Origin of the sequence: Ammoniphilus sp. YIM 78166 (assembly GCF_004522215.1) — a bacterium.
Classification (GTDB): domain Bacteria; phylum Bacillota; class Bacilli; order Aneurinibacillales; family RAOX-1; genus YIM-78166.
Window position 1 is genome coordinate 56403 of sequence record NZ_SDLR01000006.1, and the last position, 57671, is coordinate 114073.

Sequence of the window (57671 nt, forward strand, 5' to 3'; positions counted from 1 at the left end):
GTTTGTTCGTTCGCTAATCCTGTTAGGGTATAAGTAGTGACCTTTCCTATGGACACCTCTGTCCAGTCCGGTTCATTTCCCCCTCTATATTCCAGCAGATAACCAGCCAAATCGGTAGCCGTTACAGCTGTCCATCCCAATGTCACTTGCTTATCGTTTACTCTGGTCACTTTAAATCCTGTAGGGATTGGAGGAGCTACATTATCTATTGGACTCCCGCTTACCACTTCCGAATAATCTGACCAGTTTCCTGCTGTATCCTTTGCTTTTATCCTAAACTGATAGGGGGTTCCGTTAACAAGATTTGCTATTGAATAACTCGTTATAGTCTTTCCAACGCTTATTATAGACCACGCAGTCGAAGTGGCTGTCTTGTATTCAAGTTGATAGCCAACCAAATTAGATTCCGAATTTGGCATCCAATTTAAAACAGCTCGCCTATCACCAAGTGAACTTATATAAAAACCAACTGGTGTTGATGGCTTAATAAAGTAAGTTAGGAGTTTTTCAGCGTTAACTAATCCATAACCATAATAATTATCTCGACCTGGTGATCCCAAATCAGTACTAGTTGCAGTCAGAGCATTATAGAACTTTTCGGGTGTTATATTTGGAACTTTTGCAGCAACTAATGCTGCAATTCCTGATACATAAGGCGCAGAAAAAGATGTTCCATCTACAAAAACATATGGATTATAATAGTAATCCTTGGAAGTAGTTAATATACTTTCTCCCGGCGCACTTACATCAACATAACTATTGAAATTAGAGAAGGAAGAGCGGTTATTGTATCGATTTATGGATGCCACACTAACGACATTAGGGTAGGATGCTGGATATTTTAAAGTAGAATTTCCATCATTACCTGCAGAGGCAACAACGATTGACCCTTTGCTAATCGCATATTGAATAGCAGAATTCTCACTATTTGAATAGGTTGAACCGCCCAAACTAAGGTTAATTATTTTACACCCTACATCGGCGGCATAGTATATTGCTTGAACAACATCAGATGTATAAATTGCCCCCGAGGAATAAACTACACGGAACGGCACTATCGTCACATTCCAATTCACTCCAGAAATACCAAGACTATTGTTTGTTGAAGCAGCTATAACTCCTGTAACACTCGTACCATGTCCTCTTGAGTCCCAATCCACTGGCTCATCAAAAATTAAATCCCAACCATTAGCGATTCTTGTATACTGAAAATCAGGATGATATCTGTTAATTCCCGAATCGATCACAGCAACAGTTACATTATTAGAACCTGTAGTTATATCCCAAGCTTTTGGTAAAGACAGTGCATTTACTGCCCATTGTGAAGAAAGATACGGGTCATTGGGTAGGATATTTACTTTTCTCTCCTCGTCCGTCTCAATCCATTCAACCATTTCACCTTTTAGCTGTTTAAAATTATCTACATTATCAATCGTTAATCTAAAGATACGATTATCTTTATTACCTATTACTTTATACTTATATTCAGATAGTAACTGATTAATCTCCTCAACAGGTGTGCTATCTTTGAATTTAACTAAATACTTTCTACTTTTTTCACTTTTATTCAAATTCTCTAAACCGCGTTTTTCTTTTTCCTTTTGCTCCATCTGTTGTTTTTGAATAGGTTGACTGGAAAAATTGCCCTTCATTAAGGATAACTTATCATTATATACCTTATCAAATTGCCCTGGAGGGTTTATATCTCCTAAACTCTTAGCATCTTCACCTAAAGTACTAGCAGACAAATTAGTTGGTAACAAAGTAATGAATAGAAAGATCGATAATAGCATGAAAATCCCTATAAGTTTTTTCATATACACCCTCACATTTTTCAATTATAACTACCAAAACATAATCCCTGACAACTTTCAGATAATAATTTTTATTGATAACAGCTAGCTTATTAAATAAACCCGTAGAATAATAAATAGAAATTAGATATATAGGATAATATTTAATCCCTCCTCTCAATTACTACCTTTTTAGATAGACTAGACTCTTTCTTTCATACCCACTCATTCAAACTATAATATTTTTTATACCTAGTTCCTCTTAGTCATAGATAATACCAATATGTAATTAGGTTAATTTCATATAGACCAGAGTAATTGTTCCTACCTAAAAAATTAACCAAGTAAAAAAGTCATATTTTTACTATATAATACCACAACTACGTTATGGGTTAATATACCTATCCTGTAATATTGCAAGCACCATCATTGTACAAGTAATGAAAAAAGATGGACGATAGTTAACCCAACACTTTCTAAAATTTAAGGAGAGTTATCGGTATGAATCAGAGTAAGCAAAAACGTAATGTGGAGGGGAAAGTGGGCTACCAATAGAAGTAATATACTGTCCCTATCTACTTGATACACCTAATTTCCTTCTTATTAGGAAAAAACGTGAGCAGGTACTATGCAATATTTGTTAATATATGAAAGTAAAGTAGATGGTGGCAGGAACATGGGCTTAAAAGAAACTTAAAAGATGCCTTAAAAGAACTTATACGTAAAAAGAGTGAAGTTGTAGAAAACAATAAACAAGTTTATCATAAATTTTTACAAAATTTAACTGAGCAATCTAATTATGAGTTGGTTCCTAAGTAAATTGACCATTAGAGCTGGAAAGCAATAATTGGTTTTCTTCGAAAGGATGGCTAGCCTACAGAAGAAATCGATTTGCAATGGATTGTGATATTAATGCTGTGGTGAACATATATAAATGGAGTTAAGTCATTCTTTGATGATTCAACTCCATTTTTACTATGTAGCTGTTCCATAGGGTTATGTTTGATTATTTGTTTTCCAACACATGAAGTCCTCACAAAAACAACGCACTGGAGAGGTTTCGACAGTTTAGGATTAGACCCTTTAACGAGTGTTTCTCTACACTCGACGATCATTAATTAAAATACAAAAAGCTAGCCACAATTAAGTGACTAGCTCCTATCCTATCTTCCAGACATAACCCAAGGCTTCTCAATAGCTGCCTTTAGATTGTCTAATTGAATAATAATATTAAACATCTGCTGCTCAATTTGTTGCACTCCGAATTTAGCCTCAGCTAACTCAAGACCTGTCGCCATACCAAGGTCATACCGCACTTGAACCAGCTTCACCCCTTCATTTGCTTTAGCTAAATTTACTTCTAGAAGAGCATATTGGTTCTCTAACTGCTTGATATTGTTGTAGAGGGAACGGGTAGCTTCGTTCAGTTGTTGTTTAGTAATAGTTACGTTATTTTTTGCTTTTTGAACATCAATCTCTTTTGCACGATATGGGTCATTCATAGGATCATTAAAAGTGTAAAGGTTAACTCCCATCTGAGCTAGTTCGACTTGCTTCTCTGCTAACCAAACAGCAGAACTGTCATCCTTAACCTTACGAACGTGACTCTCAAGATCAAATTCCCCTATCTTATCGAAAGTCGGAATATCACTTAATTCCAATCGTTCACTCTCTGCAATACCAAGTAATTGGTTTAGCTTAAGGTAGGCAAGATCTAGAGACTTGACGGCAAGTTCTTGTTTTTCTACAGCTTCCTGGTAGTTGTTATTCGCTTGGGTTTCATCAAAAGAACTCACTAATCCATGCTGAGCTTTTACTTTTGTCTGGTCTCTTTTCAATCTTGCCTGTTCTACGCTTAGTTCAGCCATTCTTTTCTCTTGCAGACGTTGCAACACTTCATTATAGGCACTCTTAACTGAATAACTAATGGTATCTTTTCTTACTTCCACTTGCTTCACAGATATTTGAGCAGCTAAATCAGCTTGAACAAGCCCCCTTAAGGCAGCTACCGCTAACGCATCTGATCCATCTATCGGTGTGTAATTAAGATTATCCGCAGCTTTTTCTCTTACTTTGTCTGATCTTTCAACATCTGCTTCTACATTTTTAAGGTCATAGCTACTATTAATGGCTAGCGTAATAGCCTGTTCCAATGACAGTACACTCTTTTGTTCCTGTATTTTAGGAGCTAACGATATACTTACAGTTCTTGTTGAGCTATCCCATTTCACCTCAGCTCCAAAAACTTCACTTACAAAGCGAAGCGGTACCATCGTTCTCCCATTTATAATTTGTGGATGAACATCTAGCTGAATAGGTAGTCCGTTTTTCAAGACCGTTCTAGAACCAACAATTAGTACAATAGATGTTAAATCCTTTGTTGCTGTTACTTTCCGAGATGCACTATTCCATTCAACCTCAGCTCCGAGTGATTCAAAGATCGTACGAAGAGGAACGAGTGTAAAGTCATTAACGACCACTGGATGTTGATCAAACTCTTGCTTTACTCCATCAATAACAACGGAAACTGTAGTATAGTTTAATGCTTGTATTTTAGGGGTTAATCCCCCCAGTAACATTATAGTAATAATAGAAGAAGTGAGTAACTTTTTCATTTATTCTATCACCTCCAACAAACTTTCAATAAATAGGAAAAAGGGCACCTTTCGGTAACCCTTTTTCTATATAGATAAATTATCTGCTAATTGTTACTGTACGTGTAGCTTCATCCCACTGAACGTCAGCACCAAGAGCTTGAGCAGCATAACGTAGAGGTAGAACTGTGCGTCCTTCTTTTACGAATGCTACAGTGTCCATTGGTACAGATACACCGTTAACTACAAGGTTGCTAGATCCTAATTGGATTTGAGCAATTCTGTCACCCTTGATAAGAGTTACAGTCTTAGTGTTAGCGTTCCAGATGATATTGCTTTCAGATACTCCAAGAGCTTCAGCTACAAATCGAACTGGTAAGAATGTACGTCCATCTTGAATGAATGGAGCAACATCAAGAGTCTTTTCTGCACCATTTACTTTGTAAGAAGTGCTGTCGATAACGAATTGTGCTGTTGCACGAGCTTCACCTGGAGCTGGAGTTACAACCTTAGCAATCTCAAACTTAGCGATTGTATTCTTATCAAATACTACTTGATCAGAATCTTTACCTTCTCCGTTTTGGATGAAGTCTCCTGCTACTTCAGCAAGAATTGGACCTTCTGCAACAGTACGATCTAAATCAACAAATCCATTGGAGATAGTGATTTCGCTAGGCTTAGTTCCTTCAGCTTTAACTGTGAAAGAAAGCTTAGATCCGTCAGTCTTAACACTGTCTTTTTCGATTTCAAGGTCGCCTTCAGTTACAGTTACAGTAGGCTTCTTGCTCCATTTAATTCCATCTTTCAATGTTACTGTAACAACTTCATCCTTTTTAAGGATGTCTTTCTTAGCTTCAGTAATTACAACATTACCAATAGCTTGCTCTTTCACACCAACTTTAACTTCTTTAGATTCTGCAGTTACAGTTATTGGTGCAGTAGCATTTCCAAGAACAACTTTACCATCGAAACCAGCACGACCAGTTACGTTAGCTTCAATTTCTCCAGTGTAATCAGCTTTTACAGATACATAGAAAGTAAATTTCAATTCAGCTTTCTTTTCAGCTTCGTTCTTTGGAGTGAATTCAACTGTGTTTTTATCGATAGATAGGTTAGTGATAGCATCGCCATCAGCATTTACAAATTTCTTTTCATCTGCATCATATAGGTAAGTTCCAATTGGGAAGTCTGAAGCGTTTGTAGCTTCAATTTTCACTCCAGCAACTTTAACTGCAGATGGGAATTCAATTTTAGCTTTACGGTTAGTTACAAAAGAACCAGGAACGTTTTCTTTGATAACTAATGTTTGTAGCTTGTGCTTATCTAAATCATCAGTATCTAATAGGCCAGAAGTCAACGCCTTAGCATCACCATCAGCCTTTACAACTACAGCAAAATCAGAGTAAGATCCAACTTTAAGATCTTGATCAGTTACATCAGTTCCAGTCAAGCTAACAGTGATGTCGCCATATTTAGCATCATCAGTGTCTACATCAACATTTGGAGTAACCTGAATGATACCACGTTGAGAAGTGGAAGGATCATTCAAGAAGTTAATTACTAGGCTGGAAGTACCAAAACCTGTAACAGTATACTCATCAGTGTCTCCATCGATAGAAGCTAATCCAGCAGATAATTTAACTGCTGTATCTTCGTTCCAAGTGATACCCTTAGGAAGTTTGAAAGTCACTTTACCTTTTTTCAAAGATCCATTGGAGTTTTCAGTTAGACGGATAGAACCAAGTTCTCCACCAGCTTCTCCGATAGTTTTTGTATTTAGAACTACAGAAGTAGTAGCACCTTTAACAACTTGAGCAAGAGTATAAGTACCAGCTTTTACTCCAGATCCAAAGCTATCAACAACAACATCTACAGAATTCCCAGTCAATCCATCAATAGTAACTATTGGTGTGATGTTAATAGTTTGAACTGCATCAGTAATGCTTGTGTCGTTAGGTAATGTTACATTAACTGTATAATCACCTACGATTTCAACCTTACCACCATTTAATCCATTAAGGTTTGTTCCACCTAGGTTAACTAAGTTATTAACAGTATTCTTAATCTTAGCACCTTGAGGGAAAGTTAAAGTGAAAGTTTTTCCTGCTACTAAATCAGAAGCATAATCCGTATCTTCTTTAAAGGTTAAAGTAGAGATAGCTACATTTTTAGCATCACTTGCCACAACAACAACTTCACTTACACGTGCATCAGTTGCTGCAGATACTGCGATTGGAGCTACAACAGAAGCTACCAATGCTGCAGTTGTTACCACGTTAATCATCTTTTTGTTAAACTTTTTCATAACCTTTGTTTCTCCTCCTCGTTTATGTTTAGGTTGAGAGTTATTTTATATATATTTATCTATCTGTTTGTATTACCCTTCTCCCGCTACTAGAACAACAAAATCTAGTTATGTAGAAATTTGAAGATTCTTGCAACGCTTGAAGTTCACACGTTCTCTAGTATAACTTTTCCAGTTGACTTTGTAAATAGCTTTTTTCAAACTGTTTACTACGTTCCCTCTTGAGTTATACTCGATTAATTAAACGCGTGGTTTTGAAATAAGTTGCGGAAGGTTAAATATTTTTTTAAAAAATATTTTCCCGAAGTCGAATCTTGTCTCTGAAATTATAATTATGTATTCGTCATCTGACGTTGATTTGTAGCTCTGACTCTTCATCAGAATCACAATTATGTATTTCAGTTCGAAGGCTTCGTGCTTCGTCCCTCTCACAAGACTTAGTATACGTGGCTTCAACCTGTTTTCCAATGCTAACAAATTTCCTGTATTGCCATTGTATTGGTTCATTTGGATAATTTACACTGTTGCCTTAAACATAAAAAAAGACTAGGGGATCCCTAGCCTCTTTACTCTTCTACCTATTACGATTCGCCAAACGATACCTTACCCGAATAATCCTTGCCATCCGGAGCAGTGGTCGATTCTTCTTGCCTACTAGTCCTACTACTTCCGATCCCAATTCTAGTAAAATGAGTACCGCTCCTATGATAATAGCGGCTCCCCATAATGTAGATTGAGAGAACAAGACGGCGGATAAAGCAAATAACGCACTGACCATGTAGATGACTAATACCGTTCGACGGTGAGATAATCCCATGCCCAGTAAGCAATGATGCAAGTGATTCTTGTCCGGTTCACTGATGGGCTTTTTATTCACAATCCGTCGGATGATCGCAAAGAACGTATCAGAAATCGGAACGCCTAAGATCAAGATAGGAACCAAGAAGGCAATGACGGTAAGTTGCTTAAACCCGAGTATGGATAAAGCAGCCAAATTAAATCCTAAAAATAACGCACCGGTATCCCCCATGAAGATCTTGGCAGGGTGGAAATTATAAAATAGAAATCCAATAACAGATCCTAATAAGATGACACTCAATAAGATAGCCAGAGTATTCCCCATCAGGAACGCCATCACCATGGTCGCACCAATGGCAATTCCGGAAACACCTGCTGCTAATCCATCTAGTCCATCAATCAAGTTCACCGCATTGGTAATCCCGACAATCCAAAATACCGTAATCGGAATGCTTAACCACTTAAAGTAAACCTGTCCTTCAAACGGAAGGTTAATAAATTCTACACGAAGTCCCATATATACGACGATAAAGGCCGCGATGAGCTGACCCAGCATCTTCGCCTTCGGAGATAATTGATATCGGTCATCTAGGGCTCCTGTCAGAACGATGATCGTTCCGCCAATGAAGATCCCCAGGGATTCTTTTGTAATGGGAATAAACAATAAGAAGCACACGGCAAACGCAAGGTAAATGGCTAATCCACCTAAGCGCGGCATAATCCGCGTATGAACCTTTCGATGATCAGGCTGATCTACGGCTCCCCAGGCAATCGCGAGCTTCTTCACAAGAGGAGTTGCAACTAAGGTCAACACGAGAGCCAAAGCAAAGTATAGGAAATACATCAACAATAAAATCCTCTCCCCCACTGTATCTCTTTCTATCGGATAATTTTATTCGCTTCGTAACGTTCCGTCAAATGGCATTCATTTCTTTTTCGCGGCAATATAAGCCTTGAGCGCAAATTTAGGCAGCGCAAGCTGTCGTTTCCACCGCGATGGTTGAGATATCAAGCGATAGAACCATTCCAGGTTCAACTTTTGCCAAAAAAGCGGGGCCCTCTTGACCTTTCCAGCGATGACATCCAGACTGCCTCCAACACCAATAGCAATCTTCGTATGTAAAAAAGCTTTCTTTTGATGGATCCAGACTTCCTGGCGCGGGGCGCCAAGGGCTACAATTAGAAAATCAGGCTTAACCGTATTAATTTCCGCAAGGACCTCTGCTTCTTTATCCTTAAAGAAGCCATTGTGTCTCCCCGCTATAATAAGATTCGGATAACGCTCCTTAATCTTGTCGGTCGCCAATTCACTTACTTCTTCACTGGAACCGAGGAAGTAGAAAGACCACTTCTTGCGGTTGCCTTCCTCCAGCAATTGAAGCAATAAATCATACCCTGCCACCCGTTCTGGGACGGGATCCCCGTACCATCTGGAGGCCATAACAATGCCAATTCCATCCGGCGTAATCAAATCGGCTTCCGCTGCAATTTCTTCTAGAATAGGCTCTTGCAACGCCCCTACCACAAATTCAGGGTTGGCTGTAATCAAATGAAAAGGCTTGTCTTGGTTATCCTGTAAAGTCTTTTCCAAAAGGTCCAGTGTTTCTTTCATGGTCAATTTAGAAAATGGTACCCCTAATATCTCCACTTTATTGTTCATTATTACGCTTCCTTACCTATATAGACGTTTTTCTGTTATAAAAGGTTTCATCTATATTTATAGCACAGCTTGGCGATTTTATCCATCAGACTTGTCGAAAAAAGAAAAACCGTGAGGAAAACTCACGGTTAAACGGTCACTCTTAAAAAGCTGTCAATTCGCTCAATGGCTTTTTCTAGGTTTTCCATCGACGTCGCATACGAGCAGCGAATATGCCCTTCTCCCCCTTGGCCGAATACATGCCCAGGCACCACCGCTACGCGGGAATGGGTAATAAGCTGTTCAGCGAATTGGTCCGAAGTCAGTCCCGTTGAACGAACCGAAGGGAAAGCATAAAAGGCTCCTTCCGGCACTAGACACTCAAGGCCGATCTGTCGAAACGCTTGGCTCACGTAGTTCCGTCTCTGTCGATAGCTAGTCACCATCTCATCCTTGAGCTTCATACCGGTGCGCAAGGCTTCGACCGCTGCCCATTGTCCCATGATCGGAGCGCAGAGCATGGTGTACTGATGAATCTTGGTCATGGCTGAAATGAGATCCTCTGGACCAGCTGCATATCCAATCCGCCAGCCTGTCATCGCAAAGGACTTGGAAAACCCAGAAATGAGGATGGTTCGGTCCTTCATGCCCGGAATCGCAGCAAAGCAAAAATGCTTCACATCATAGCTTAATTCGGCATAGATTTCATCTGAAAGAACGAGCAAATCATGCTTCTCGATCAATTGAACGATCGGTTCCCAATCTTCTTTGGTCATCGTCGCGCCGGTTGGGTTGTTCGGATAGCAGAAGATGACCGCTTTTGTTCGGGAGGTGATTTTTGATTCGATATCGTGAGCTGTAAGCTTAAACTGGGTTTCCATCGTGGAGGGAACACTTACAGGCACGCCGCCAGCAAGCTTCACCACAGGCTCATAGGACACATAGCACGGTTCCACGATCAGGACTTCATCCCCTGGATCTAGAATCGCTCGCAACGCGAGGTCAATCGCTTCACTGGCCCCGACGGTCACTAGAATTTGATTTCGATCGTTGTACTGAACTTGGAAGGATTGATCTAAGTAATGGGCAATTTCATAACGAAGCTCGGGTAATCCCGCATTGGAGGTATACGTGGTATAGCCTCTCTCCATGGTGGAGATACTCGCTTCACGGATGGACCAAGGGGTTACGAAATCCGGTTCACCCACTCCAAGAGAAATCACATCTTCCATGGTATTAGCTAAGTCAAAATATTTACGAATACCGGATGGCGGTATGGATTGAATGGTTTGAGATAATCGTCTATTCATGGGCTCACAACCATCCTGCGATCGCCATCTTGCTGATCATAAACTACACCATCGTGCTTATAGGTCTTTAAGATGAAATGGGTCGCTGTAGAAATCACGTGGTCTAGTGTCGCAAGCTTCTGGGAAACAAAAAATGCGACTTCACGCATGGTTTTTCCTTCTATCGTTACCGAAAGGTCATAGGCTCCTGACATCAGATACACGGATTTCACTTCAGGGAAGCGATAAATGCGTTCCGCAATATCATCAAATCCTTTATCCCGCTGAGGAGTGACTTTTACATCGATCATAGCTGTCACCTGTTCATCGGCTTGGATCTTATCCCAGTTAATCAACGCCGGGTAGCGCAAAATCACTTTATCCTTTTCTAATTGAGCAATCGCCTCTTCCACCTCTTGCTTGGAAACGGCGAGCATCATTGCTAGTTTGTCGTGGGTCTGGCGGGCATCCTGCTCGAGTAGGACGAGCAGTTCCAACACTTTTTCCTTCTTCACGTGGGTCTCTCCACCTTTGGTTTTGTTTTTATTTCATAATATTTTAACACATACAAAGAAAAAGAAAATCCCTCCTTGTTATTTGGAGGGATTTTCTTTTTTTAAGGGACGATCGTGGAGAAAGCCGATTTATAAATCATCGCTTGTTTATCGCCTTGTTGGCGGATAACCACCACATAACGGTCAAAAGCCTCTACATAGCCCTCCATATGTACGCCGTTCTTCAAGATAAATTTCACATTCTTCTTGTTGCCCTTCGAAGACGAAAGAATCTCGTCTTGTTGGATATTCATGGTTTCTTTATCAGTCATCCTACTCCTTGTCCTTTCCCCGTGAGCTTTTACCCTTATTTTAACATGTTGCCTCTCGTTTTACAAAATCTAGTACGGAAGATTGACTTTTTTTCAGGTCTTTCATACGATCAATAGGGTGTAAGTCTTAAGAATGGGGATAGCATAGTGATTTGGCGTCTACTTTTTTGGATTTTATTTATAGTTGGTGTTGGTCTGCGTACTTTTCTGGTTTTCAACCTAGACACGCAGCCCATTTCAGATTTCATTCGCTTCTATGAAGCGGCGATTAGCCTCTCAGAGGGAAATGGGTTTGTCATGTTTGATCGCCTGACGGCGTTTCAAGGGGTGGGGTATCCGGCCTTTTTAGCTCTCTTTTTCTATTGGTTTGGTCCGAGCGTCATGCTTGCCAAGCTCTTAAACCTAATTCTTTCCGTTGTGTCTGCTTTTCTGTTTTATTGGATCGTCAAGCGGTTTACGAGTGAAAAGACGGCGATGCTGGCGACCCTTGTTTACGTCTTTTTGCCCAAAGAAATCCTTTATGTCAATGTTTTAGCCACAGAGATCTTATATAACACGTTGCTTCTTGCCTATTTAGCTAGTTACTTCGCTTCTTGGCCGAAACAAGTGCGAACGCCTGGAAACTGGATCTGGCTGATTGTAGCTGGACTCATCTTAGGCTATATGAGCTTGGTCAAGCCTCTCTCCCCGCTGTTTGGCCTCGTGGTATTCTTCGGAGAGTTGCTTCGCCATGGATGGTTGAAGGTGTTCTATAAAAGAGGCGGTTGGGGGCAGGCTTTGATTCGCACGAGTATTGTAGCTATCGTTTCGATATTAGTCATTGCCCCGTGGACCTATCGCAATTACGTGGTGTTCGGCAGCTTTGTCCCGAATACGACCAATGGAGGCTATGTGCTGTATGTGAACAACAATGATTACGCCACAGGCGCTTGGATGGATCCCTACAAGATTCCAGGAAGTCCGATTTATCAGATTACCTATCCGGAAACCGATCCGCGCTTTGAAGTGGAGATGGATCGGTTAATGAAAGAAGAAGCGAAGCAGTGGATTAGCGAAAACCCTGGACGATTCCTCGCGTTATCCATTTACCGTTTCAATGAAACCTTCTATACCAACTTGGATTGGCGCTGGGCTTTTGAAGTGAAGGAGGAAGATCGAGGGGAGATGGAGCTAACAAAGGCTTTTCTCATGCGGGCTATACCCAGTATTCACGCCCTTGTGAACTCGGTTTTCTTCATTGCTTATCCAGCCTTACTGTTGGGCTTTGGGGCTGCTGCCTGGAAAGGAAGGAGAACTCGCAAAGGGGTCGATCAAGAAGGCTGGGATCAGCGTTTGGCTCTTGTTCTGTTTTGTCTCCCGGCCCTCTTGTTTACGATCGTGACGATGATTTTTGAAGGGAATGCGCGTTATTCCTTTCTGTGCCATCCGATGTTTGCGTTACTCACTGCTTGGGTAGCGAGTTCTGTTAAGGAAAAAATAAGCACACAATGAAAAAAGACAAGGTGCTCGAAAGTCACCTTGTCTTTTTTCATTTATAACTTCAACCGCTTAAAAATCGTCTCCGGAACCATCTTAATAATCAACATAATCAACGCCCAGAACGATGGCGTATAGAGCGTATGCTTCTTCTTTTGAACTGCCCGGCTGATGTCTCTTGCTATTTGCTGTGGCTTCGCAACGAGGAACATCCCCTGCTGACCATACGTCATTTTGGTATCCACAAAGCCGGGCTTCACCGTTAACACCTGCACCCCTGCCGCATTCAATCGGTTCCGAAGCCCCTGCAAATACACCGTCAGCGCGCCTTTGGACGAGCCGTAAAGGTAATTGCTCTGACGCCCCCTATCCCCTGCTACAGAGGAGATCACACAGATAAAGCCGCTGCGCTGTTCTTTAAAGTAGGAGGCCGCCTGCTCCAAGATGGACACCGCTGATAAATAATTCACTTCAATCATACGTTTAGACTCAGCAAATCGAGCCTGCGCTTGTTTTTGATCCGCCATATAACCATAAGCGAGCACCAGTCCCGCCAGCGTGCCCTCTTTCGCGCAAGTCTCAAAAAATGCAGGATGGGTATCATAGGCTAAAGCATCAAAAGCCTCCACCCTGACCTGCACCTCATAACGAATCTCTAGATCCCGTGCCAAAGCCTCAAGCTCCTCGAGATCACGCCCTGCTAAAATCAAGTTAAACTTCTCCTGAGCAAATTGTTGCGCTGCCGCCTGAGCCATCCCGGACGTCGCTCCAAGAATCAAAATCGTCTTCATCTCTAGTCCTCCGTTAGCTCTAATCTCCTCGACATGGACGAGGAAAAGAGGTGGTTAGGATCAATCGTATCCTTTAGTTGCTTGAACTTTTCCCACTCGGGATACATCTGACGGAAGGTGTCGGGTGACATCAGGGCATCTTTGGCCAGATAGAGGACTCCTCCATAGTGCAATACAACTTCATCTAACTGTTTGATAAAATGGACGAAGCTCCTGCCTCCGCGCACGGGGATATCCAGGGCAAGGGTATAACCGGGTCGTGGGAAGGAAAGCCATCCGTTCCCCTTGGCTCCGAAGCTCTTCAACACGGCTAGAAAAGAAGATTTCTTGGCTTCGCTGAGCATCTGCAGGATTTTTGTCAAGCCTTCCCGGCTCGTCTCCGGTGGAAAGACCATTTGGTATTGGATAAAGCCTTTCGTCCCATACATCCGGTTCCAATGATGAATTGCATCTAAAGGATAAAAAAACGAGTCATAATCCACGGTCACCTGACTGCCGTCTTTGAATTTGCCATAGTATAAAGCATTGAAGGCGCTGATGGACAAAGGATTTAATGCAAAGGAAGGCAGATGGAACGGCATGGTCAATTTTCGCTTAGCCTTGATCGCGAGCGGTTTTCCTTCCGCATGCTTGCCCAGCATGAGTACTGAGCGCCCCATGGCGTTGCCTGTTGCCAAGCAATCAATCCAGGCTACCGAATAAGGATACTGGTCATTGGTAGCCGCGAGTTTGTCGAGGGCTTCCTCCAGATTTGCAGCTTTTTGATAATCCACATCAATGTAGGCCGAATCCACAGGAATCAGACGAATCTTAGCGCTTAGGATGACCCCTGTCAATCCGATGCCCCCTACCGTCGCCCAGAACAGGTCGGCATCCGCCTCACGAGAACATGTCCGAACCTCGCCCGATGGGAGAAACAACGTCATCTCAAGAACATGATCCGATATCACACCGTCCACATGATGGTTCTTTCCATGGACATCATTAGCGATCGCGCCGCCAACCGTCACGTACTTGGTTCCTGGGGTGACTGGCAGAAACAGTCCACGAGGCAGAAACACATCAATAATCTCCTCAAAGGTGACGCCGCCTTCGCATTCAACAACACGAGATTCAGGGTCAAAGGAAAGAAATCGATTCAGGCGCGTTTGCAGAATCACTCCTTGATTGCGATTTAATGCGGTATCCCCATAGCTTCGGCCCAACCCTCGTGAAATCCAATGCTCCAGTTCCCCGGAGGTAAGAAGGTCCGCAACCTCCTGTTTTTTCTCTGGACGATAAAGAAACGCTTCCTCCTTCGGGTAATTGCCCCATCCGCCGATTGTACTTTTGATCGATCTCATCCCCACATCGCTCCTACATACCCAAGTATCGTGCCTAATGCGAGTCCGCCCAGCACTTCCGATTTATTATGTCCCTGTGACTCCCGCAGGAGCTTGGCTGGCTTCGCGACGACGTTCAAATGCTTGGCATGCTCCCCCAACGCTCGACGAATCCCGGTCGCATCAATGATCGTGATCATCAGAAAAGCCACTCCTAACGAAAAGATAGGCGTATTGAAGCCTTCTTTAAAACCAATCAGCATCACCGCTGAACTGACCACCGCGGTATGGGTGCTGGGAAACCCGCCGTTGCCGATTCGGCTTTTCGCCTCTTTTCCAAAACGGATGTAATTGATAGCAAATTTCATACAGCCCGAAAACAACCAAGCCAGCATAGGCAATATCGCGTAGATCATGTTGTGGTCTCCTTCGTTCGTAAAAATGATCGGCTATATACGACAAGCGTAATCAACCCTAACAGCACCCCAAACCACAAGGTTCCGAAACGTGCCAATAACGTAGCCGCTACAGCCTCCGTCCTCTCTGTTCCAAGGGTCATCAGAATTCCCACCATACTGGTTTCCGCCGCTCCTAATCCCCCGGGTAACATAGAAATCGCACCGGCAATCGATGAAAAGGAAAAAGAAAAAATAGCATCTAGAAGTGGCAAAGGAATAGTTAACCCCTGAAAAATCCAAAATAATGAAACGCACTCGAGAAACCAGGATATCAGGCTCACAAGAGTCGCGCTGATTACTAGCTTCCATTGAAAAAGTAAAAACGAGCTTTCATAAAAAATCTCGACCTTCTCGATTCCTCTCTCCAATCTCGGGAGTTTCTTCAGTCGGTGAAGAATTCCGAGTGTTAACGGCTTCGACTGAATGATCAGGATGATCCCAAGAAGAAACACGGCCGTTCCGGCTAGGAGGTAACCTCCATAGGGAAATCGGCTGATGCCAATTGACGCCAACAGTAGCATCGCCATAAGATCAGTCGCCCGCTCCGCTAACACGATCGGTGCAGATCGTGCCACATCGACTTCATGCCTCCTTTTTAAAAGAAAGGATTTCAGCACTTCTCCCGCTTTTCCCGGTGTAATCGACATGGACATGCCACTTACAAACACAATGGCGCTGTCCTTGAGAGGAATCCGGATCCGTAAGGCCCGCAGATACAGCTCCCACTTAAAGAATCGAAAGAGATACGCTGCAGAAGTAAAGCATAGCACCAAGAGGAACGTGGACCATGGAACCTCCGCCAAGTGGCTCCGAAGCGAAGAAAAGTCTCCCCAAGCACCAATTCCAGCCACAACAAGGAGTCCCAGAAGGAATCCGATCCCCAAACGCTTCATTAATCGGTCAGCATCCATATTGGACTCCTTCTAATGAAAATAAATTTTGATGATCATTACGCTTAATCCGAAAAGCAAGACGGTCCCTAATATATGCTTGTCATCTAGCAGCACCTTCTCTGGACTTCCTCCCCCTTCTCTCATATGCACCAGATAAAGGTAGCGAAAAATTCCATAAATGACAAAAGGAATCGTCCACATCATCGCCGTATTCGGCCCGGTCGTGGCGGTGTATAAGGAGTAGCTCATGATAGTCGCAGACGTTACGATAGAGATCATCTGATCCAGTAAACCTGTAGAATAATGCTCAAGCACCTTACGCTGGCGCAGCTTGTCCCCACTAAAGAGCTCCAGCTCATGGCGGCGTTTACTTAACGCCAGGAAAAGAGCTAGAAGCATCGTACAAAGAATAAACCAGGACGTCATGCGAACCTCAATAACGACGGCACCGGAAAATCCGCGAAGAACAAACCCTAAGGCAATGATCATAACATCAACGATCACCACGTGTTTCAGTTGGATGGAGTAAAAGACATTAACAATAAAATAGACAACAAGGATGACTGTAAACCAGGGCTCCACCCAGTAGGATACCAGAAGAGCCGTAGACAGAAGGAGCACTCCCAGTACTTTCGCCATTCCAATACTTAAGTCACCCGATGCAATCGGTCGTTTTGATTTCTCCGGATGCAATCGATCCTTTTCCACATCCATGATGTCATTAAGAATATAGACCGTACTAGCGGTCAAGGAAAAACAAATAAACGCGAGAATCGTAGCTACAACAGCGTTAATATCTATGAATTTCTCCGCGAAGACCGGTGCGGCAAACACCAACAAATTCTTGGTCCATTGCTTAGGTCGTAATTGGAGTATAATTGCTCTCAGGAATACTTCCCCCTCTCACAAGACAAATCAAGCCCTCCACAAGGGACGGCTTGAATACACTATAGCGATTTTAGCATACTTCGCTGACACGTCAAAATACAAAAAGAAAAGCCAGCAGAAGCTGGCCGAGATGCATTAATTTGCAGGATCCACAATATCTAATGTAAGAGTATAGTCTACCGCGGTCGAAGGATCTGGTTGATTGTTCACATACTTCATGACTTTGATGTTAAAGACGAATTGTCCCGATGTAGCAGTTGGGCTGATAAAATACTTACAGAGTGACAACCCCGAAAATCCTGGCTCTCCTGTATCAAACGCGGTGAGGTCCATCATCTGAACTAAATTCGCTGGCACACCTGGTTGCATGTCAGAACTGCTGTTTCCTTGGATCGTCATTCCCCCAGCCGTGACCGATACCAATTGAACATTGAGTTTTTCCGTGATATCCGCATAGAGGTTCAGGATCTGAAAATTGTTCGGTACGGTAACGGATAAGTTGGACCCTGTTCCTTCAAATACGTACTGGCTGCTTAGTCGAAGGTTGGATGCCGTTGGATTCCCACTCACAGGCGGAACAGGAGCAAGCCCTCCACCACCGCCTCCGAGCTTAGGTGCTTCAACGGAATCTGGCTTCTCAATACGATCAGGTTCTTTTTCAAAGCTTACACCGGACACTTTCACTTGGGCCAATTCAATGGTACCCGTTCCCGTGATGGAAGTGGCAGCTTCAACCAAAAGATCTTTAATTTTGGACTCAGCGCTTAGGTTCAACTTATTATTGAGAGCTTGGGACTTAATTTGGGCTGAAGTAATGGTTCCCGAGACCACATGAATTTCGGATTGGTTAGATTCGATCTCCAACAGGTCAAAGTTACCTGCTAAGTACACTTTGGATTGCTCCGGTAATGCTTTAGAAGCCACCACTTGCTTAAACCCTTGCTTAGTGATGTCTTTCTCCTCAAGCTTCGCTCCTGATTGGAGTTCTACTTGCTCAATCACGGTTGATCCGGAGGCAACCACTCTAACATCCCCTTGTTTCTTGTTCACAATGACTCTACTCAGTACAGAATCTTTAACATAAATGCTGTTCGCTCCGCCACCAAGGATCGTTGTCTTTCCTTTTACCACCACATTCTGCAAAGTGACCTCTCCCTCGGCAACCGAGGCTGACAAAAGGAGATCTCCATGAATCGTTGTGTTCTGAAGCACTACTCCTTCTTTTTCAATGACGACATTTCCTTCTATGACTGCATTACCTGTAGCCGGACCGTATGTACCTGCCTCGTTATAAATCACAGTAGAATTTGACTTTAGTAGCTTATTTAATGTAACAATGGCTTCCGCTCTCGTAATGAATCGTTGAGGCTGAAAGGTTTGATCTGGATACCCATTCATGTATCCTTTTCCAGCCACTTGAGCTATAGCGCCTTTACTCCAAACAGGCACTTGTGCAGCATCTTTAAATGATAGAACGGTTTCTTCATTAGCCTGAAGCTGCGCCATCTTCGCAATCATAACCGCTACTTCCTGGCGATTCACCTTGCTGTTGGGCTTCATTGTACCATCGGTGTAGCCTGATATGTATCCAGCTGCTTGGGCTTTCTGAACTTCTTCGTAGTACCACTGACCGGCACGCACATCTGAGAAAGAGATGGATGCCTTGGCAGAAGCTCCAATCGCCTGGTTCGCCATGGTCATAAATTCTGCTCTTGTGATACTGTTATTCGGCTTAAAGGTTCCGTCTTGATATCCTCTTACAAGCCCTTCATCAACCCACTGTTGAATTTCTTGTTTGGCCCAGTGTCCGCTAATGTCGTTCGGCTGCTGTACTGATTGTGCATGGGTTCCAAAAGGAGAAAGCAAGCTTACTCCAAGCACAAACGAGGAGAAAGCAGCTAATTTTTTAAAATTTCGCATGTATCCCTCTTCACTCCTATCTCATATGTTTACATCGACTTGTAGTTCTATTTTCCCCCTACCATTTTACCTGTTTAATAGATTAGTATCAATTCTTTCCGTTATCTATAAATATTGGAAAAACAAAACCCTACCTTAATAAGGTAGGGTTTGTCTACTAAAGCTGAATTCGCAGTACGTACGTACTTGTATTGCCCGCATCATCGCGAAGGATAGCATTCATGGTCAATACATTTGGATCTTGGTCATGATCTAGGGCTGCTAGAATTCTAAATACAGCTAGACCTACTCCGTTTGTTTGATCAAATGCATCAAAGATCGCCTTTAGATCAATAGCATTAAGAATGCGTACACGATTAACAGAGGACGATTGGATTGCTCCAAAGATCAGCGGGAAGTTTACAGCCTCGAAGACTGTCCTCTTATTAATTGCAGGGTTCTTCAGTGTGTTGAAGATCGACGTGAAATTAATGGCATTGAAGATTTCAAGCTTCGTATCACTGGTTGCCCCTTTTAGCGTATTGAACACTTGCGTAAAGTTAATGGCATCAAAGATGATGGTCTTCGTTGAAGGGTTTGCCTTCACCAACTCCTCGAATAGTAGAGTCAGATTAATAGCATCATAGATCGCTTTCTGATCACTTAGGCTTGCTTGCTTAATCGAATGGAAAGCAGCCGTGAGATCTCCTGCAAGAGCTAATGAGATATCCGAGAAGCTGATAATTCCTTTGTTATAAGCGACTAGTATCCCAGGTGCCAATGCTTGGTTTACAACGGTTTGATTAATTCCCGTATCTGCTCTTATCGCATTTACGATGGTGACGTAATCAACAGCGTTATAAATATCCATGGCATTGATATCTGAATTCTTGATTGTATGGAACACTTGACTTAAGTGAAGCTGATCAAATAAGGTGGATTGTTGCTGAGCTTTCTTGATCTCCCCAATGAGGGTAGTGAAATCAACGGCTTCAATTACTTGAGCACCGATTTGAGCTTTCTTCACTTCATCAAAAATCGTAGAATAGTTAACAGCCTCAAATACAAGGTTGCGATCGATATGAGAATCTCTAAGTACATTGAAGATTTGTGTAAAATTCACATTTTCTGCACGGATCCCAGAAAGATCTAATTCAGAAACATCAATATCCGAAATGGTATTAGCACCTTCTTTAAGCCCGAAGGTACCAATCGTACCTAATCCTCCAAGGTCAAAATGCAGCTTGCTCTTCTCGGAAACCGTAATGCTAGCGGTTGTATAATGGTTTGGAACTCCTCTTAAATCAACAGCGAACGTATCTCCCTCAATCCTGGATACCATATCGCCAAAGGAGATCGAGGTTACGATAGGCTTCACAATATCGCCTACCAGTTGTAGCATTTTTGCTTCTGCTGCAACGAGCTTCGCTAAGTTTGTAATATCTTGATCTGTTGCTCCTTGTTGCTTCGCTGCATTTACTAATGCTCTAGCTGAGTCAACTGCTGGCTTATCACTTAAGGTAAGATCATTCACGGATGGTAAAGCTGCAATCGCCATAATGGCATCTAGAACCCATACTGGAATGATATGCGGTGTTGGCGGCGTTACCCCTGAATTTCCGGCTGTAACGTTTACTGGTACGCTGACTGTTAAAGTAACCCCATTGGTATTCACTGTAATGTTGGTCAGTGTAATTCCTGGAGTATAGAGATTAACCGGTACTGCCGCATTGACCACAAAATTTCCTGTAATGACAATATTGTTTCCTTGTAACGTGATTGGGGCGTTGACGGTAATGCTGTTTAGCGTCCCAGGTCCTGTGATATTCACTTCAAGGGTTACCGCAGCGTTAACCTGAACGTCACCACTGACAGAGGAATTCCCTGTGAGGGCCAATCGTACGCCTGGCTTATTCAAACTGATATTAGATAGATTCGAATTGGCAAACTTAACGGTATTGGACGATCCTCCATCAATTTGCGTTGTTCCGTTAACTTGAACGTTGTTAGCCGTAAATTCATTTAGAAGTGCACTAAGGGTTGTCATGTCGCTAACAATCAGATTTCCTTGGATCGTGACATTACGGAGCGTGTTACCTTCACCACGTACGGTTAGGTTACCTGTAACAGTAGCCGTACCTGTAGCAGGTCCATACACTTCGTTTGTTCCTGTGATCTCTACATTGCCTGTTACACTTTCACCATCTTTAAGCTTTTGTTCGTTGGTTTTACCTGCAGGAGGGACGCCGCCACCTCCACCACCGCCGCCACCAACAGCTGGTGGTTTCACTTCATACGTAACGCTATCTGGCTTGACGACTTTAGTCGGTACCTTATCAAAGACAGTACCACTCACATTGATATTGGCCAGATCGATGGTTCCTTTACCGGTAACCTTCACTGCCGCATCTAACGTTAATGCCTTCACTTTGGCGTCATCGGCCACTTCGATCGTCATATCTTTTGCCTTGGCTGAAACTACTACTTGCTCTATTGAACCGCTTGCTAGCTTCAGCTTGGAGTTAGAAGATTGGACTTCTACTTGGCTGAATCCGCCCATTAGAGTGATGGTCGAATCTTTCGGAGTCGATTCGGAAACTAGCACAGACGTGAATCCAGCACCTGTTACATTCTTTTCTTCTAGCTTCACGCCCGATTGCAATGTCACTTTGCCCACTTCGGTCTTGCCAGTAGCTATTAATCTGATAGCCCCGTCCTTCTTATTGACAACGGCACTGCTAATAGTTGAATCCTTAAAATAAATGCTGTTCTCTCCGCCACCTTTTACAGTGGTGGTGCCTTGTACCGTGACGTTATTGAAGTGAACGTCACCATTTCCTACGGATTCAGCAATAACCAGATTCCCTGTGATCATAACATTTTGCAGGGTGACTCCAGGTGCACTCACCACAACGTTATTGTCTATGGTTTCTTGACCTTGCTCGGGACCATATGTACCAGCCTGATTATAGGTAACGGTCGTTTTCAGGTCTGCTTTCGCGTTATCAAGGGTAACGATTGCTTCCGCGCGTGTAATAGGTTTAGTGGGTTGGAAGGTCTTATCAGGATATCCCTTCATATAGCCCTTCGCTACCACTGCACCAATTGCTCCCTGGCTCCATTGAGGAATTTGGGCTGCATCAGCAAAAGCCTTAACCGTTTCCTCTGAATGATTTAATTGATTTAGCTTTAGTAGAATGGCAGCCACTTCTTGACGGCTAATAGGGTGGTTCGGTTTAATTGACCCATCTTGATATCCTGTCATATAGCCTGCCGCCCTAGCCTTAGCTATCTCATCTGCATACCAGGCTCCTGTCGGAACATCCGAAAAGCTGTAGCTTGTCTTGACCTCGAATCCATAGGATTTGTTCGTCAAGGTCATGAATTCGGCTCTGGTAATCTGATTGTTCGGCTTGAAAGTACCGTCGGAATACCCGTTTACCAGTCCTTTATCCACCCAACCATCGATGGAATCCTTGGCCCAGTGGCCTTGAATGTCCCTAAATGTTGAACTGCTTGTTACCTCCGCTAGGGACATAGAAGGGATTACTAGATTCAGTAATAGCAACATCGTGGTAACTATACTGATTTTCCTTCTAGATTTCTGGAAAGTTATCATTCTTTGAGTCTCACTCCCATCTGTTTCTTTACTTTTTTACTCTTATTTCAGAAGTGGTTCTTTCTTCCTATTTCCAGAGTAAAATATTGCTTAATAAACCTACTAAATCCATAATATATGCTTCTCACATACTAATCAAATACTAATTTCGATAAAAATCGCTTCCATTTATAATAAATTACGACAAAATATGCCAAGAGGGAATTACTAAATGACTAGTAGAGAAATAGTTAAAATAGCGGAGTACCATGTCTCCAGATCCTATCAAGAAGCGTAATAAGTGGTAAAAAACGGTTCCTCCGATATTAGGGGAACCGTAAATTGGTAAATCACGCAACTAAAGTTCTGATGCTAAATTACAAATAGCAGGAAGCCCATCCATATGTAACGGAAGATTTTCCGCCTCTCCCCACTCTACTCCTTCAACAGGCGTTAATGACTACTGTCCCGTGATCATTCAACTCAAGAGACCCGGCGATTTCAAGCATCAGTATTACTTAATTGATTAAGGCCCTGGAATCCCCCCACGCATAAGAGGAATGGTTAAATCAAATTGCAAAACTATGTTTCCATTAGCATCTTGAATTCCTGCCATGAAAGAATCTGCAACATCTGAAAGATCTATTACATTATCTCCGTTCATATCAATTGGCCCCATGTAAGAAACAACGACTTCTTGCACGCCTAAAGGAATATCATCCAATACTAATCCTGTTATAATTAGCTTATTCCCTTCAATAATAGCAACCCCGCCATAGTTCTCAATCTGTGCATAATTATAGGCCGGGTCGAAATAAACTAGCCCCAGAGCAAGCGATTCGTCCCCGCTACTCAATAAAAAGATGTCCTTATCAAATGTAATTTCTATAAGGGAAAAGGTATCATCAATCGTCGCACTGATCGGCTCAGGCGGATTAGAGGCCTCATCCACTGTGACTGTAAAGGTGGTAGTTACCGTTTTCCCTCCGCTGTCGGTAGCGGTTAAAGTAATCGTCGTACTTCCTGCGTTCAGAGGCGTGACCGTTAACGTATTGCCGGTGATGCTTACCGTGGCTACTCCTGGCGTACTCGACACCGCATCCCATATTAAGTTGTCTCCGTCCTCTGCATCCTCAAACACCACTGCAAGATCAAACGTAAACGCCGCATCTCCCGCCGTCTTCGTCAGATCATCAATTGCCTGTGTCACCGTCGGTGCCTGGTTCGGTGCCTGCACCGTCACCGTAAACGTCTCCGTCACCGTCTCTCCTTCGCTATCTGTTGCCGTGACCGTAATCGTCGTAGTTCCTGCATTTAGAGGCGTGACCGTTAACGTATTGCCGGTGATGCTCACACTCGCCACTCCTGGCGTACTCGACACGGCATTCCATGTTAAGTTGTCTCCGTCCTCTGCATCCTCAAACACCGCTGCAAGATCAAACGTAAAAGCCACATCTCCCGCAGTCTTCGTCTGATCCGCTATACCCTGCGTTACCGTCGGAGCCTGATTCGGTTCCTGCACCGTCACCGTAAAGGTAGTATTCGTGATTCCACCCTTCCCATCATTTGCGGTTATGGTGATTACAGAAGATCCAACCCCAAGTGGGGTTAACGTCAGTTCACTAACATCCACACTCACAGTAGCTACCGCCGAATTTGAAGACCCGGCAGTCAATGTCAGCACATCTCCATCCGGATCTGTAAAGCGCCCACTTAAATTGATTACCAACGGCGCAGCTCCAGCTATCATGCTTCGATTCCCAAAACCATCTACAACCACCGGCACTCGATTGGTTCTTTGGGATGGCCCATCATCACGTGATGAACTTGATCCTCCTCCAGTAAACACTGCTGGTGCAGGAGCAACGATATCAGAACTGCTCTTGTTCTCGACATCCTTTCTGATGAAAGGAGAAGTGTCCTTAAAATCTAAAGTAAGAGTAGCATTTGAGGGCAAGGCCTCGGCGACCTTAATCGTTGCGCCCTTTTTATCTTCAGACAGTACAATATCTTCAATGGTTAAGGTCTGGCCGTTCACTTTATTGAATAAAGCCAAATTGGCCGGAGTCACCATATAAACTTTTTTTGAGAAAGCGACTTGGATCGTATGATTATCAATCCGTTCGGTTGACTCGATGCTAGCAGGGGTAGTCACCTCCATAAAGTTGGAAGCAACAAGGGCCACCTGCTGACGTTCGGCCAGACCCCTCGGATTGAAACCATTCCCGGATGGACTAACCAATCCAGCTTCTAGTGCAAAACCTACGGCATCCTTCGCCCAGCTCGAAACAGAGGCACTATCGGCAAATGTCAGCTTTTCCCCGTATCCGCTCGGATCGACCCCCACTGCTCTTACAAATAATACCGCTATTTGCTCACGGGTTAACGGACTGGCTACACCGAATTGACCGTTCCCCATTCCGCTTATGATCCCAGCTTTAGTTGCTGCTTCAACGTACGCATACGCATAGTGGTCGGTTGGAATATCCTTAAAAGTCTGGGCTACCGGAGGCGCCGAAACATCGAGATTCAAGGCCTTGGCCAGGATAATCGCGAAATCCTGCCTGGATATATTTCCTGACGGATTAAACCTTCCATCCCCTACCCCAGCCAGAATCCCTTTGCTGGCTAGCTCAAGGATAGCATCCTTCGCGTACGAATCCTGGATATCCATTAAAGAAGCTGCCGCTGCATAAGGATAAGGTGCTAATAGCGAACCGGCTAACAACGATGATGCTAGCAAACTTTTTGCCAACTTTTTCATAAAATTACCTCCAAAAGCTTGTCTATCAATCTATCAAGGAGTACCTGCACGTACTCCTCGCATTCTATTAAGGCGTATGTCTTCCGTAAAATGTAAAGGTGCCGGAAGGATATAAATCCCATTCTCCTTCTAAGCTATAGGATGTGGAACCTGTGGTAATCCCCTGCTTCCGCACGATGGTTCCCCCGTTGGCAAATATCGGTTTATGGGCAACTGGATCTGTATTTCCTATGATGTCTAGCACATGACCATTCTTTTTTAAGACAAGGGCATAGGGCACAAGAGTCGGTTGGCTCAATGTCGTCTCATTATTGTAGTACCATGCATTTGAGACATCAAAGAGATCATAGAACGTAGAATCTATAATATTGCACGTCATATTGGGGTAGAACGGGAGCAGCGGCAATGTGTGGACTTTCGCTTGATTAATGTCGGTCCTCCATTGATGAATTTCCAGCTCGTAGCCTGTAAGCATTCCTGACGTATCGTCGCCTATCCCCAGAATCTCCAAAGCCGCACGTCCATTCCCTGCATCTAAGTACTCCGTGAAGAAAACATTTGGTCCCGTTTGTGGCTCCACCATGAGCTCTACAAACGCTGCTCGGTAGTCATCCGTGACCACCCAATATCCAAAGTTTCCGCTGTTTGGACTTAACTGAAGCTTTGTTCCATTGAGCGTCGTTACGCCATTATGGGTTAATGACCCTTTCGTTTGACGGTAAACCAAGAAGGAGTTTTTACCTGGCAAAACGGATGCAAGATCGTAGATGACATCATTTGTTACACCACTCTTCGTCTTAATCTGCTTCATTTCAACGACTTGGACCGCATGCAAGGTAACCGTAGAGGTCGCTGTACCTCCTTTTCCGTCATCCGCCGTAATCGTAACCGTAGTTTTACCAGCTGTCACATTCGACGTAAGGGTTAACGTGTCTCCAGTAATCGAGGCGCTGACCATGCTTGCATCGCCCACCGAAACAGTATAAGTTAATGGATCGCCGTCCGGATCGCTAAATAAGCCGTTCAGCGATATGATATTAGAAGGTACACCAGCTCCAACTACCTGTTCAGGAAAGCTCTCTAAAGCTATAGGCTCCTGGTTCGAAGATACACCGATATCCAACGTCCCTTCAGCGGTTCGACCGGAAGAATCCATCGCCACCACCTGAATTACCGTCTGACCTTCCGCAATCCCTGAAATCTCAAGCCCAGAGCCATTGACCGAAACCACCGCAATGTCTGGATCCATGGAAGTAGCATCATAAGTTAACGGGTCCCCGTCCGCGTCCGTAAAATACTGATCTAGATTTACCTTGCGAGTGGTATCTAGCCCTACCTTAATCTCTGAGGTGGTACCGATTACCGTTGGAGCCCGATTCACACGAACATCAAAGGTAAGTTGGGTCTTGCCGCCCCGGCCATCATCTGCCGTCACTTTAATCGTGGCCACTCCTCCCGTCACAGGCAACAAGGTTAATTCGTTACCGATCAGGGTGGCAGTAGCGATATCGTCATTAAGCGATTCGGCCGAGATCGTCACCGTATCCTCCGGGTTCACATCTGAGAACACCTCTGATAAATCCAACACGACAGAGGAGTCAGGAATGCCATCTTGCAGAATCTGCTGTCCAATCTGGTTCATGATTCGCGGAGCTTCGTTAACATCGACCGTAAAAGAGCTGCTGATCTTCCCGCCTTTTTCATCCGTTGCCGTTACGGTGATGAGGGTCGATCCACCAGAAACGGGTGTAATCTGCAATTGCTTGTTTTGAACCGCTACAGTTGCTATAGCTGAGTTCGCTGACAACGCACTGAAGGTTAATGGATCGTTATCCGGGTCGGTAAAGGCCAAGGTTAAATCCACCGACGTTGCCCCTGCTCCAACCAAAGCGGTTTGGTTCCCCATGGGTTGAGCGACTTCCGGTGCACGGTTGACCTCCACTTTGAAATCTTGGGTCAACTCTCCCCCTTTTCCATCCCGAGCGGTCACCCGAACCACAGCTTCCCCGGGTGCTGCAAGCCCCTTAATCATTAATTGGTTTTGATCAATCGTGGCGGAAACCACATCTTCATCCTCAGAAACCGCTTCATAGGCGAGAAGATCCCCGTCTAAGTCATTAAAGGTTTGATCTAGTGCAATCAATAAATCGGTGCCAATCGTGGCGAATTGATCTGTAAGCACAGTCCCAACGACAGGAGGGCGGTTCACTTCAAGGGTAAAGGATTTTTGGACCTGGCCCCCTTTTCCATCTTCCGCTGTAACCGTAACAGTTGTCCTGCCTCCCTGTTGAGGGGTAATCATCAGCTGTTCGCCCTGAATCCGCACGCTTGCAACCGATGGGTCGTCAATGTGGGCAGTCAAGATTAACGGATCACTGTCGGCATCCGTAAAGGAAAGATCAACGGCCACCTCCGTCCCCCCAACCTGAATCAGCTGCTCGGCGAGCTCAGCCCCAACCGGTGATCGGTTCACTAAAAGGGTGAAGGATTGGCTAACCAGCCCCCCTTTTCCATCTCTGCCTGTAACGGTGACAAGCGTGGTGCCTGCTGCTTTAGGAGTCAAAGTCAGAAGGGTACCGGAAATGCTTGCCGTAGCAATCATACTGTCCCCGGTTACCACCGTATAGGTTAAACTGTCCCCGTCCTCATCGGTAAAGAGACCCTCCAGCTCCAGCTGATCTTCACCAGACTCGAGTGTAAGGACTCGATCTGCCAAGGGTGCTGCTAGGGGAGCACGATTCACAAGTACCCCTATCGACTTTGTCCCCATTCCCCCTTTACCGTCTGCTGCGGTTGCCGTAACTGTAGTGGAGCCCGCAGCTACAGGAGTTAGGGTCAATATTTTTCCGTTTACTACCACCGTAGCAATGTCGGAATGCTCTATATCTGCCGTGAAGGTCAAAGGATCAGCATCTGCATCGGTAAAAATCGTGGATAAATCTATCGTCGGATCCGCTAACCCCAAGGTCAGGATCTGATCCGTCCACAGACCCGCTTTAGGAGCCGCATTTACCGTAATGGTAAAGCTCGTCGTCGTGGAAAGGCCTGCAGCGTCCACTGCTGTCACAGTAATCGTAGCCACCCCTGCAGCCGCTGGCGTCAGAGTTAAGATACTGCCAGAAACAGATGCTGTAGCGACGGTTGCTCTTGAGGAACGAACGGTATAACGAGCAATAGGTAAGTCTTCCGGATCTTCAAAAACCCCCGTTAGATCAATGGTAAATTTCCCATCACCAAACTGAACCAACTGGTTAGGGATTTTATTAACTACTACAGGGGCACTATTTGAGGAGGACGAACTCGTCGGTGCCGCTGTGGCTGTCGTTCCGTTCACTTGGGAGATCTGCTGAGCAACCGTGGAAAAGTTGGATACCACGTTTTGAGCGGTTACCCCTTGCGGCAGCGTGAGGTTATCTACCTTAGTGTCTGTACCTAACGTTAAACTGGCTTTAGAATCCACAACTGCTAGGTTCCCTACCTGCCCACTTGTGTTTAAGGCCACGGGAGAACTGGTCTGAACAGATACCGTATTGATCGTGGCATCCCCTTTAATCTCCGTACCTGTAGCACTCGTAATCATCAGTTGGTCAATGGAAGCGTTCAACTCCACTCGGTTAGCGCCATCCTGTATGGACACTTTGGGAATCACGGAAGAAGCATCACCCACGATGACGGTATTCGTGTTAATAACCAACTCTCCCACTAGCGAACCGCCCAGCGCTTCCACACGAACCTCTGGCTTGTTTACCTCTACTTGACCCAGCATAGCATTTTGAAAAACAACCGTATTGCTATCCCCACCGTTAATATAGGTCTTGCCATGAACTTGAAGTCTTTCGCTGTAGAAATCCTGCTCAAGTCCCGGCGTAATCACCAAGTCCCCTTTGATGGTAAGGTCTTTAACCGATATAAAATCAGCAGCAATCTTTAAGTCACCCTCGATCATCACGCCCTGCCCATCAAGTAACAAGTTACGGGCAAACTCTCGTTCCGGCGGCTGCGCTGCTTGTCCACCTGATTTGATTTCCAAGTACTTGATCTGATCAATTTTCCCATCGAGCAGCCCGATACGAATGTTCGCCCCTTCAAGGATGGCCGCATTTCGCGGATCAAAAAGAGCTTTTACCCGTTCCGTAAACTCATAAGTTACTCCGCTAATCGTCACTCGATTATCCTTGATCTGTTCTAAGATAGCGGGGCGCTGCAATAATTCGTAAGCCTGAACAAAAATTTCAGCGGCTTCTTGACGCTGCACGGTTTGTTTAGGATGAAAGCGTTGGTCCTTTAGCTTCATTACCCCAGCGTCCACTGCCGTCTGTACAGCCCCCTTAGCCCAGGAGCTAATGGCCTGATGATCTGTCACGCTAGCTTGCCGAAGCTCTTTCGTTTTTTCTTCAACCATTCGAACCAGCAGTACCGCTAATTCTTCTCGCGTGATGTAATCCGTGGGCCGAAAGGTCTGCTTCCCATCCCCCACCATAATACCTGCTTTTTTTACGGCCTCGATAAACGGCTGCCCCCACATCGTTTCTCTCACGTCACGAAAGGAGGACGGTCCCTTTTCTAGCTGTAAATCTAATAACCTCGTTAACAAGACGGCGAGTTCTTGTCGAGTGAGTCGGTCATTCGGTCGGAATCGCCCGTTCGCATCGCCCGAGAATATCCCCAACTCGACCGCCTTCGCAATCGACTCGATTTTTTCACTATCTATTCCTTCTGTATCGCTAAAGGATATAACGCTAGCAGCAACTGTAACAGGACTTAATGTACTCGCCAGCAAGCTTGTGGCTAATACACATTGAATAACTTGTTTCTTCAACTCCATCCCCCCATCTAAAGTCCCAACATAAGACTATTTGACTAGATTATACTATACCAAATTTCGACATGTCTCTTCTTTAAATCTAAAGTTTTGCTAAAGTTTCGACAGAAAGAGTCCGCGGAGAACCCGGATCAGGCAACATTCGTTACAGTGCCCAAGGGAACCTGATGATCACACTCCTCCAGCTATAGTTAACGCCTGGATAAAAGGGTTTAACGATCGGATTGTCATTGTATGTAATAAAATAAGCTGCCGAGATATGATATCTCGGCAGCCTTTGTTGTGTTCGACAAATTTCGGGGAGTGACAGGCACTCAATCTATTAAGTTACCATTCTGTAACAATCTGCACAACACAGACGCTGCAGCTTCACGAGTAGTAGGAGCTGTAGGGTCGAACAGAATGGTTCCATTGGCACTTTTTCCTGTCATTAGTCCATTCTCCGTGACAAAAGCTATGCTGTCTTTTGCGTAAGCAGCGAACCTTTGGGTATCACTGTATGCTTGATGAGATGGTGCTTTCCTTACTGGCATCTTAATCAACTCACTAGCATTGGATAAAATGATGGCCAATTCTTGGCGGCTTATCGGTGCATGAGGATTATAGTTTCCATTTCCAGCTCCCTTAACCAACCCCGCCTCATAAACCGCTGCTACATCGTTTGCAAACCAGTCTGAGGCACTCACATCCTTGAACGGAGCCGCTCCTGTGGAATGAAGACCTAATGAACGGGTAAGCATAGAAGCAAACTCTGCACGGGTCACATTCGCTTTCGGGTCAAACATGGATGCCGACTTACCTGAAATCAAAAACTTATGCGCGAGCTTTTGAATTTGTGACTTGGCAAATGAAGTATGGATATCCGTAAAATCAACTGCTTGGCCAACCACCGCATAGGTAGAGAATCCTGGACGGTTGATGGTTACGATTTGAGAGTCATCATCTTCATTCGCTGTAAAAGTCCCTGCTACCGGATAAACCTTTCCATCCTTGCTAAATAGCACACCCGCAGTAGTTGGGTCCACTTTGGCATCGAGCTTAAAAGAACGTTTAATAAAGTCTTTATTGGATACAGCAATCGGGTATCTTTGGTTTCCACTGACCACGTCCACTTCGAATGAAACAGGTGTGGCCAATACTTGGGAACCTGGTTTTTGGGTCGTAAATACCGAACTTTCCTCACTTGCATACTGAATCGTAACTCTCACATCCGATTGTTCCGGAACACTCTTCAGAACCGATACCGGCAAGGCAACGGAGGAGTAACTCGTACCTACAATAATGGTACTTCCTTCCTTCGCTTCGGATAGCAGGTCTACTTGTCTTGATGATAGAGTCGCCTCTGCTACCTGACTACCCATAGCAGGTACTTTCAGTACAAGGGCCATCCTTGAATTACCTGCAGCCTGTAATGCAGCTTGTACATCTGCATCGGTAACCGTTCCCGCTACTTTTTCTCCTGCCGTTTGTGTTTTAACATTTATCGTTGAGCTTAACTGCCCCTGAGTCATCACAGCCTTCGTCGTCGCGTCGATGCCCTTAGGTACAGGGTTTGGGATGCTTGGCATAGTGCCCCCCCCTCCGCCATTGTTGTTTCCACCGCTCGGACTGCTTGGAGCGTTTAAGGTCGCTTGTACCACCGTATGAATATAAACAGATGGATTCGCTACGGAGGCAATCGTCACCGTTAGATCAACAGTAACACTTCCACTCTGTGGACGGGACAGAAGAACTCCATTATTCCCTATATAATTAGGCTGGCTGCTGTTCGTCACCTCAAAGGTAATTCCCTCAGGCGCTGTAGGCAGCGTAAGGACGGGCTGATTAAGGATTGTGGTATTTGAAACCGATGCTTGGAACTGGTCTTTGGCTTGCATCACCTTAATTACTTCCCCATCAAGCGTACTTACACCGAACGATTTATAAGCAACATGGATGGTTTGTCCATTGCTATCCGGAAGGGGAACTCCGTTCCGGTTTAATTTAGCTGTCATAACCTCTAGCTTATAAATTCCATCCATCAGATAGTGCCCGCTATCTCCCATCATATCCGTATAACTGTGGTCAATATCTACAATTTCCTGAAGACCACGCGAAATGCTTACAAAATCCCCATTATCATCTCGGGTATAAACTTCTCGCAGGGTTCCGATAAATTCATCATCTAAACCATAAACATTCAGCGCCAGATAATTAAACTCATCTGAATTAAGATAAAATGAAACGTTAGTGCGTCTATCTGCTTCCACACCATTTGTAATGATAACATTTTTTGAAAGAGTCACATCTTGGATTCCTAGACGATTATTTTCATCTCGCTCACCAACATGCACGACAAATGGTAAATGTAGTGTTGGATGGTCTGGATGTTCAAGAATGACTCTACCTTCATAAACCCCATCTTGTGCAGCAGAGTTAGGTGCAAGGGCAAGGGTAAAGGATTCTGTAGACCCACCCTGAATGGTTATTGAGTTTTCACTCAATGTCGCCACAATGTTTTGCACATCCGGTGTAGGAATAGATTTAGCTGGATTCGGATCAGTTGTAACACTCGGGTGCATCTCAATGGAAGCCGAGTAGGTGATCGTGTCTTGACTAAAGTTCTTCACCTGCAACGGTTGAGTCTTAGGTTGGGCTCCAGCCTCCATCATTCCAAAACTGAAATTATCGCCAAAATTTGTAACATTTTTAGGCTGTAAGTTCTTATCCAAGATGGTAAGCTGTTCTACGGTTTGGAGAACAGCTGGTGTTTTAACAGCCCTGGCCACATTCACTCGTCCAGCACCTTGGGAATAAACATCATATGAAGTGACAGGATTGTAGGCTAAACGGTCCGCTGTATTGGCCAGAGCTGCTCGGATATCAAACGGTGTCCAATCTGGATGAGCCTGTTTCAAGAGCAGGACAAGTCCCGCTACATGCGGAGTGGCCATACTTGTACCACTCAAGCGTTGGTACGCCTCTTGATAATTCGCATTGGGGTTCACGACTCCGAAGGCTGGCATCGTTGAAAAAATACTTACTCCCGGCGCAACAAAGTTCGGCTTAATGCTAAAATTACCATCGGACATAGGGCCGCGCGAACTGAACGAAGCCATTCCGTCTCCAGGAACAACCGATTTACTGATATTAAAGCTAAACTGCAACGGGGTAGATGGATCACTCATTACGGCTTTAGCCAATGCACGACCCTTTATACCTTCCATATCAAAGATAGGAATGGTATTAAACTCCTCCCCGTAATGATTGCCAATATAACCGTCCCTACCGATATAATCTAAGTCAGGAACAGTTACTCCATTTACGACTTTAGCGTTTCCGTTAAAGATGACCACTGCTTTTGCGCCATGCTGCATGGCCTGGTGGAACTTATCTGCAAAGGTGTTAGAACCGCGAGAAATCAAGGCCACTTTCCCCGTAACATCTACGTTCGCATAATCTTCACTTCTACCTAATCCTACATAGACTCCATCAATAGGATCGTTGCCAAAATAAGAATCAAAATCTTCATGCCCAATCTGCCATTGAATGAGTTTTAAGGTAAAGGAGTCGGCAGCTAAGGAGCTGGTTGTTTCCGAAGAATAATCATACTTATCACTCGTAGCTGCACCCACCGATATGGCTAGTTGAGAGGATGCAGGTGAGCCCATAGAATAGTAATATTGGCCATCATCCGCTGCATTTCCATTAGCAACAACGGCTACCACTCCGGCTAATACCGCATTATTAATCGCTATCGCATCTGGACTGTTAGGGTCTTTTTCATCGTCAGAACCAAGGGAAAGATTAATGACATCCATCCCATCCTTTACCGCTCTCTCGATCCCATCAATCACCTGAGCGGAAGAACCTGTTGCTCCTCCTGTTACGGGGTTTGACCCTAATACCTTATAGGCATAAAGCTCAGCTCCGTACGCCACTCCTTTTTGCACTACTTCTGAAGTCGGGTTTTCCCCTTGTCCCGATATAGTTCCTGAAACGTGTGTACCATGGTAGGTACCGTTATTACCCGAATAAGGGAAATCTTCATAAGGGTCGTTATCATTATGAAAGGAGTCCCAGCCTCCGCGGTAAGCAGCCGCTAAGTCTGGATGTAAATAATCCACCCCTGAATCTATTACTCCTACTTTTAATCCTGCGCCGGTTAGGCCATCTGCCCATAATTCTGGCACCCCAATTTGCTTTAGGGGTGTAACATCATACCTTACTACGCTGTCAGCTGTCGTGTTAGCTTCTGGAGTCAATACAGGAATAGAATAATAGACTCGATTTTCATAAATCGATTTCACTTCTGTCAGCTCGGCTAATAGAGGAATTTGGCTTGCTGGAATAGAAATTTCCATCCCATTTAAAACGGTATCAAATTGATAATGAACCTCAATATCCAATCCTAAATTGTTGGCTTTACTTAGAAATGACGATTGTTGTTTATCAATTGCTTTTTCACTTGACTCAGCATCAAACGAATGGATTCCTATACTAGAAGAGTATTCACCTACTGCGATGGGCTGGTTTCGCAATTGTACGATGACTCGAATCGTTCTAGATGAATGAATATCAATTTTCGGAGAAATAATAGGTTCTTCAGCAACAGCTTCACTGTTGGTATGTATTGAGTTGGCTATGACAGAAAATGTACTGCTTAAACTCTCCTGTTGCTCCTCTGCGAGGGTATGGTATGGCACTCCATACATTGCTAGATTTACGATCAATAGAGTGGCTAATATAAGTTTACCTAACCGTTCCTTCATTAAATATCCCCCATTTTTCAATACTCAAGAAATCTTTGATGGCTTAACTCTACTTTTTCATCTCGATAAGTAGATCATTGTTTCTATTTCTATATTCTATTTCTATTTCTATTTCTATTTCTAGTAACTCCATCTCAGAGTAAGATATTCTCCCCCCTCCACATAACATCATCTTTCTAAACCTGAGGAAAATTGACTAAATTTGTCGATATTAGTTCTTTTTACCTAAGTATATCATGTTGTTTCCGTTCATAATATAAAGTTTTGTTAAAGAGTGCCTGTCACTCCCCGAATTCCCTCGTTATTTGTCGAACCCAGAAACACTTCCACCTGGAAGCTGCCACCCTACGTCAAACCAATCTTGACGAAAAAACACCCTCTACCCAAAACAAGTACTTATCCAACTATATTACAAGCATCTGTAACACCAAGTATTTTCCCATATAAAAAACCCACTTCAACCGAAGTGGGCCATCTTCATTTCATCCTTTACTGCTCAACAATAACAATATTCCCTTTTTCCAAGTAATCAACCGCTGCATCTAGCACTTCACTAATGGCACGTAGGGGTAAGAATGTACGACCGTGATCAAGCAATGCAGGGACATCAAATACAAAAGTTCGTCCATTTATAATACCTGTCTTCCTGCCAATGGTTACCTTGACCACAGCGGCATCGCGATAAATCGTCACGGTTTGGGATGACTGATCCCAGAACACCTCCGCTTGCAGCACCTCGCTTAAGGCACGAAGAGGAGCCAGTATCCGTCCATTGACGCTCATCGGTTCCCTGTCCATCTTTACGACCCTTCCGTCAACCAAAATCTTTGGGGATCTGTCCCCCGCTTTTTCATACAGATCGGCAAGAAGGGCAATGAACTCTTTTCCAACGTCTCCATAGTTTCGCTCAATGAGCTCCTGGGCTAAAGCTATCGTCTCTTTCAATCTTCCTTTATCCTCTGTTAACTTCTCTATAACGGCCAGGTACGTTCCTATTTCTTCTACCGATAAAGGAGCTTTTTGGCTTGCTTCCCCACGAGCATCGACAATCTCTTTCCACGCTTTTTCCAATCCCGCCTGGGTGGAGAGCGTCTGAAGGGCCTCTTGCTTAGCTGCATCAACTAGCCTGAGGGCCTCTTCTTTATTAGAAGGAACGGGTGTTGCTGTTACTTTTGCAGGCGGTGTTACAGAAGAACCCGATCCCGATCCTGAGCTGGAGTCCGACCCCGAACCGGAATCCGAATACACTCTTCTTTCAATCGAAGCGAAGACGGGTTCACTAGCATTCCCTGCTTCATCTCGATATTGAATATAGATCGTCTTCATCCCTGTTCCAGAAGAGAGCGGGAACGGACTCCAGGTCTCGTTGTAGGTTTTCCACTCTCCCCACGTTTGTCCGTCCTCTGACGCTCTCATTGCGGTTACGCCAAATCCTTCATCTACAGCGGATAAAGTTAAGGTTACGCTTGATTGATAGGTCCAGCCGTTGCCTCCATCAATTAGGATTGTTCCGGTTGGGGGCAAGCGGTCAAGGTTTGTAATTTGGATACTCGCTTCTCCACTCCAATTCCCAGCCTCGTCCTGCCCGCGAGCGGTCACTTTCCCGTTCTCCTCTAAGATGATAGGACCAGTGTACGACTGATATTCTCCATCATTTAGCTTGTATTCCTTCTGAGCGGTATCCTCCGGAAACTCAATATGGACGATCACGCTTTGGGCTGGAGTAAGCGGAGAACTGGTTAGTACAGGAGGTTCAGGAGAAAGCCGGTCAATATTGGTCACCGTGTAGCTCACTTCTTGACTCCAGTTTCCTGCTTCGTCTCTGGCTTTTGCTAGAATCGTGGTGTTTTCATAGACCGCTTGAGTTACGGTGAACTCGCTGACAGCCGTGTAATCTGCAAACTCCCCCATTTTCAACCAGCGCTCCACCGCATCATCTGGATAGGAGACAGAAACCGTTACCTCTTCATTCGTTGGATCGGATGAGCTTACCGTAATTCTCGGATTATCAGGGGGAGTTTTATCGATGGCAAAAAGAACTGTCGTCGTATACCCAAATTCGTTGGTCACAATCAAGGTATAAGCGCCCTCTTCCCGTACGGTTGTCCCGTTAACAATTGGAGTACCATTTAAGGTGGCCGTTCCCTCAATAAATTCAAGGGTCCGGTCCGTATTGTATACCGCTCCGTTCGTCACGCCGGTAATTTGTGGAGGCGCCGGAATAAACAACTCCCCATAGACTTCTACTTCCATAAGGGATGTCCACTGATTGTTCCACTGGTTGCCGTAGTCCACCACGATACGAACATATCGTGCGGCAAAAGGGGAAACCTGGCTGTCTATAACAGAAGTGCTACTCCCCGCAACCCTGTCTACCTCTATCCATGAAACGCCATCCAAGCTTCTCTGAAGCCTAAGGTCTCTTGGATTCCTGTCCTCTTCCCACCCTGGTACGACACCCATTCCCCTCACGACCCAGCGATCCATTCGGTGGAAACTTCCCAAATCAATTTGAACCCACTTGTCCATAGAATCTTCAGGTCCGGGAGCATAGTACCATCGGCTCGTGGCAGAAGTGTTTCCGTCCACTACTCGGCTGGGTTCATAAGGGGAAACATACCCGCTTGCTGTAACGGACTTTCCCAAAGCTACATTTCCATAGGCTTGTACCGAGTCGATACCAAGGCCTCCCGTGATAGCTACAATCGTTAGAACGAGAACCGTAAAGATTCGCAAAAAGCTGGACCGCAACCGATTCATTCTCTTCATCTCCTACCCTAACTTAATCCCTAGCAGGGAATACCCCTTGTAGAGAAATGTAATAGCGAACATACGGACTGGGTTCTGCTCCTCTAAGATCCGGCAAGGCAAAAGTTGTCATTCCATTACCGCCAAAATTTGTTCCTAGTAATGAAAATAGCGCGGTGTTAGTAGAGATGGAAAGTAGCTGCCCTTCACAGACCGCCCAGCCTCTCGGAGCAAAGTTGTAAGGAAAAAGCTGGATCTCACCGATATAAGGATCCGCACTTGCCTCTGCCTCATGATTCGGTGCCATGGTTATAGCCGCGCTAGTTAGTAGGGTTAAAAGCAACATCTTTCTAATAAATATCGCTATCATTCCTTTCATTCCTCCTTATCATAGTCTAGTAATAATTTAACATATTATGGATAAAATTGGATGTTTTATTTTGGATAATAGAGTTGTAGGACGGTTATAAAGAGTGCGCTCGAAAAATTTTGAGGAGATTCGGGAAGTGACACCATCCAGGTCACCTCACATAAGAACACCCGATTACCTTTCGGAAATCGGGTGTTCACCTTTACTCATTCGACAAGACTCGGGGAGTGACAGGCACTCTCTACTCTCTCTACATCCAAATATCCCAGCTTCCATCCTCGGTTTGGGTTAAGATCATCTGTGCGAGATCACCTGTTAAGGGAGCAAGCATCCGCTTAATGGATTGTTCGCTGAATCGGCCGATCTGCACGCGTTCGGGCTCGTGATACTTCACCTCCCACAGGTTCTCCTTGGCAAGCAGCGCTTCAACTCTCTCACCGTCCACATACAACCTAGGGCGATCAGTCACACTCTCAAGCACCTGTAGCAAGGCTTTATGAATCTCGTCATCCCTCCCCTCCATAGCAGTCTCTTCTTTTCCGTTACTCCAAACCGTAACCTCGTAATTCTTCACTGGAAAACTCTCCTTTATCTCATTCCCGCAAGCAGTAGTCATCAAGATGAAAACAGTTACTAGTACGATCCAAAATCTGTTCAATAGAGTCTACTCCACTTTAATGTTGTCTAACAGAACGGCTGTACTAAAAATGGTATCCCCTTCATCCGTAGCATAGAATCTAAGAGTTACCTTCTGCCCCTGCAATGCTGAAATATCAAATTCGGTGAATTGCCAATCTGTCATCCATACATCTCCCTGATCAAATACAATGGTGGGCGACACATGGATCAAATTGCCTGGGATATAGCGAGCTGCCCCAAACAGGTTCGCAATCTTGGTTACACTGAGATCAAGGACAAGGGTTACCCCATGCTCCCCTTCCAATGTCACTTTAAACGGATCATCATAAGCTGTTCCAATCCACTCCACAAACTCTTCCGACAAATAGTTCCAGTTAAAGGAAAGGGTAGTCGCATCACTTGGGACCTGGAAGGTCTGCTCGATGGATCCATGTTCTATCGTATAACCTAGCCCTGTAGAAATGATCCCCATGCGGTTCCCATGAACAGGCTGAAGGAAACCTAATCCGGAAATAACGCGGCCATCGCCATCTTTTTCCCAAGCTTGCATGCCCTTTTCAAAGCTTCCGTTTACTAACCCGGCAGGGAATTTAAGATTCGGGTTTCCTCTCATTTGCCATACAGCTCCATTTGAGCCTGTTTGCTGTTCATAGGCTTCCCCTGTGGTCTGGTGCAGAACAGCCATCTTATGGACTAAATCAATAACACGATCCACAGCAAAATCACTGCCCACCACTTTATTGTAGCCATAATAGGCACCAGCTCCCTTGGATTGGAACGTATTCCACAGGATATTGGTGATGGTACTTTCGCAGGAATTATTAACAACTATCGATTTATTAAAGCTTCCATTCAACTGACTGTCAAACCATTTTTCGTTCACGGCATAAACCGGGTGTAGTTTACTGACTCCTCCCTCTTTCTTTAATTTCATGTTTTGCCAAATGGCCATTTGGCCTGCTGTCTGCTCGGCCTCATACTTCTTGTTATCCGTCACGATTTCTCCTGTACCGACCCATCTTCCGCCTGCTCCATGGGTAGCCAGAACAATCAAGCCATAGTCCGTCATATTCTTCAAAGAAGCAACGTCGGCATCTTGATTAGAGAAAACGGTATAATCAAAACCAAGCTCAGATTGCCCCAAGGTGTTAATAATGCCTTGAGTTTCATCATAAGGAGAAAATTCCGCTGCAAACGGTGCCCAGATCATTACATTCCGTGAGCCGATCATTTCTTCGTTAGCAGTGGAGGATAACCCCATCATACTTACCGAAGATCGCAATCCGACTTCAACAGGTTCCACGTTATCTCCACGTGTTTGCTGCTCTACAGGTACCGTAGCCTCACCATTTCTCGTGTCCTTCTCAGTCTGAACAGGTTTAGTAGGTTGAACTTCTTCCTTAGGTGCATCTGCGGGCTCTTCGCTCTCAGGTTCTTGTTGATTTGGCTCTTGCTGTTGTTCAAACTCTTCTTGATCTAGGTCAGAACCTTCCGATAACTCCTCTTTGTCAGTTTCTACTACGGGTTCAGTTTCAGGAGATGTTTCAGCCGAAGCTTCCTGTACTATCGACGTGATTCCTCCCCGCTCTTCCTCTCCTTGAATGGCAATAAAACTGGTCAATCCATTGGCATATTGTATTTCTAAGACGTTGTCGCTGCTGGTTGTGTTTTGGATCAAGTTGTTGTTCTGAAGTGACTGCTGGAGCTGTAGGAGAACTTGATCAATTGTTGATGGGGGATTGGGGCTATTGAAAATGTCATCCACCATATTTTCAACTTCATGGTGAATCGTTATTATTTCTTGTACGGATTGCCCATCCGTCGTGGCCACCACTTGAATGGAAGATTCTTTTGCTAACTCAAGCCCTGCTGACGTCTCTACCGTTGCTTTAAGCTGGATGGAACCCGTAGTTTCTTCGTTAAAGCTAAAGAAGTTCGAATACACTTGGTCATTTTTAATTTCGTCCCCATGGTTGGCTAGATCACCGTCATCAAGCAGGAATCCTTTCTCTTCCCACTCCTGCGCTCCCCGTTTCACCCACAGCTGTACGGGTGAAGTCGCACCATCTGGCGTGTGCAAATCATTCAGGGTGTAGGGAACCTGGATGGTCACGCGAACTTGGGTATCGGTCTGTACCACCACCATGTTCGGTTGAACGGTCAAAGATTCTAGTTCTAAGATGGGCTTATCTAAAGACCAATACTTCGCTAATTCTTGTTTCTTGGCCTCATCCGCTAGGAAATCTCCCGATTGGGCCAGTGCCTTTAATTGCTCAATCTGTTCCGCGGTAAACCCGCCTGGCGGTATTCCTCCCATATCAGCTATGGCTTGCTTTAGCGCTCCTTCAGCTAAAGCATAATTAATGTATAGATCATCATTCTGCTTGAGCCAGAGCCCTTTGTTTGTTTTTGAGGTCAGAAGGGATTCCAACTGAAATATCGCTTGATCCTGCGGATATATTTTTTTGGTCGTATCATCATAGAAACTTCCGGAACTTGCCATCGCCACGGTTTGACCCAAGAGCAAAAGCATCGCTACGATACTTATGAAGAACCTAGAAAACCTCTTTTTACCCAAGTTTTAGCCTCCTTTATCTCCTCTCCTTGCCGCTAAGGATTAGAGTAATCTCGTCACCACTTTTTGAGTTCCGGATACCTCCAACCCATTCTTGTAGAGTTTAATTTCATAGACCTCAAGAGGTTCTGCTCCATCAATAACGAAGCTAAACTCTCCATCCCCACCAATCATGTATTGACCAGGGGCGCCTAGTGGTTGACCTTGATGGAAGATTCTCACTTCATCCGCTTTACCCGCCTCAACAGTTCCCTTTAAAATATTCGTGAGGACAAAAGTCGGCGCCTCCTTCCAGGTGTCAATAGGGGGCTGACCACCTGAACTACTATCACTGCCACTTGAGCTTTGATCTTCCTCGTAATAGACGAGCATGATGCCGTTGCCTAATTCCACTTGGTTAGGTTTTTTTGCAAAGCTAACTCCATTCGCTAGTATCGTTGCTTTTTCGATGGTCCCCATTCCGTCTATCTTTACTTTGGAATGAAGGATCAACTTTTTTACCTTCGAGCCATTCGGTATATTAACCGTAATTCCTTCAGCATAAATCTCTACTGTGTCATATTCCCCTCTAAGCATAAGGGTAGAACCCTTTGGAACGGAGTCTGACACAACAACCGTGTCAAATCCTTTTCCCTTTAATTCATGTTCTTGCAGGTCACTCGGAGAATTCAGATAGACACGATTGATTTGACTGGAGCCGGATGCTGCCAAGCGAACCTTTCCTTTCTCCTTATTCACTTCAACTTCACCTAGCTCCGTATCGACAAGATGAATACTCTGTGGTCCGCCTCCGCGAACGATGGTCTTTCCATTTACCTTGATATTCCGCAGGGTAACTTTACCTTCTCCCACGTTTTTCGTAATCGTAAGATTTCCCTGTACGACGAGATTTTGGATGGTGATGTCCGCGGCGTCTAGTACAAGATTTCCTTCGATAACTTCACTTCCCTCTTTCGGTCCATAGATTCCTGCTTTATCATAGGAAAGGGTTTTAACCACGCTCAGTTTATCAATCACCAAGTCCAGGATCTGAATTAATTCAGCTCGTGTCAAGGATTGATAAGGCAAAAAGGTTCCAGCGGAGAAGCCTTTCATCACACCCTTCGATACAACGGCTCCAATGGCTCCACGACTCCAATCAGGCAAGACATCACTAAATTGATTGGCTGCTTGGGGTTCCTCCGGCAAACCCATCAATCTGCCGATGATCACCGCTGCTTCCTGTCGGCTTACCGGAGTCGTTGGCTTAAACGTGCCATCCCTATAACCGGAAATATAGCCGGCCGCCCTTGCCTTCATGACCTCTTGGGCGTACCATGCCTCTGCTGGAACATCTTGAAAAGGAACAACTGAGGTCTCAGTAAATTGGAAGGCTTGATTCACCATGGTGACAAATTCTGCTCGTGTAATCGGTTGGTTCGGTTTGAACATGCCATCAGGGTAACCTTTCACCCAGCCTTTCTCAAGGCCCTGCTTAATCTGCCCCTCCGCCCAATGACTCGTAATATCAGAGGGTATCTGGGCAAAAGCCCCAGAAGATACTAGAGCCATCGACAAAGTAAACAGAATAACTTTTCCTTTTTTCCTCAAGCTTGTTTCCCTCCATTCTTTGGAATTATTTCTTGTTAGTATCGTTCATTTTATGTAACAAAAGACCTCCTTTCGTTTTTCATAACGAACTAATTACCATTATATACCTGTAACAAAACCAGATAAAGCATCTTTTCAGAATTTTTTTCCGACAAATGCTCAATCTAATACTTATAACTCTGTTGAGTCAACGGTTCTGCGAGGATGCTCCATCTGACTACATGTCGAGTGATGAGCATATATCCCACCCACTCTCCCCATAACGAAAAAGCGGGATTAACGTGCACCCGCTTATTTCAACACCTCTACTTATGAATCACAATGCTTCCACCAGAAAGATCAATCATAGTTGGTATAATAATACTAATCTACTAAATATTCTATTCCAGATAAAGAACCGCAACAAAGCCAGGTGATTCTCATGATAGGAATTCACAGCATTACCATAGTAATCTTTAAACCGAAAGTAAATCCGTCCCGCCTGTACCGTCAAGACCGGATCCATACGAAGGTTATCGGTATTGATCTTCACTTCTAAATTCCCTGGTTGCGGATAATCAACGACAAACCAATTTTCAGAATAGGGTTTAGGAAACTCTCCTTTAGCCTGTATATATTCCTTTGCTTGGATTAAGCTGGATTTCTCTTTCTTGTTATTCGCATCCAGTCCGGACCGAATCCGAAAGGAAACAGACAATCGGAATAATTCCTTTTCTCCCTCTAACGAGTGTATTCGTACGTACACCTTTCCCTTTCCAATCTTCGAAAGCAGTTGCCCTTCGCTTCCTGAAGCCGTTTCCCATCTTGATCATATAGCTGTATACCTATTTTTTGTCTGGACTATGAAACTCAAGCTCTCCATCATAAGGGACATCCAGTACATACCAATTTCCTAAATTATCTTGAAGGCACCCTTGGATTTCAGTGGTAATAAATCGAGGTGCAGCCTTCTTTGCATTCACTAATCCGAAACCTGTTTCAGGATCCCACCCTTTGCTCCCCAAATCCTTAGCCGTGGCTTTAATCAGGAACCTTACTTGAAAGGGCTGAAGAGAGGGATTTGCTTTGAGAATCATGGCTGCTATACCGGCTACCTGCGGCGCAGCAAATGAGGTACCCGTTTGTTTCCCTGATTTTCAGGGCTATTGACAAACTTTGGGACGCAAGATCGAAACGGAAAGTTCATACCGCTCCCCCCTAACATAGCATTCTTCCTATTATCACGGTGCAAATAGTATTATGGTTACTTTTATTGTAATGGGTTTTCTATGTAATGAGAGATATTTTATTCCAATTCATTTGAAATTTTTACATTATATGTAGTTCTTATAAACCACAAATTTTATATTTAGGTACCTGCCGACATGAGCTGGGAATTACCACCCTCTTACGCCATCTCTCATGAGACTTCGCCTTCTCCAAGAGCTATCTCATGGACGAGCCTTTACAAATATCGCCCCTGTCCAAAAAAAGAACAACGCCGATTAGAGCGGGCGCTGTTCTTTTGAAAATAAGATAATATATTCAAATGAAATAACGTTCGGTTCGCCCACACAATGGAGTGAAACTCCTCCCCCTGCTTCTTCAATTCGACAAAAACCGGGGAGTGACAGGCACTCTGTTTACCCCAAATACCTTTTAATATCCGACGGCGTCATTCCTTCCAAGCCCAGCTCCTTCAGACCGGCACCTGTACTTCGTAAATCTTTCTTGACTGCCATGGCGGCTAAGTCAATCAGTAAATCCGTACACGGTGTCTCGACTTGAAGAGCCTTGCCTAATGCCGACATGGGAATCAAGCCATAAGGAATATCTTCATAGATATAGCGATAGTTTAAGGTGGTTGGCGCTTTTCCCGTTTTATAGGCCGGGTTATTCTGGAATCCTTCATAAAGCGTGTCGGCTTTTACCTGATAAAACCTGCGAAGAAGGTCCAGGGAGGAATCCAGCTCGATATCAAGGGCCTTCCCCAGATTGATTCGTTCTTGATCCAGTTGTTCGATGACGTGAACAACCGAGGGAGAGGCTCCCTCTGGATAGAAATAGAAGTCTCCCGGGGACTCCACCCTCCCCGCATTCATCAATAAAATGGGAACGTGAAAAACAGGGTTCACATTATTTAAGGTCGTTCGAATGACACTCGCAGCTGGAATGAGCTGAGGGTACACTCCACCCAACGTTTGCATGACCCGAGCCGACTCCTGGGATGGCAGCGCAGCAAACTCTAGGCCCTCTTTGATCTTTCGGATGTTGACATGACCTGGAGCCACCGCTCGGCAGGTATAAATTAGTGACTCGGTTTCCGCCACGACCACATCTTTGTCCATCCCCATATCCTTAAAAGTGCTGACAAACTCCATCGCTCCCCAGTAGCCTGGGAAGATGAGGATCACCTGTCCATCAACAAGGTAGGGAGCAATGGACTGAGCGACTGGCTTATGAGCCGTTGCCGTGGTCGTGACCATAATGGCATCCGCACCTTGAATCGTCTCGGCTAGGTCATTGGTAGCCCGAACCTCAGCAAACCCTTCCAATACTCCTTCAACTCGGATTCCCCCCGCCTCATTAATGGCGTCTGTAAGGGGAACTTGAATATCATACAAACTGACTTCATGACCAAGAAAGGTCATATGCGCCGCCATGGACTGACCGCCGTTTCCTGCTCCGATAATGGCAAATTTCATCTTTATACTCCTCCTTGAGTCGCTTTTTCTACGTGTGAATGGTCCATCATGGGTGTTTCCCCTGTTTTCACCTTAAAAAGAAATACCCGTAAAGCAAGCGCCAGAAGCAACAAGCCTACCCCTACGTAATCGGTTAGCGATCCTGGCTTGATCAGCATCAAAGAAGACAAGCCGAGAAGCAATCGCAAAATGACATTCGCTCTCCCTCCAAAAAACCATCCCTGGATGGCGCAGGCTAAAGAATACGTACCGATGAGCGCCGTGCTGGCAGTCAAGATGATCTTGAATAGACTTCCTTCCCATAAGAGGCTAGGCCCATAAACGAACATAAACGGAACAATAAAAGCGACAATCCCTAACTTTACAGAAGTAAAGGCGACTTCCATTGGTTTGGCTCTGGCAATTCCCGCTCCCGCAAAGGCAGCCAAAGCTACGGGAGGAGTAATGGCGGACAAGCAGGCAAAATAGAGAACAAACATGTGCGCCGCCATGGGGGAAACCCCCATCTGTACAAGGGCTGGGGCAACCACCGCTGCGGTAATCAAATAGGCAGCCGTCGTGGGAAGTCCCATTCCTAGAATAATGCTAGCCATCATCGTCAAGACCAAAGCGATCGGCAAGGAATCTCCGGCTAAGGCGATGACCACACTGGCGAATTTCAATCCAGAGCCTGTAAGGTTCAATACCCCGATAATAATTCCCGCCGTGGCACAGGCAGCAATCATTCCCAGGGCGGATTCCGCCCCCTTGGACAAACTCTGGAGAATCGCTCTCCAGCCCATACGCGATTCCTTTCGGAACGCAGAGACTATTAGCGTCGCGGCAATGGCCCAGATGGCAGCCTTAATCGGGCTCGCATTCATGACGGCCAAGACATAGATCAAGACGAGCAAGGGGATCATCAAGTGCCCCCTTCTCTTCAATACCTCCATCGGCCGGGGCAGACTGGATTTCGGAAGACCCTTCAGACCCAATCGGGCTGCTTCGAGGTCAATCATGATAAAAACCGTTGCAAAGTAAAGCAAAGCGGGGATAATCGAAGCCTTAACGATCTCCATATAGGGTACACCGATCAGCTGGGCCATAATGAAAGCCGCGGAGCCTAGGATCGGAGGCATGATTTGTCCCCCTGTTGACGCTACGGACTCAACCGCACCGGAGAATCTCGGGGAGTAGCCGATCTTTTTCATCAGCGGAATAGTAAAAGCCCCAGTGGAAACGACATTGGCCGTAGAATTGCCCGATACCGTCCCGAATAAAGAACTGGCGACGACGGCCGTCTTCGCGGGACCCCCTCTTGCGCTACCCGTAGCTCCCAAGGAGAAGTCAATAAAAAACTTTCCTGCACCTGAAGCATTCAAAAAAGCACTAAAGAGGATAAATAAGAAAACAAAACTCGCCGAAGCTCCCAAGGGAACGCTGAAAATGGCATCCATCCCCGTCATATAGCTAATCAGGCGTTCCCAGCTGTACCCCCTGTGCCCGAGGCCTCCTGGTAAGTAATTTCCGTATTTGGCATAGAGGAGAAAGATAATGGCCAGGATCGGCAGAATCTTGCCCGATGTCCTTCTTGTGGTTTCCAAAACGAGCAGGATCAAGATCACGCCGACGATCAAATCCGGACCCGTGGGAGAAATCCCTACTCGATAAATCAACTCTTCCATTTGGGTGATGATATAGATTCCAGACACGAGCATCAAACAGGCGAAAATATAATCTAGCGTTTTGATCGAAGCGTTCTTCTCCTGTTTTCCCCCAGGATATAGAAATAGAATCAAAATGGTAGCCAACCCCAGGTGGACCGTATAAAGGATCCAAGGGGTGACAGGGAAAAAGCCCAATACGTAAATATGATAGAGAGACATGGCAACCGCGAGCGCGGTTACCATCCTCCTTGGAAATCCGGTGAGACTGCGAGCCGTACTTCCTTCATCGTTGACTTCACTGTATTGCGTGTAGTCCTCTGCCTCTTTCGTCTTTGCCATGCGGTCTCCCCCTTTCCGGTTTCCGTTACTTCATCTCTGGCGGAAGCAAGTTATCAGGAATCTCGATGCCCTGCTCCTTGTAATAACGGACAGCACCAGGATGCAAGGGGATACTGCTCTTTGTCACATTTTCTACAACCGTCTGCTTGGCGCTTGGATCCACTGCGAGTAAATCCTGCTGCTTTTCAAAAGTCCTTTTCACTAATTCGTATACAAAATCTTCAGGTAATTCACTCGAGCCAATGGCGTAGTTCCAAAACTCTACCACTTTGGTGTCCTCTGTCTGGTGCTTATAGGTCCCCTTCGGAATCACGCCAGCCGACCAGTATGGAAACTTCTCCGTAATCTTTTGAAGCTCTTCATCCGTTAACCCGATATGATTCACTTCATGGGTCGTCTCTAAATCCATCATAAACGGACCCGGAACTCCCGTAACGGCAAAGCCTGCATCCACGGTGCCATCTCTTAGGTTCCCCACTGCCGTATTGGTAGGCAATCCGCTGATTTTAGAAGGCTCGATGCCCAAGATATCTAGCACTTCCCTCCCTGCTTTATCGCTGGTACTGCCTGGTGCCCCGACACTGACATGCTTGGTGGTAAAATCGTGAATCGTCTCAATGGGACCGTCCTTTAAGCTGTACGCATGAAGAACACTGGAGTACATGGGGAACAGTCCGCGAATTTTATCGTACTTCTTGTCAGCCCAGCCTACTCCGTTGTAAGCTTCTCCGGCTAACCAAGTAGTTGCAAATCCAAGCTCCATTTGCCCATCTTGAATTAACTGTATATTGGTGTTCGGTCCCCCCGTAACCTCTACCGAGATATCCGTGTTGGGTACACTTTCATTCATGATCTTGGCCCAGCCGCCGCCCCAGACATAATAGGTACCGCCCTGACTGGATGTACCCAGTAAGAGCCGCTGCATGTCCCAACTTCCCGCAGACTTTTGTTCTGCGGGAGCTTCAGGAGTGCTCGGAGCTTGGGACTGAGGCGTACTCGATTCACTCGAGCCGCACCCCGTCATGACGGCAACACACAAACCCAAACTCATTAATGCTCCTGTCCAATACTTTTTCATCCTTTTTGCCCCCTTAGGTTGAATGATATAGTGGTTGTTTAGAGATCCTCAGAATAAAACAAGAGTCTGCAGCGGTCTCCTCGAAAAATACTTTTGTTCAAAATAATCGGGTTTCCTTGCGCGTCCATGCCCAGCTTGGTTAATTTCAAGGCCGGCTGTCCTTCCATCACCTCAAGCACTTGCGCCTCGTAAGCGGAAAGGAGTACGGGCTCAATAAACGTTTTGGTCTTGCTAATGTGCACGTTATATTTTTCAGCCAGGAGATCAAACACCCGTCCCTCAAAATTATGACTCAAAAAGTCAGGGTAAGGATCTATCCTCAAGTAGGATTTTTCCAAGACAGAGGGTTCAGTTTCTTCTTTAAAATAACGCAAGCGTAAAATCTCATAGACCTTTTCATTCGGCACGATGTGTAACGATGAAGCTATAGACGGCGAACAACGGATTTCCCTTAAGCTAAGAGGGACGTGCTTCGTTCCCCACTCTAGGGGAAAGCGAAAACTAATGAAGTTGCCCTCTACCTTGGGTGCAGCGACAAAGGTTCCTTTTCCCTGCTTGCGGTTGAGCAGTCCTTCCCGAACGAGGTCCAGAATAGCCTGCCGGACCGTCGATCGGCTAATTTTATAGTCTGACGCAAGCTGTATCTCATTGGGAATCTGATCACCGGGACTCCATTCGCCACCTTCGATCTTTTCCTTGAGTATCTCTTTTAACTGGTAATAGAGCGGCAATCCATTTTCATCGTGGTTTAAATTCTTCATCCTGTTTCCTCCCGAAGTACTTCTTTTATTTGAGCAACCTTCTGATCCAGCTCCTTCAGGGAACGAGCCATGGCTGCGTTTCTCTCATTTAATCTCGTCTTATCCAATTCCATCCGCTCCTTTAACCTGTGAATTTGCCGTTCTACCTCGCTTGGGGAAGAACCGCCGGCGATCTTGCGCGCCCGTACATTCAAGATCGGATCCAAAGCTAGTTTCACTCGATCTTCAAGAAGGTTCACTTCCTTGCCTAAAGTCTCGCGTGAAATTTTAGCAATGATGTCAGAACCAATCTGATCCGCACTTTGCTTTTGATTCAAGGTCTCCGTTACAACTCCCGCTACAATATGGTGAGCTTCGCGGAACGATAGAGAAAGCTCCCTCACCAGCACGTTCGCCAATTCCGTCACGGTTGAGAAATTCGTCCTCGTTCTAGCCAGCATCTGCTCTTCATGAATGGTCACCGTCTGAAGCGTGGCAATCAGGAGCTTCAGAGCGGCTTCTACTTCATAAAGCGCTTCCCAGTAGAATTTGAGACTTTCTGTGCTGACATCCCGGGAATGCGTAAAAGGCGTATTCTTTAAACTACTTGATGCCGAAATGTAAGCGGCCTGAAGATGGGCGGCTTTTGCCTTCACATGTTCGAGCGTGATGGGATTTTTCTTCTGTGGCATAATGCTGCTGCAGGCAGCAACCGAATTGCCCACTTCGATGTAGGCGAACTCGTCGGTTGCCCACGTATATAAATCTTGACTGAGCCTACTTAAGTTTATCATGAGGATACTCAGACCGGATAAAATCTCGAGCACATAATCTCTAGAAGCCACCCCGTCTATTGAATTATACATAATGTTGTCAAACCCAAGAAACTCAGCTGTCCGATTTCTGTTAATGGCAAAGGTTGTCGAAGCCATGGCTCCTGATCCTAAAGGATTAAGATTTAACCGTTCATAGGCTTGGTCAAGCCGGCTGAAGTCCCGTTCCAACGCATGAAGGATGCCGGATAAATAATGGGAAAACGTAACGGGTTCGGCTGGCTGCATGTGAGTATAGCCTGGCATCACCGTATCCGTATGCTTTTCAGCCAAGTCGAGGAGGGTTCCGCGAAGCTCAAGGATGAGTTCATAGAGCTTATGTAAAGATTCTCGGCTTGCCATTCGGGTCACGGTCGCATAGAGGTCATTTCGACTTCGGCCGGTATGCATCCGCCCCCCCGTTTCCATTCCAATCTGTTGAATGATATAGCTTTCAATATTAAAGTAAAGATCTTCTAGATTCGGATCGATCTCGAGGATCCCCGGTCCAGCGGATTCCATCCTTTCGATCACTTCTGCAATTTGCTTAGCAGCCTCAGCCTCGATAACCCCCTGTTCCACCAGCATCACCAGATGCGCCTTACTGACCGCCAGCATATGATAATACGATCGATTCAAATCATTCTTAATGGCAGGCTCGAATAAAAATTGAATCATCTCCTGAGCCGGCTTTTCTTTCAATCGTTCTCTCACTTTATTTTCTCCTCCATCCATTATCGCTTGTTAGAATGTACGAACAAATTTACGTTCACCCTTTCCTTGTGCATTTTATTGTACGTATGTACGTACAATTAGGTGGATGAAACATAGCTTACCTAACCAATAAACATAAGTACTTTTTTGTTAGTTGTACGTATGTACGTACAACTAATGGTGAAGCATAGCTTACTTAACCAACAACCTTAGGTATCTTTTTGATTATTGTACGTATGTACGTACAATTAATTGAATCTTTAGTAAGATCTTACCATCCACAACCGCTTTTGGTCAACTATAAATATTCAAAATATTGTTAGATTTTATTACACTATTTCCATGGTGGTCTTCTGGTTTCTCCGTGCTGACCGCACAAAAAATGAGACTAACCAGAGTTAGCCTCATTTCTAAAACAATGGATCGTAGCATTATTTCAAGAGGCAGTTTGGCTTTTATAGGTGTTTTTCAAACCATTTCATTGTATCTCTCATAGCTTTTTCAGGATCTAAAATATATCTTCTATCTAATAATTCTAGACCTAAATATCCCTTATAGTCTATTTCTTTAAGTACATTTAGTGAACCAGCCATATCCAATATCCCTTCTCCAGGAACCAGATGTCCGCCAGGATTGCCATCTACAAAATGGACATGAGTTAAATTATCTCCTAACTCTTTTATAAAGTCATGAAGGGTATCTTTTCCTGTAGTGGCCATAACGTCCGTATCAGCCAAGCCTTTTAAATGAGAGCTTCCGACTTCTTCTATCATCTTGGCTATATGACTGGCTCTATTAAATACATGAGTCGTAAAGCTAGTGAATGCTTCCATAGGGAGATAAATGCCCTCTTTTTCCGCTGTTTTGCAGATCTCGCTTAAAGATTCCCTACACCAATTCCATTGGTCTGCCGCATCAACATCCAAATACGCGATTCCCGTGGTGACTAACACTTGCTCGCAGTCTAGAAGAGAAGCCGCTTCAATGTGTCGGCAAAAAAACTCAATGCTTTTCTTTCGGTATTCTTTATCTGGATGACTAATGCTTATTGGGTAGACAAACTGTTCAGGGGTAAAACAAATGACTTTTAAGCCTCTGTCTTTTATTTTTTTATTTAAATTTTTTAGATCTTGATTTGTAAAATAATCTAAATGGAGGTGTGGCCCTGAAGCCCACAATTCAATGTTACGAAATCCCAATCTTGTTACAGAATCCAAAAAATAATCCAATGAATATCTTCTGTAATGATAGTTTGCCGCTGCAACCTGTGAAATATCTATCATAATAATAATAGCCCCTTTCTTTATAGCCCATGCGAGCTCTTCTAGCATAACTGCAATCATGTGAATCGTTATAGGATTGACGGTACTATCAACCTTCTTGTTTATTCATTCCTCATAGGCTTAATAGCCCGTTCACCTTCTCTTGAAGTCTAGCTCGTGCTGCAGCCATTTGCCTTACTCGCTCTAAGCGTTCACTCTCGTCTCTTTTACATTGATTCCAAAGCGATTCAAGCTGCGATTCCACTTCGTTGAATGCAGGGCCTCCTACCGTGGATTTCAATTGAACATTAGACACAGGGTGAAGCACGAGCTTTAGTTGATCATCCGTTAAGTGAATTTCTTTTCCTAGGACCGCCTTAGAAAAGTGAAGCATTTTGTGCTGCGTGATATGTTCAGGCGTTTCCTTCCTTTCCAAGAGATCATTCACCAAACTTCCCACGAGCTGATGAGCTTCCGTAAAAGATATTCCCCCTTCCCTAACCAATACATTGGCTAGTTCCGTTACGGTACAGAAATTCTTTTGAGCTCGTTCGAGCATGAGTTCGCGGTTTACCTTAAGGGTTTTGATTGTAGCCATTAGGATGGACACGGACGCTTCCACTTCACGAAGCGCTTCCCAAAAGTACCGCGGGCTCTCCAAGGCAGTATCACAGCTATGCCCAAAAGGTGTATTTTTCATGCTTCCCAAGCACGATATTAGTGCTCCTTGAACATGGGCTGCTTTGGCTTTTACATGCTCAAGTGTGAGAGGATTCTTTTTTTGCGGCATAATACTGCTGCAAATTGCTACGGAATTCCCTACCTCGATATAGGAAAATTCGGATGTAGTCCATATATAAAGATCATGGGCAAGTCGGCTTAGACCAACGGAGAGAATACTTAATGCCGATAGAATTTCCGGCAGATAATCTCTCGAGGCTACACCATCGAATGAATTTTTTGTTATGTCTTCAAATCCTAAAAAACGGGCTGTCCGTTCACGCTGAATGGGAAAGGAAGTGGAAGCCAGCGCTCCAGAACCCATCGGGCATTCATTGACTCTTTTCCATGCGCCGTACAATCTATCATAATCCCTTTCTAAGGAATGCAGAATACCCGACAGATAGTGGCCTAACGTAATCGGCTCAGCCGGCTGCATATGGGTATAGCCTGACATGACTACGTCGGTTTGTTTCTTGGCAAACTCCAGCAGGGTGAAGCGAAGCTGATTAACAAGTGAACCAATACCCAACAATTGATCTCGGCAGTTCATTCTGTTCATCGTGGCAAAAAAGTCATTTCGGCTACGACCCGTATGCAGGCGCCCACCTACTTCAATGCCTGTTTGCTGAATGATGTACGATTCGATATTAAAGAACAAATCTTCTAGTTCATAGTTAATGGGCAAGATAGAGCTCCCTTTTTCCTCTAACTCCGAAATCACTTTTATGATTTCTCTTCCATCCTCTGGGGAGACCATTCCCTGTTCGACAAGCATGACCAAATGGGCTTTATTAATCTCCAGCAATTTATCATACGATGTCTCTAAATCCGCTTGAATCCAAGGTTTGATTAAATACGAGATAACCTCTTGGGCAGGTGCTTCTTTCAATCTTTCTCTCAAGTTAGATCCTCCTTCTTCAACATTAGATGAAGTGAAACGAGCCAATAAATCCCTTATAGGCTCGCTTCCCTTTCATGTCATTAGTATTGATGGAAGTATTCCTGGATCTTTTTCGGATCGTTTGTCTGGGTGAGCGCAAGCATCAGCAAAATTCTAGCCTTTTGAGGATTTAAGGAATCTGCAGCAATCAGGTCCGGACCATAATAGCTAGAAGGGGTCACGATTCCACCTCCTACTCGGGAGGAACGAACCACGGTCACGCCTTTTTTCATAGCATCCTTCGCAGCAGTAAAAGCATTTTCGGACAGCGATCCATTCCCGGAACCGGCAATAACGATCCCTTTTGCCCCCGCTGCTACGGCTGCGTCATAGAGATATCTTCCATCATTCTGATGTCCATAAAGAATATCGACTTGAGGAAGTTGCTCGATCTTAGAAATATCAAATACCGTATCTTTCGTATGCTTGCGTGTCATTTCGTTGTAGAAGTAAAGCTTTCCTCCGGCAATGGCCCCCAAGTATCCCTGTTCAGCGGATTGGAAGGTGTCTGTCATGGTCGTGTTGGTCTTGGTCACATATCGGGCAGATCCGATCCGATCATTCAGTGCCATGATGACACCTTTTCCTTTTGCATCTTTACTGGAGGCAATCTTGACCGCGTTATAAAGATTAAAGGGACCATCCGCGCTGATTGCCGTCGCTGGTCTCATGGCGCCTACCACAACAACCGGCTTATCGCTTTTAACAACAAGGTTCAAAAAATACGCTGTTTCTTCTAACGTATCGGTCCCATGGGTAATGACAATGCCGTCAACGTCATCAGATGCAAGCAGTTCATTTACCCTCTTCCCCAATTGGAGCAAAATCTTATTATTGATATTAGGGCTTCCGGTGTTTGCGATCTGCTCCCCCGTGATATTCGCCATGGCTTTCATTTCCGGTACGGCATTGATCAGGATATCAACCGCCAGGGCCCCTGCTTTATATCCCGTCGTATCGGTATTGGAAGCTGCAGAACCGGCAATGGTCCCCCCAGTAGCAAGGATTTTTACATTTGGAAGATCAGCTTTGACTTCCTCCGCCTGGACGACGGGAGCAGTAAAAGAACCAAATGGTACCATGTAAGGTGCGCTTAATAAAGTACTAGCTAATAAGGTTACGGCAAAGAATTTGATCTTCTTCATATTTCTGCTCCTCCGTCTCTTATTTGGGGTGTTCATGTTTAGTAAGGCACCTTGAACATATAGCGTCTGGTTTCAAGCGGATGACCGGTTGCTTTCGCTAATTCAACTGCGTAAACTCGCAGGACGAAGTTCAACACAAGCGGAGCCAAGTATCCTTTCATCTCATCGTCTACTCCATCCATGTCAAATTCTTTGGCATCGAGGATCAACAATTTTTCCCCATGTTCCTTCAGGAACTTCAGCGCACGCTCTTCCATCGGGCGTGTTTCATCCAATCCCATGAGGAGAATAAACGGAACATTCTTGTCTAAGATTTCGAATGGTCCATGGAAAAACTCACCGGCATGAATCGCGTGGGAGTGCTTCCACTGCATTTCCATGAGGATACAGATGGCAAAAGAATAGGCGATCCCATAGTTCGCTCCGCTTGCCATGGTGTAAATGACGGATTCATCCTTATTTTCACTGGCATAAATCTTGGCTGGTTCCGTATAGTGCTGTTTGGCTTTTGCTAAGATTCTGCTCATGTGATTAAGGCTATTCAGTAGTTTTTCGTATTTCTTATTGCCTTCCTTCACATACAGCAGACCCATGGTCAAACGGTATAGAATGGCGTAATTGGCGATTTCCGGATGCGGGTCCACTTCTCCCGGAGGCGCCCAGCTGTAGTTCACAATAAAATCGGATTCATCGGCAAGAGGAGCGTGTGCTACATACATCAGAGAAACAACGAGAGCCCCTTTGCTCTTGGCGAATTTAGCCGCTTCGGTTGTTTCCGGAGTTTTTCCTTTGTGGGAGCAAAGAATGACTAAGGAACTTTCTCCTAGCGATTGCGGATGACGGTAGATAAATTCATTGGAATTGTAAACCTCAGCTGTGATGGTTTGGGATTCACGATCGATCAAATATTTACTGGGGTACATAAGCGCCGAAGATCCGCCGCAGGCTACAAGAAAAACACGGTCAATATTTCGATTTTTATAAGCTTCTAAAATTTGCTCCACCTGCGTATGAGCCTTGGTTAATGTGTTTGAAACGGTCATGATATAGGCCTCCTAAATTTTGTTGTTATATCTTGTCATATTGTTAGTTATAACAAGTTATGCAAAATCTGTCAATTGGTTTTTCTAAACCCGGTTCAGTAATTTTTCTGCGTGTGTTGAAAAGGGGCTACTTTCCTCCGCCCTAATAAGATAAACCCGATAGCGCCTAACAGGCTTAAGAACGCAGCCGATTCGAACAGGATCGTAAACCCGCCTACTTCGATGACCCAGCCCCCCACATTACTTGCTAAAATTCCCGCTATATTGGTGTAAACCACGATAAATAGCGAATGGGCCGTCGTTTTCGTCGACTCCGGGCTCATATCATAAGCATAATTGATTCCTGCAGCGAAAAATAAAGCATACGTTGAACCGGCAAGCACCTGATTGAACACCAGGATTCCGAAGCTCGGTTCCAATGAGAGAATAAACCAGCGAATCGCTCCGACTGCTGATACGGCAGCAAGCGTGGGTACATAGCCGAACTTTTTGATCACATAGCCAGAAAAGAAAAAAACAGGAATTTCCGTTAACGCAGATACGGCATACAATTGGCCCAATCGCCCCGAAACATCTCCGCCAAATTGACTGATGTAGACGGAATAAAAAGCATTATGTAGCTGAGGACCAATCGCAGCCAAAAACACAGGAAGAAGAAATAATAAAAATTTCGGCTCCTTCAGAAGAGGAATCATCTGCTTCAGCATTCCGCTTCTTGCTGTTCCCCTGGGATGCTCCTCCTTTTTGATAAAAAAAGTTAGGGCACACATCATGGACATCGTCACGATATACACGCTAAACATCAGGGAGATTCCCGACCGGTTATAAAGCCAGCCGAGCAAGGTAACAGACAAACTGAAGCTGATCGATCCCAGCACCCGGATGGTCCCGTAGCTCAAGTTGTTCTGTTTCGCATGGCGGACGGTCATCGCATCAATAATCGGCACCGTGGTCGATGCAAAAACAGCCAGAACAACGGATATTAAAATATAATACAGAAAATTCTGGTCAGCAAGCTGATAGGACAGAGCGATCCAAGGAGTCAAGGAAGTACTAATGATCAGGATCAGCTTGGTGACTCCGAAGGTATCAATCAGCATTCCCCAAATCGGCTGGACCAGAAATCCAACCAGCGGTCCGATAGAGAAAAGCAGGCCAATCTGTTGAGCATTCAAGCCTTCCTCCGCAAACCAATAACCGATGAAAGGAAGGAAAGCAGCATGGGCGAGATAGAAAAAATAATTGTAAATATGCAGAAAATACTTTCTCACAAAAGCACTCATTAATCACTTCCTTATTGCAGTCTTCTCTCCATTCTTCTAGAAAGAAGGGAAAGCGGATAGCAAATCACAAAATAGACCACTAAGACCACCGTGTACATCTGAAACGCGATCGCCGCTCCTTGAAGAATTTCGACCCGTTCAATAATCAACTGGGCTGACTTGAGGAAATCCACGTTCCCGATCAGAATGGACAGGGAAGTTGACTGAATCAAATTGGACAACAAGCCAATAATCGAAGGCAGCATGCGACGGAAAGCCTGCGGCAAAATAACGTAACGCATAGTCTGCAGTTGGCTTAAGCCAAGCGATAAGCTGGCTTCCACCTGCGTTGGCGGAATGGACTGGATGGCCCCTCGAACCGCCACCGATATATTCGCACTGCTCCATAAACTCAAGGCAAGCATAGCGGAGATATAGCTGTTCACGCGAATCCC

General features: G+C 44.8%; 36 protein-coding genes and 1 pseudogene (2 of these 37 cut by a window edge). 1 reads left to right on the forward strand and 36 read right to left on the reverse strand.

Annotation, left to right across the window (positions count from 1 at the left end; genetic code table 11):
- The 8 genes from EIZ58_RS25050 to hfq form a co-directional block, all read right to left on the reverse strand.
- Positions 1 to 1817: the 5' portion of a S8 family serine peptidase gene (locus EIZ58_RS25050; protein ID WP_134703711.1), read on the reverse strand. Its footprint begins 541 nt before the window's first position; only the first 1817 of its 2358 coding nucleotides appear in the window; it begins with the start codon at positions 1815 to 1817; its stop codon lies beyond the left edge, outside the window.
- A gap of 1139 nt (positions 1818 to 2956) precedes the next feature.
- A complete protein-coding gene (locus EIZ58_RS25055) occupies positions 2957 to 4408 on the reverse strand; it encodes a stalk domain-containing protein (RefSeq protein ID WP_134703712.1) in 1452 nt (483 codons plus the stop codon).
- Between the two features lie 79 nt (positions 4409 to 4487).
- Entirely contained in the window at positions 4488 to 6692 is a 2205-nt protein-coding gene (locus EIZ58_RS25060) for a copper amine oxidase N-terminal domain-containing protein (RefSeq protein WP_134703713.1), read from the reverse strand.
- 574 nt (positions 6693 to 7266) lie between these two features.
- A complete protein-coding gene (locus tag EIZ58_RS25065) occupies positions 7267 to 8334 on the reverse strand; it encodes a glycosyltransferase family 4 protein (protein ID WP_134703878.1) in 1068 nt (355 codons plus the stop codon).
- 81 nt (positions 8335 to 8415) lie between these two features.
- Positions 8416 to 9150 carry a WecB/TagA/CpsF family glycosyltransferase gene (locus EIZ58_RS25070; RefSeq protein WP_134703714.1) on the reverse strand — a complete coding sequence of 245 codons (735 nt, stop codon included), beginning with the start codon at positions 9148 to 9150 and terminating at the stop codon, positions 8416 to 8418.
- A 128-nt stretch (positions 9151 to 9278) separates the two neighbouring features.
- Positions 9279 to 10439 (reverse strand): aminotransferase, encoded by a 1161-nt coding sequence (locus tag EIZ58_RS25075; RefSeq protein ID WP_134703715.1) that lies wholly within the window; start codon positions 10437 to 10439, stop codon positions 9279 to 9281.
- Positions 10436 to 10933: an Lrp/AsnC family transcriptional regulator gene (locus tag EIZ58_RS25080; protein ID WP_134703716.1), complete on the reverse strand. Its 498-nt coding sequence runs from the start codon at positions 10931 to 10933 to the stop codon at positions 10436 to 10438. Before EIZ58_RS25080 ends, EIZ58_RS25075 begins: the two co-directional genes overlap by 4 nt.
- Before the next feature lie 101 nt (positions 10934 to 11034).
- The gene (gene hfq / locus EIZ58_RS25085) at positions 11035 to 11226 is read right to left on the reverse strand and encodes an RNA chaperone Hfq (RefSeq protein ID WP_167577948.1); all 192 of its coding nucleotides are present in this window, start codon (positions 11224 to 11226) and stop codon (positions 11035 to 11037) included.
- 165 nt (positions 11227 to 11391) lie between these two features.
- Here hfq and EIZ58_RS25090 point away from each other — a divergent pair, with 165 nt between their 5' ends.
- On the forward strand, positions 11392 to 12735 hold the full coding sequence (locus EIZ58_RS25090; RefSeq protein ID WP_134703717.1) for an ArnT family glycosyltransferase: 1344 nt from the start codon (positions 11392 to 11394) through the stop codon (positions 12733 to 12735).
- A 41-nt stretch (positions 12736 to 12776) separates the two neighbouring features.
- Here EIZ58_RS25090 and EIZ58_RS25095 read toward each other — a convergent pair whose 3' ends face one another.
- From EIZ58_RS25095 to EIZ58_RS25230, 28 genes and pseudogenes are all read right to left on the reverse strand, one after another.
- The gene (locus EIZ58_RS25095) at positions 12777 to 13511 is read right to left on the reverse strand and encodes an SDR family oxidoreductase (RefSeq protein WP_134703718.1); all 735 of its coding nucleotides are present in this window, start codon (positions 13509 to 13511) and stop codon (positions 12777 to 12779) included.
- Between the two features lie 2 nt (positions 13512 to 13513).
- On the reverse strand, positions 13514 to 14854 hold the full coding sequence (locus EIZ58_RS25100) for an FAD-binding protein (RefSeq protein WP_134703719.1): 1341 nt from the start codon (positions 14852 to 14854) through the stop codon (positions 13514 to 13516).
- Positions 14851 to 15249 (reverse strand): divergent PAP2 family protein, encoded by a 399-nt coding sequence (locus EIZ58_RS25105; RefSeq protein WP_134703720.1) that lies wholly within the window; start codon positions 15247 to 15249, stop codon positions 14851 to 14853. Before EIZ58_RS25105 ends, EIZ58_RS25100 begins: the two co-directional genes overlap by 4 nt.
- On the reverse strand, positions 15246 to 16202 hold the full coding sequence (locus tag EIZ58_RS25110; RefSeq protein ID WP_134703721.1) for a lysylphosphatidylglycerol synthase transmembrane domain-containing protein: 957 nt from the start codon (positions 16200 to 16202) through the stop codon (positions 15246 to 15248). Before EIZ58_RS25110 ends, EIZ58_RS25105 begins: the two co-directional genes overlap by 4 nt.
- A gap of 12 nt (positions 16203 to 16214) precedes the next feature.
- On the reverse strand, positions 16215 to 17072 hold the full coding sequence (locus tag EIZ58_RS25115) for a decaprenyl-phosphate phosphoribosyltransferase (RefSeq protein ID WP_134703722.1): 858 nt from the start codon (positions 17070 to 17072) through the stop codon (positions 16215 to 16217).
- Positions 17073 to 17207: 135 nt separating this feature from the next.
- Positions 17208 to 18992: an S-layer homology domain-containing protein gene (locus EIZ58_RS25120; RefSeq protein ID WP_134703723.1), complete on the reverse strand. Its 1785-nt coding sequence runs from the start codon at positions 18990 to 18992 to the stop codon at positions 17208 to 17210.
- Between the two features lie 157 nt (positions 18993 to 19149).
- Entirely contained in the window at positions 19150 to 22542 is a 3393-nt protein-coding gene (locus EIZ58_RS25125; protein ID WP_167577949.1) for an S-layer homology domain-containing protein, read from the reverse strand.
- Between the two features lie 553 nt (positions 22543 to 23095).
- On the reverse strand, positions 23096 to 25333 hold the full coding sequence (locus tag EIZ58_RS25130) for an S-layer homology domain-containing protein (protein ID WP_134703725.1): 2238 nt from the start codon (positions 25331 to 25333) through the stop codon (positions 23096 to 23098).
- Between the two features lie 67 nt (positions 25334 to 25400).
- On the reverse strand, positions 25401 to 30152 hold the full coding sequence (locus tag EIZ58_RS25135; RefSeq protein WP_167577950.1) for an S-layer homology domain-containing protein: 4752 nt from the start codon (positions 30150 to 30152) through the stop codon (positions 25401 to 25403).
- A gap of 317 nt (positions 30153 to 30469) precedes the next feature.
- The gene (locus EIZ58_RS25140; RefSeq protein WP_134703727.1) at positions 30470 to 34906 is read right to left on the reverse strand and encodes a S8 family serine peptidase; all 4437 of its coding nucleotides are present in this window, start codon (positions 34904 to 34906) and stop codon (positions 30470 to 30472) included.
- Between the two features lie 489 nt (positions 34907 to 35395).
- Entirely contained in the window at positions 35396 to 37666 is a 2271-nt protein-coding gene (locus EIZ58_RS25145; protein ID WP_167577951.1) for a stalk domain-containing protein, read from the reverse strand.
- A gap of 22 nt (positions 37667 to 37688) precedes the next feature.
- On the reverse strand, positions 37689 to 38024 hold the full coding sequence (locus tag EIZ58_RS25150) for a phage tail protein (protein ID WP_134703729.1): 336 nt from the start codon (positions 38022 to 38024) through the stop codon (positions 37689 to 37691).
- Between the two features lie 250 nt (positions 38025 to 38274).
- Positions 38275 to 38598, reverse strand: a complete 324-nt coding sequence (locus tag EIZ58_RS25155) for a hypothetical protein (RefSeq protein WP_134703730.1) — start codon at positions 38596 to 38598, stop codon at positions 38275 to 38277.
- 90 nt (positions 38599 to 38688) lie between these two features.
- Positions 38689 to 41241, reverse strand: a complete 2553-nt coding sequence (locus EIZ58_RS25160; RefSeq protein ID WP_134703731.1) for a choice-of-anchor L domain-containing protein — start codon at positions 41239 to 41241, stop codon at positions 38689 to 38691.
- A gap of 39 nt (positions 41242 to 41280) precedes the next feature.
- The gene (locus EIZ58_RS25165; RefSeq protein WP_134703732.1) at positions 41281 to 42828 is read right to left on the reverse strand and encodes an S-layer homology domain-containing protein; all 1548 of its coding nucleotides are present in this window, start codon (positions 42826 to 42828) and stop codon (positions 41281 to 41283) included.
- Positions 42829 to 43171: 343 nt separating this feature from the next.
- Positions 43172 to 43573 carry a hypothetical protein gene (locus EIZ58_RS25170; protein WP_134703733.1) on the reverse strand — a complete coding sequence of 134 codons (402 nt, stop codon included), beginning with the start codon at positions 43571 to 43573 and terminating at the stop codon, positions 43172 to 43174.
- A gap of 79 nt (positions 43574 to 43652) precedes the next feature.
- A pseudogene (locus tag EIZ58_RS25175) lies at positions 43653 to 43943 on the reverse strand (S8 family serine peptidase); the annotation flags it as partial.
- 507 nt (positions 43944 to 44450) lie between these two features.
- Positions 44451 to 45512 carry an NAD/NADP-dependent octopine/nopaline dehydrogenase family protein gene (locus EIZ58_RS25180; protein ID WP_134703735.1) on the reverse strand — a complete coding sequence of 354 codons (1062 nt, stop codon included), beginning with the start codon at positions 45510 to 45512 and terminating at the stop codon, positions 44451 to 44453.
- A 2-nt stretch (positions 45513 to 45514) separates the two neighbouring features.
- The gene (locus EIZ58_RS25185; protein WP_134703736.1) at positions 45515 to 47497 is read right to left on the reverse strand and encodes a TRAP transporter permease; all 1983 of its coding nucleotides are present in this window, start codon (positions 47495 to 47497) and stop codon (positions 45515 to 45517) included.
- Between the two features lie 25 nt (positions 47498 to 47522).
- Positions 47523 to 48575, reverse strand: a complete 1053-nt coding sequence (locus EIZ58_RS25190) for a TAXI family TRAP transporter solute-binding subunit (RefSeq protein WP_134703737.1) — start codon at positions 48573 to 48575, stop codon at positions 47523 to 47525.
- Between the two features lie 38 nt (positions 48576 to 48613).
- Positions 48614 to 49336 (reverse strand): GntR family transcriptional regulator, encoded by a 723-nt coding sequence (locus EIZ58_RS25195; protein ID WP_134703738.1) that lies wholly within the window; start codon positions 49334 to 49336, stop codon positions 48614 to 48616.
- Entirely contained in the window at positions 49333 to 50841 is a 1509-nt protein-coding gene (gene argH, locus EIZ58_RS25200; protein WP_167577952.1) for an argininosuccinate lyase, read from the reverse strand. The genes EIZ58_RS25195 and argH (EIZ58_RS25200) overlap by 4 nt, the downstream gene beginning before the upstream one ends.
- Positions 50842 to 51296: 455 nt before the next feature.
- Positions 51297 to 52184 (reverse strand): sugar phosphate isomerase/epimerase family protein, encoded by an 888-nt coding sequence (locus tag EIZ58_RS25205; protein ID WP_240689416.1) that lies wholly within the window; start codon positions 52182 to 52184, stop codon positions 51297 to 51299.
- Between the two features lie 52 nt (positions 52185 to 52236).
- On the reverse strand, positions 52237 to 53727 hold the full coding sequence (gene argH, locus EIZ58_RS25210) for an argininosuccinate lyase (protein WP_134703741.1): 1491 nt from the start codon (positions 53725 to 53727) through the stop codon (positions 52237 to 52239).
- Between the two features lie 80 nt (positions 53728 to 53807).
- A complete protein-coding gene (locus tag EIZ58_RS25215; RefSeq protein ID WP_134703742.1) occupies positions 53808 to 54911 on the reverse strand; it encodes a type II asparaginase in 1104 nt (367 codons plus the stop codon).
- Between the two features lie 38 nt (positions 54912 to 54949).
- Entirely contained in the window at positions 54950 to 55954 is a 1005-nt protein-coding gene (locus tag EIZ58_RS25220) for an SIS domain-containing protein (protein WP_134703743.1), read from the reverse strand.
- 95 nt (positions 55955 to 56049) lie between these two features.
- A complete protein-coding gene (locus tag EIZ58_RS25225; RefSeq protein WP_134703744.1) occupies positions 56050 to 57237 on the reverse strand; it encodes an MFS transporter in 1188 nt (395 codons plus the stop codon).
- Between the two features lie 11 nt (positions 57238 to 57248).
- Positions 57249 to 57671: the 3' portion of an amino acid ABC transporter permease gene (locus tag EIZ58_RS25230; RefSeq protein WP_134703745.1), read on the reverse strand. The gene runs 186 nt beyond the window's last position; only the last 423 of its 609 coding nucleotides appear in the window; the start codon falls outside the window, past its right edge; the stop codon is at positions 57249 to 57251.

Bases quoted from the DNA above. Each gene is read 5' to 3' on its own strand.
- EIZ58_RS25100 (WP_134703719.1), bottom strand. From the start codon at position 14,854: ATGAGATCGATCAAAAGTACAATCGGCGGATGGGGCAATTACCCGAAG.
- EIZ58_RS25220 (WP_134703743.1), bottom strand. From the start codon at position 55,954: ATGACCGTTTCAAACACATTAACCAAGGCTCATACGCAGGTGGAGCAA.
- EIZ58_RS25150 (WP_134703729.1), bottom strand. From the start codon at position 38,024: ATGATAGCGATATTTATTAGAAAGATGTTGCTTTTAACCCTACTAACT.
- EIZ58_RS25105 (WP_134703720.1), bottom strand. From the start codon at position 15,249: ATGATCTACGCGATATTGCCTATGCTGGCTTGGTTGTTTTCGGGCTGT.
- EIZ58_RS25060 (WP_134703713.1), bottom strand. From the start codon at position 6,692: ATGAAAAAGTTTAACAAAAAGATGATTAACGTGGTAACAACTGCAGCA.
- EIZ58_RS25145 (WP_167577951.1), bottom strand. From the start codon at position 37,666: ATGAATCGGTTGCGGTCCAGCTTTTTGCGAATCTTTACGGTTCTCGTT.
- EIZ58_RS25215 (WP_134703742.1), bottom strand. From the start codon at position 54,911: ATGAAGAAGATCAAATTCTTTGCCGTAACCTTATTAGCTAGTACTTTA.
- EIZ58_RS25140 (WP_134703727.1), bottom strand. From the start codon at position 34,906: ATGAAGGAACGGTTAGGTAAACTTATATTAGCCACTCTATTGATCGTA.
- EIZ58_RS25075 (WP_134703715.1), bottom strand. From the start codon at position 10,439: ATGAATAGACGATTATCTCAAACCATTCAATCCATACCGCCATCCGGT.
- EIZ58_RS25190 (WP_134703737.1), bottom strand. From the start codon at position 48,575: ATGAAAAAGTATTGGACAGGAGCATTAATGAGTTTGGGTTTGTGTGTT.
- EIZ58_RS25110 (WP_134703721.1), bottom strand. From the start codon at position 16,202: ATGGATGCTGACCGATTAATGAAGCGTTTGGGGATCGGATTCCTTCTG.
- EIZ58_RS25070 (WP_134703714.1), bottom strand. From the start codon at position 9,150: ATGAACAATAAAGTGGAGATATTAGGGGTACCATTTTCTAAATTGACC.
- hfq (WP_167577948.1), bottom strand. From the start codon at position 11,226: ATGAATATCCAACAAGACGAGATTCTTTCGTCTTCGAAGGGCAACAAG.
- EIZ58_RS25095 (WP_134703718.1), bottom strand. From the start codon at position 13,511: ATGAAGACGATTTTGATTCTTGGAGCGACGTCCGGGATGGCTCAGGCG.
- EIZ58_RS25195 (WP_134703738.1), bottom strand. From the start codon at position 49,336: ATGAAGAATTTAAACCACGATGAAAATGGATTGCCGCTCTATTACCAG.
- EIZ58_RS25225 (WP_134703744.1), bottom strand. From the start codon at position 57,237: ATGAGTGCTTTTGTGAGAAAGTATTTTCTGCATATTTACAATTATTTT.
- EIZ58_RS25065 (WP_134703878.1), bottom strand. From the start codon at position 8,334: ATGTATTTCCTATACTTTGCTTTGGCTCTCGTGTTGACCTTAGTTGCA.
- EIZ58_RS25055 (WP_134703712.1), bottom strand. From the start codon at position 4,408: ATGAAAAAGTTACTCACTTCTTCTATTATTACTATAATGTTACTGGGG.
- EIZ58_RS25130 (WP_134703725.1), bottom strand. From the start codon at position 25,333: ATGAAAAAGTTGGCAAAAAGTTTGCTAGCATCATCGTTGTTAGCCGGT.
- EIZ58_RS25205 (WP_240689416.1), bottom strand. From the start codon at position 52,184: ATGATTGCAGTTATGCTAGAAGAGCTCGCATGGGCTATAAAGAAAGGG.
- EIZ58_RS25125 (WP_167577949.1), bottom strand. From the start codon at position 22,542: ATGTTGCTATTACTGAATCTAGTAATCCCTTCTATGTCCCTAGCGGAG.
- EIZ58_RS25185 (WP_134703736.1), bottom strand. From the start codon at position 47,497: ATGGCAAAGACGAAAGAGGCAGAGGACTACACGCAATACAGTGAAGTC.
- EIZ58_RS25180 (WP_134703735.1), bottom strand. From the start codon at position 45,512: ATGAAATTTGCCATTATCGGAGCAGGAAACGGCGGTCAGTCCATGGCG.
- EIZ58_RS25120 (WP_134703723.1), bottom strand. From the start codon at position 18,992: ATGCGAAATTTTAAAAAATTAGCTGCTTTCTCCTCGTTTGTGCTTGGA.